Raw genomic sequence first — 56,693 nt, 5'->3', positions numbered from 1 at the left:
GCTGAAACAGTCTATTCCCAGACGGTTTCAAACCTCCGAACCTTCTTAATATTCCTTTTTGTTATACCCAAAGTCAGCGAGGTCGAGTTTTTTGTCTCGCCAGTTTTTCTTGACTTTAACCCAGATTTCGAGGAAGACTTTATCACCAAGCATTAATTCAATGTCACGACGTGCCATGGAGCCAATTTTCTTGAGCATAGCTCCTTGCTTACCAATGATGATGCCTTTTTGGCTATCACGCTCTACCATAATCGTCGCGCGAATGTGGACTTTGTCGGTAAATTCATCACGTTTCATGGACTCAATGACAACGGCAACTGAGTGCGGAATTTCCTCACGAGTCAGATGCAAGACTTTCTCACGAATCATCTCAGACACCAAAAAACGTTCGGGATGGTCAGTGATTTGGTCCGCAGGGAAATATTGGAATCCTTCGTCCAGGTTTTCCTTCAGAATTTCCATAAGTCGATTGACATTATTACCCTGAGTTGCCGAAATTGGTACAATTTCTTTGAAATCCATTTGATGGCGAAAATCATCAATTTGCTCTAATAGTTGGTCTGGATGAACTTTGTCAATCTTATTAACCACTAAGATAACTGGAACATTTGCCTGTTTTAGCCGTTCCATTATCATATCATCGCCCTTACCACGTTTTTCATCCGCTGGTACCATAAACAGAACTGTATCTACCTCTCGAAGAGTGCTATAGGCTGATTCCACCATAAAATCACCTAGGGCTGTCTTGGGCTTGTGAATTCCTGGCGTGTCAATAAAAACAATTTGCTCTTTATCCGTGGTATAAATCCCCATAATCTTATTACGGGTGGTTTGAGCCTTGTCGCTCATGATGGCAATTTTTTGCCCCATTACATAGTTGAGGAAAGTGGATTTTCCTACATTTGGACGACCTAAAATCGCCACAAAACCTGACTTAAATGTCATGAATTCTCCTTTATTCTTAAAATATAAAATTCCAAATTTTAGGCACAAAAATGATGAGCCCTGTTAGTAATGCAAATCCTGATACAAATAAGACCGCCCCTGCTGCCATATCTTTTGCATTTTTGGCCAGCATGGAAAAATGATAATCAGATGCCAAGTCCACCACATTTTCAATGGCAGAATTGACAATCTCAAATGCTACAACTAAGCTGATACTCAACAAAAGAAATAGCCACTCTGTCACCGATACTTGGAAAACCAAGCCTGCCAAAATTACTAATATAGCCGATACAGCATGCTTACGCATATTGCGCTCTTCTTTAAAGGCGGTTATGAGTCCTGATACAGCAAAATCCAGACTCGAAATCAATTCTCGGTTTTTCCACCGATTTTTTGAATTATTCTCGCGTAAGTCCATAAGCAGTTAAAATTTCTTCTTGTAAACCAAACATCGCAGCTTCTTCTTCAGGCGTATAATGATCGTAACCATTGATGTGTAAGAAGCCATGTACGGCTAAAAATCCCATTTCACGCTCAAAGCTATGTCCGTAATCCTCAGCCTGTTCACGCGCCTTATCAATTGAAATATACAATTCCCCAATATAGGCATCAAAATCTTCCATCATTTCAGCCAATTCAGGATTGTCCACCAAATCTTCTTCATCAAAGACAATTTCTGATTCGGGTTTGTACTCTAAACTAACCACATCTGTGGGGCGATCAATGCCTCGATATTCCAAATTTACTTCATGCACACGGGCATTATCTACAAATGTCACAGCCATTTCTTTATTTTGTTTACCGATTTTTTTAGCTGCAAATTGGAGCAATTCTATGATTTGTTCTTGCATTTTCACAGGAACTTTTCCTGTTTCGTCTACCATTTCAATATACATCTTATTACATTCCTTCTATACAAGTCCATTATACCACAAAAGGAAAGAAAGCGGATTTTTATAGTATAATGATTACAAACCATCGTACTAAAGGGTAAGTCACTATGATAGCAACAGGAAACAATATCATTGCTATTATTGAATCCAATATGGACGAAATAACTGAGTTGAAACAAGAAATTTGCCTGCTATTTCACGCAATTGGATCCTGTTGATGCAGATTTAACATTGGAGTTCACTACAGCCACTCTTCACGTTTTCACCATCTGCACTCACACGATTCGCAAAAAAATGCGGTTTCTCAGGTTATAGAGAATTTGTTTTCACCTATCAAAAAGATCACCAGCATTTGTTAAAACATTTCGACCATATTCAGTGTAGCCTAAATAAGAAAGTGTTGATTGATTATGATCAAATATTGGCAGCTACCAATAACCTAGTGGATGAAGAAAAGCTAGAAGAAATTGCAAAATTAATTGACAACAGCAAGCGCGTCTACTTCTATGGGATCGGTAGTTCAGGTTTGGTTGCAATGGAAATCAAATTTCGCTTTATGAGACTTGGAGTGGTATGTGATGCGATTACGGATAAAAATAATTTAATCTGGACAACCACTATTCTTGATTCTTCTTGTTTGGTCATTGGTTTATCATTATCTGGCCAAACAGAGGAGGTTATGGAATATTTGGATTTGGCAGCTCAAAAAGGAGCCGCTACCGCTCTTCTCACAATTAAAACATTTTCAACCACTCAGACCCATAAAATTTTCCCGGTCGCTTCCGTACGGAATTTAAATTGTGGCAATCGGATTTCACCTCAATACCACTACTCATCATGCTGGATATTATCTACGCCTACTTCCAAGCCATTGACCGAGAAAAGAAACGATTTTTAAACAAACAATCATATATAAAATGAACAGTTCAACAAGAGCTGTTCATTTTTACTTACGAGAAGTTGGTCTCAAGCAAATAGTCAAATACATAGTCATTCACTTGAACATTTAGGGCATCATGTCCATAATCCGGTAAAATTCTCATTTCCTTTGTCGTCTCAAGTCGATTGAAAATAGCAAATTGAGTAGATAGAGGACAGACTGCATCTTCTAAACCAGTGACCATAGCAACTGGACACTGAATCCGGTGGGCTAGGTTTTTGACATCTATATAATCTAAGACAGATAAGATCTTAGCCTCGGTTCGATGAAATGTGTCGGAATATTTAAAATAACGAAAGAGTTCATCATAGGCCTCACTATTGTTACCCAATTCTAAAACACGCTTAAAATCTGATAAAAATGGATAGACTGCTACTGTTTTAGATAAGGTTTGATATAAAGCCGCCGCCACCAAAGCCAGTGCTCCACCTTGAGAAGCACCATAACTCATTAGCCGTGTCTCATCCACAAAATCAAAGCGAGCCACAAGTTGAATCATTTGGTACACATCTAGGTACACATCCTTGAAGAAAAGATGTGTTGGTCCCTGCAACATCCCACGAATTACTTGTCCTTTGACTGTTAGCCCTTCAAATTGCCCCAAGTCCTGAGAACGACCCGCTTGCCCTCGGACATCCATCGCCACTACTCCGAGACCTCCAGCAGTAAATTTCAATAATTCTGTCCAGTCTGGACCTTGACCCTGGTAGCGACGGAAATAAAACAAAATAGGAAGGGGTCTAGGCTCTTTCGGAAACAGACATTTTGCAAAGATTGTTGATCCGTTAGTTCCTGTAAACCATAATTCCGAACAATTCATACCCGCTAGACCTACTGGTTTTTAATCAATTGATAATACGGTTGAATTTGATCATATAAGGTATCATCTACATCAAAAATTAAAGCTTTCATGTACAATTTCTTTCTGGTCTATCAACTTATTTCGCCGATTTTTGTTTTTCATGCAAATTGAATAAATTCTTCATCCTTGTGTAGCTTTCTTCCTCACCAACAAAATAAATCAAATCATCCTTTTCCAATGTTTGATACGGACTGGGAGCAATTAGCAAGTCTTCATTTCTTTCTATTCCTACTATCACAGCTCCTGTATGATGCCAAACTCGGATTTCTGTTAATTGTTTCCCCAACAAGTCAGAATCCGAGGTCAACTTTAATCCATATGGTTCAAGGGGATACTTTTTTTGCACACGCTTGGTCTGATCTAGGTAAATAGAAACCATACCACGCAATTCTTTCAGCATGAGCTCCTGTTGATCCATTTTCTCAAGGATTCGATCTTTCTGCGTAACCAATGAATTGGTCATTTCAAAATTATCCAAAAAATCTTGAGCCTTTTCTTTGGACAAGACAATGGCTCCACTACCGTGTTTGACGGAAACAATATTCAAATCAGCCAAGATATTTAAAGCTTTCCGAGTTGTTTCAGGGGAAACACCAAACATACTGGCTAATGTAGAACGAGATTTGATTCGTTCACCCACTTTATACTCCCCGCTCACGATTCTTTGAGCAACTCCAACTGCAATTTGCTGATATTTTGATGTTTTTACCATCTTACGATTTGGCATTTTTTTGTTCTCCTTTCACAAACTGAAAAAGAGCGAGATGCTATCATCTCACTCCCATCGTCTAGCTAGATAACACATCTTTTACCTAGCTAGTTGTCTCTTATCGCACATAAATGCGTACGTGATTATTGAACACGTGATGATTCAAGTTTATCTTTTACCACTTCTGTTTGAGTGGTGACGAAATCACCAGCTTTACTAGCTTGATTGCCTATCACCTCACCTGTAGCTTGAGTAGCACTAGCTACACGATCTTGTAAGGTCACAGATTCTGCCTCAAACTCTTCACGTGTCTTTATATCCACGACTTCAACATTGACTTCAACCACTTCCAAGTGGGTCATTTTCTTCACTTCTGTACCGATAATAGACTTCATTGTTTCGACGATTTCAGGAATATCTTTTCCATATTCTACCACAATTTTCAAATCCGTTGCAACTTGTTTGCTACCGACTTCTACATTAATACCTTCTCGGACATCTGAGCTATTGATCAATTTATTTTTGATATTTGTGAAAAATCCACCACTAATTGACAATAAACCTGGAACTTGTTGTAAAGCGTGACCAATCATTTTTTCAATGACCTGATCTGCGTATGTCACTGTTCCCTTTATCAATGTTTGTTCTACTTCTGTAATTTTCGCCATGAGTAATACCTTGCTTTCTTTTTTCGTAATCCTTACTTATTGGAATTCTTCAATCCATCAAGAGCGCCTTCTACAGCATCCTTTGCATCAGCTAAGATGGAACCAGCTTTTCCTGCTAATTCTTCAACCTTACCTTCATTTTCCAAGTGTTTATCTCCAGTCACTTTACCAGCAACTTTCTTTGCTGTTCCAACAAATTCATCTTTTTTTGCATTCAATTTATCTACTGACATAATTTTTTCCTCCTCTATTCACTTAAATGACACGTGGTTCTTTGCCACTTGTAATGTCTTCAACACCCTTTGAAGCTTTATCTACTTGAGCTGTCGTAAATCCAACTGCGGAACTAGCAGCATCTGTAACTTTATCTTGTAAACTTACTGAATCGGCTTCATATTGTTCACGAGTTTTGATATCAACCACTTCAACGTTCACTTCAACCACATCCAAATCTGTCATGGCTTTCACTTCTGACTCAATAATAGCTTTCATATCTTTATAGATAGTTGGTAAGTGTTTTTTATACTCTGCAATAATTGAAAGGTCTACAGCAACTTGTTTTTTACCAACTTCAACGTTTACACCTGTTGTCGGCTTGTCGCTATTGACTATTTTATCTTTCAGGTTTGCGAAAAATCCACCACTGACCTCCAACAAGCCGTCTACTGACTCTAAGGCAATTCCAATCATTTTCTCAATGACTTTATCAGCATATGTTAATTCTCCACGAATTACAGAAACTTTCTTTTGTTCAGTCATATTTCATCCTCCAAAATTTTGTATTACTTTCTCAAAATATATTCTAAAATACCTGATCGTTGAACGAGAGAGCCCACCACTGCCCCAAGTATCATTAAAAATAATACAAGCAATGTTTTAAGGAACCCAAGGGTAAGGAAAAGTACCGCCAATAAAAGACCAGTTCCAGCTCCCAAAATAGGATATTTCCAATGATTTATCTCTTTCATACACACCCCACTATTCTACCCGAGAAACCAGTCTACTCTTAGAATCTTGAATTTCGTTAACAGCAACCGAGAATTGTACTGGACGAGTCAAGCCGAAAAAGTTCTCTAAACCTTCTCGAATTTCTTTTTCCAAGTTAGACATTTGTTGAACAGCTGCAGTCCTCGAACGCATTTGTCCTACCACTTTCACCTTAAAACGTTTCTTATATAGAGAAACATGTACTGAAGGATCAGCCATTACTCCATTTTCTGAAACAATTGATTTTACAAAACCTTCTATGGCAGATTTTTTTAATAAAAGCTTACCATTCTTTTCAACTGACAAATCAATTTCTGTATAACGCTTTGGCCACAAGAAGAATATTAGACTGACAATTAATAATGCAAGCATAAAAGTAAGTGATCCCCAGAAAAGGAATAGTGAAACTACTTGATTAGATTGGTCATGAAGATACCATCGCGGTAAGAATCCTGCTACCTCACTTGGCAAAGTGACAACCTCCGAATACCGGATGGCAATTAAGCCAAGTAAAATAAACAGAGGTAATGCCACTAATACATATCCCCACTTAACTAACTTTGTCATAGGCAACTCTTTCTAGAAGGCTTACGCCTTACGACCCACGAAGAAGGAAACAACTGCTACAACGATTACCGCTCCAACAATGGATGGAACAAGCGCCATTCCTGCAAATGATGGTCCCCAATGACCTAAAAGAGCTTGACCAATGGATGAACCGACGAGACCGGCTACAATATTTGCAATCCAGCCCATTGAGCCACCTTTATTTGTAATCGCTCCTGCGATTGCGCCAATTACTCCACCTACGATTAATGTCCAAATGAATCCCATAATAAACCTCTTTCAATACATCTAATATCTTTTAAAACTGTGTGCTTACTTCGTCTATGCCTTACGACCCACGAAGAAAGATACAACTGCTACTACGATAACCGCACCTAGAATCGATGGGAAGAGTGCCATTCCTGCAAGCGATGGTCCCCAATGACCTAAAAGAGCTTGACCAATGGATGAACCAACCAGTCCTGCTACAATATTGGCAATCCAACCCATCGAGCCACCTTTATTTGTAATCGCTCCTGCGATTGCGCCAATTACTCCACCTACGATAAGTGTCCAAATGAATCCCATAATAAACCTCTTTCAATACATCTAATATCTTTTAAAACTATGTGCTTGCTTCGTCTACGCCTTACGACCCACGAAGAAAGATACAACTGCTACTACGATAACCGCACCTAGAATCGATGGGAAGAGTGCCATTCCTGCAAGCGATGGTCCCCAATGACCTAAAAGAGCTTGACCAATGGATGAACCGACGAGACCGGCTACAATATTTGCAATCCAGCCCATTGAGCCACCTTTATTTGTAATCGCTCCTGCGATTGCGCCAATTACTCCACCTACGATAAGTGTCCAAATGAATCCCATAATGTATTCTCCTTTAATTAAAAATAGTAGAAAAACCAATTTATCGCTTTTAAGAGTAACCAACACTTGTTTAATAGTTCAAGTAGTTTTATAATTAAAAGTGACAACTTTTGTTTAACTTTATATTGTTAGTTTATCATTTAAGTTGGCACTATGCAAGTTTTCTGCCTACTATTTTAATATTTTTTTACAATAACAGTCTAAAGCCCTTGTTTTAAAAGACTTTTTTCTATATATTTTTTTATTAAACAATGTAAATTTATCGGATTGTCTAATAAATCAAATGATAATATTGATAAAAATAATTAAATCATTTATCATTCCAATCTATTTTTCATTTTAGGTTGTCACTTTTATAAAAAAATGGTTCAAAAAAATCCAGTTGTTCCAAACTGGATTTCATAATGTAGAAACACTTTGATATTTCGAGTTGTATGACAATTCTTTCATAGTTGAATGAATAAATATCTTTGGGTTGAGGATCTAAATTCCCACCTCGACTGCCTGTCTTTGCCAACTAAAGATTTTTAGTCCTTACACCCTTGCTTGAATCTCATGCATTTGAGAATAGGTGCCACCAAACGCAATCAAATCTTCGTGTTTGCCATGCTCAATGATTCGACCCTGATCCAAGACAAAGATTTGATCTGCATTTTGAATGGTAGAGAGTCGGTGTGCGATGATAAAGGTTGTTCGGCCTTCTTTCACCACTTCCATGGCATGTTGGATAATTTCTTCCGTCTCCGTATCAATATGAGAAGTTGCCTCATCCAAAATGAGGATTTTAGGATCAGAGTAGAGTGTCCGAGCAAAGGCAATCAGCTGGCGCTCTCCACTTGAAAAGGCCGCTCCCTTCTCAACTACAGGTTCATCAATCCCTTTCTCTAAACGAGATAGCATCGGCCCTGCTCCAACTTTTTCCAGGGCTTGCAAAATTCGTGTTTTGTCTGCTGTTTCCTCATTCATGGAAACATTACTTGCAATCGTTCCTGTAAAGAGATAGGGATCTTGTAAAACAATCCCCATGTGACTACGAAGGCTTTCACGAGAATAGTCACGAATATTTTTCCCATCAATCAATACGCGACCCGCTTGTGGATCATAGAAACGATAGAGGAGGTTCATAATGGATGACTTTCCAGAACCCGTATGTCCCACCAAAGCAACTGTTTCACCTTTTTCAGCCCGAATGGAAATATCTCTCAAAACTGGTTTGTTTTCTTCATAACTAAAATTCACATTTTCAAACACGACTTGACCTTGATTTACTTCCAAATCATGCTCGCTATCAGGTTCCGCCTCTTCTTCTAAAAGAGCCATTAGACGCTTACCAGTTTCAAAAGAACGAAGCATATTTGGAAATTGCTGAACCAAGGCACCTAATGCGATGAAGATTCCCTCAATGTAATTAACATAAACAAAGAGTCTCCCGGCTGTAACTCCAGGATGGCCCTTGAGAAATTGATAACCAACTACTGTCAAAATCCCTGTAATCACTAAATTTTGTAAGAAGCCACTCAAATTCCAAGTTGCGAGAGACTGAGCCCAAATCATCTTGTTGTCTGCACGACGCATCTTGTCAGCAGTAGCTTCAAACTCTTGCATACTTCTTTCTTCTTGTCCAAAGAGTTGAATCAAACTAGCACCGTTCATGGTTTCATTTACCTGAGTATTCACATCACTCCTGGCATCATAGAAGTCCTTCATGGGCTTATCAGTCATTTTTTTATAAGCAAATTGAATTCCAATATATAGAGGAATCAGCAGCAACATCAGCCAACCCAAACTACGATTCATGTAGAAAAGAACAGCATATGTAAATACCAGTCGAACGATATTGTTAAAGGCATAAACTAAAGTACCATAAAATTGAGTTCGTAGTGTCTCTGTATCATTGACAATTCTAGTTGCAATCTTCCCTGCTGGTTTATCATCAAAATATGAAATAGGCAACCGTTGCATCACATCATAGGCTTGATTTCTCAGATTTTCTGCAATCCGATTAGCACAATGCATGAGCAAGCGCATGGACAGGTAAAAACCAATGGCTCCTAGGACTGTCATCCCCATATATTGAGCTGACTGAGTCAAAAAAACAGTTTCATCAAATGGCAAACCCTTGCTCAAATCTGTAATAGGCCCATCGATAGCCTGCTGAATCAACAGAGGAGCCAATTGAACCAGGGTTGAAGCTAGTAAATAGAAAACTACTGCTACAATAAATAGCCATTTGATACGTTTGATTTGTTTTAATAAAAATCCTAAAATAGTCATTACTCTCCTCCTTCCTGGCTTTGTTGTCGCCGGTATTGTTCATAATACCAACCTTTTTGGGCAAGCAAATCAGCGGGACGCCCTTCTTCAACGATACGGCCCTCATCCAAAACCAACACCCAATCAGCATGCTTGACAGCAGATAGACGATGGGTCACGATGACATTGGTTTTACCGGCACGTTCTTTTTGAATATTTTGGATAATCTGGCGTTCTGTCCGAGCATCCACTGCAGATAAGGAATCATCTAGGATTAGCAAATCTGGCTCCCGTAAGAATGCACGCGCAATAGAAATCCGTTGCTTTTGACCACCCGAAATAGACACCCCACGTTCACCTATCATAGTGTTAAGCCCATCACTCATCCGTTTTAAATCTTGATCAAATGCAGCCGTAACAATGGCTTGTTCAATCTCTTCAGAACTACTATCTACTTTACCGAGAGCAATGTTTTCTCCGACAGACTTAGAAAAGAGAATGTGTTCTTGTGGAACATAACCAATTTTTTCTTCAAGGCTAGCGCGTTTATAGTCCAATACTGATTGATCATTTATGGTGAAATCACCCTGACCAATAGGATATTGACGGAGGAATTGGCGGACTAAGGTCGTCTTTCCAGATCCAGTTTTTCCGACGATTCCAACGGTCTGTCCAGCTAGTAGGGTCCAATTAATGTCCTGCAGACTGGCTCTTTCCGCCTGTGGATATCGGAAGCTGTAATCCTTGAAAGCAATACTCTCCAGCTCTGCTATTTCCTTAGCCCCATCCACTTCCAAATCATCACCAGTCTCTATTAGCTCTTGCAATTTTTCGAAAGATGTCTTGCCAGTTTGATAAACGAGGATAAAATCTGCCAGTGTCCAGAAGGGCTCTAAGAGCGAACTGACATAGAGTTGCAGTGCAATGATTTGTCCGAGTGTTAATTGCCCTGTCTTGACGGCCTGTGCTCCCATTACAAGTACTATAATCGTTGATAAACCTAAACAAACAGTCGCTAGTGGATTGTATATAGATTGAAGTGAGGTGATACGATCACCACCTTGTGCTAATTGTTTGGTGCGTGCTTGGAATTGAGCTTTTTGATTCTCTTTCTTACTATAAGCCCGAGTCACTCGAATCCCTTCGATGACTTCCAAAACTTCATTATTGAGTTGAGCTACAGCGTCCCTATTCGCGTCAATCGCCTTTTCTTGTTTTCTTCCGATAAAAAATATACAAAGTGTCATGAACAGCATCGGAAGCAAAGCAACCGTAGAAATCTTCCAGTCAATGAAGAACATGGTTGGGATGATAAAGGCTAGCATGCCGCCTGCATAGACGACAATCATGAGACCGTAGCCGACCATCTCCATCAAGCCATCCACATCCGTTGAAAAACGGGTCATTACATCTCCTGAGCGAAATTTCTCATAGAATGGTGTTCGCATGGTGACCAATTTTTTGAATGCCCGTTGTTGCATATCAAACTTGAAGTTAACGGAAGCCTGAAATAGTTTAAGGTGCCAAATAAATGCCATAGCATAGTTCAGCAAAGTCACGAGCAACAAGAGCGTCATATCCTGAACTAAAATTGCTTGCATTAATTCATTTTTTGTTAGTATATCAACCATCCGTTGAATCATTTGCGTCGGTACCAAAAGCGTGGCATCATAAATAATCAAGGTCACGGCAACCAATAAATAGAGCCACTTATGACGCTTGATATAATCAAAAATTAATCGAAACATATATCTCCTTTACAAATCTCTAGCCTGTCATTTGCCACTTTATTCAATAAGCAACAATTGATAGACCTTATACTCAATGAAAATCAAAAGTAGCCTAGAATACGAAGTCGAAGATAGAACTGGAGTTCATCAAGGCAAGTTGACAACGGATAATTTTGGTTTTCGAAGAGTATTACCTTTCTAAGCGCACAAAAAAGCCCAGGGAAGCATTTCACTCCTCCTAGGCTTGCTTTAGTCCACAAAAATAGACCCGTTGTTTTTCAAAAATCATCAATCAATAAGTCAATAAACTTATCTAGCTGAACTGACGTTCAACCTCTACTCTTCATCGAGACCACACTCATGAATGATTTCTAAAATCTGTTTTCCCGCTTAGAAAGGAGTATATAATAAAAAACAGCTTGTTTGACAATAAGTTTTTTGTTCATTTGTCTTACTCCTTTCAGCTTTCTATCCACTATTTTAACACAATAAACATATATGTCAAGGGGTTTTGTTGGTAAAATATTCCCTATTTACCCTCTATTTAAAAGAATTGCCTTTAGAAAATAGTTGGGCGAAATGTCCACATACACTCACTAAGACATACCCACACATCATACTTGATTACTCAAGGAGTCGAATTGATTTCCATTTCCCAATTATTAGGACATAAAAATTTAAACATAACACTCAAAGTCTATGCTCATCAACTGGAATCATTAAAAGAAATGAGTAATGACAAGTTCAAAAAGATATTCGAAAAATTTGGGGCAGGCATAACAAAAACCCCTGTGTATCAAGGGTTATTTGGATTATTTTATGCTAGTTGCCGGGATTGAACCGGCGACCTCATCCTTACCATGGATGCGCTCTACCGACTGAGCTAAACCAGCGTACTTTACTAGTATATCATACCCCCAAAATATGTCAATGGATTTTTATAAAAAAAGATTAAGAGAGAGCACGATGAAGAAAGCGATGAAGTGAGCCCGTGAACAAAATATATTCCAGTATCATTAAAGCTAACATATATCTAAAAAATATCTGACATTTTTAAGTATTCGTGTTATACTATTGTTATAAAAATCACAAAGGATGCCTAATGAACATGCAAACACTGCAAATTGGACAAATTTATCTTGTAAAAGACATTCAATTACAAGAAGATGTTCGCAAACATTTGAACCATCTTGGGTTAAAGATAGGGCAAGAAATTCGAATCATTTCAAAAACAAAGGACAATGCAATTATCCAGATCAAAGCCAGTCGTTTAGGTTTGGATCAATCTGTTCTCAATAGCTTGGTTTTAGAAGAAAAATCAGAACAAGGGCGATCCTTGGCCCTATCAGATCTTCCAATTGGTAGCAGCGCTAAAGTTATTGAAATCTGTGCGACAGGCGCCCTACGCCGTCGTCTCATGGATATGGGTATAACGAAACATACACAACTTCTTCTAAAAAATGTTGCTCCTTTAGGCGATCCATTAGAAATAACACTTCGTGGCTACCATTTAACTCTCCGGAAATCGGAAGCACAAATGATTCTCGTTCAAGTTGCAACCTAGGTGAATAAATGAAAAAACAGATAGCCTTAGTGGGTAATCCGAACAGCGGGAAGACCACCCTTTTCAACCTACTGACAGGAACCAACCAACGAGTTGGAAATTGGCCAGGTGTAACGGTCGAAAGAAAATCAGGAAACATAAAAAAACGACTACACTTGGATCTGCAAGATCTTCCCGGAATCTATTCCCTCTCACCCTACACTTCCGAAGAGATGGTTGCTAGAGACTACCTCCTAACTGCTCAACCAGCAGCCATTTTAAATGTTGTAGATGCAACGAATCTGGAACGCAATCTATATCTAACTCTCCAATTACTCGAGATGGGTATCCCAATTGTTATTGCACTGAATATGACCGATACTTTGAAACAACAGGGACGGAGTATTAAAGTAGATCAGTTATCTCACCAGCTAGGTTGCCCCATTCAATCAATTAGTGCATTAAAAAAGATGGGAATCCCTCAACTGCTCAGCGAAATTGAAAGAACGAGCACCCAATCTAACACACCTTATTTTCCGCAATATGAGAAACAATTTGAAGCAGCTATTGCTCAAGTTATTGAATTGTTACCTCAAACAATCCCTACAAGACAACAACGCTTTTATGCTATCAAGTCTTTAGAACAAGATCCAGACATTTTACATCAACTCAATTTTGGAGAAACTGAAAAAGCAGATTTATCTGAAATTATGATGATTTTGGAGAAAATCTATTCGGATGATATCGAAGCCATAATTGTCAATCAGCGATACCAATTAATTGAAACCATTTCGAGCTCCGTCCAAGAAGAAATTGGAAACGGCTTTAATATTTCTGATAAAGTGGACCAAATTGTAACCAACCGCTTTCTAGCACTTCCTATTTTTGCACTCGTTATGTGGCTAATCTACTTTCTTGCTATCCAAACCGTAGGAACTATTGGGACTGACTGGGTCAACGATGTATTGTTTGGCCAATTTGTTCCAGTTATTATTCAAAATCTTCTTGATACCTTTGGAATTGCTGGCTGGTTACAATCATTAGTACTTTATGGAATTGTAGCTGGTTGTGGGGCTATACTCGGCTTTGTGCCACAGATTTTTGTACTCTTCTTCTGTCTAGGAATCTTAGAAGATATTGGATACATGAGTCGAATTGCCTTTGTCATGGACCGAATTTTTAGACGGTTTGGCCTATCAGGTAAATCCTTTATCCCGATGCTGATTGCTACAGGATGTGGTGTTCCTGGAGTAATGGCTAGTCGAACAATTGAGAATGAACAAGATAGAAAAATCACTATTATGACAGCTACTTTTATGCCTTGTTCAGCCAAACTTCCAATTATTTCACTCGTTGCTGGCGCTTTTTTTCCTGGCAACCCTTGGATTGCACCCAGCGCATATTTCATTGGTATGGGAGCCATTATTCTTTCTGGTTTGGCATTGAAAAAAACAAAGCAACTCGGTGGCTTGGTGAGTCCATTTATCATGGAATTGCCTTCCTACCATCTTCCGCAAATTCAAACTGTTCTTCGTTATTCTTCCGATAAGGCAATAAGCTTTATCAAACGTGCGGGGACCATTATCTTCGTAACCAATATCATCATTTGGTTTGCTAGTTCATACAGCTGGGCTTTGGCACCAGTCGAGACAAATCAAAGCATCCTGGCTTCAATAGGCCATGGTTTTGCCTTTTTCTTCCAACCACTTGGTTTTGGGAACTGGAAAGCTACAATCGGAGCGATTACTGGCCTCCTAGCTAAAGAGACAGTCATTGCTAGTTTTGGTATTCTCTACAAACTGGGAGAAACTTCCGAGAGCAATCGTGAATTGTGGACATTGCTCCAGCAAGATTATTCCGCTTTATCCGCCTACTCATTCCTCATTTTTAACTTGCTCTGTGCACCATGCTTTGCTGCTATTGGAGCCATACATCGTGAGATGGGAAATGCAAAATGGACCTGGATTGCTGTAGGTTTCCAAACAGGACTAGCCTATGCTGTCAGCCTCATCATTTATCAATTAGGAGCTGTTTTTCTCTACCATCACCGACCAACTATTTGGACCGGTATTGCACTGATTTTACTATCTGCAATGGCGTATAGTGTCGTTCGGAAACCTGCTTCCGCCTTACCTATCGTCACTCTAAAAAACATTCAAAAGGAGCAAATGAATGGCTAACTTCATCCTGATATCACTCATTGTTGTATTGTTCGTCCTAGCTATCCGTAGCTTGGTCAAAAGTAAAGGTACCTGCAATGATTGTTCTTGTGACTGTGCTATCAAACAAGAAATTTCTCATCAACATGTTCCAAAACATTCTAAAATCTCATAAACTTCACCTTTAAAATAATTCCATTTTTTAACTGTCAGACAGATAAAAAACTGCCTTTTTTTCTTTATGAAATAGGCAGTTTTTTATTTAGCATATACAAAATTGTGAATTGTTTTTCAGCACGAGATCGATTTTCGCTGATCACAACCGTTTTTGAAGGCATACTGGCAGTATTTTTATAAAACTAGCAATGGGAGTGGGAAAGAACTCGACCAGTCTAAAAAGAGTTCGTCAACAAGACTTTATTTCTAGTTGTTGATCTGAAACAGTCTATTCTCAGAGATCAATTTATGTGAGCTGACTGCCATCTGCTTTTATCTCCCACTTTAAAATGTCTCCCAGACCTTTTAAACTCCCACCCCCGCACAGCTCAAACTGTCTGGGAGACAGTTTGAGGTTGGAGATAAAGCGAAGAACTTTGTTCGCAACAGTCGTAATGGTCAGATTAGGAGTGTGAAACACGAACTGCTGAGATTTGCTGTGCAAATCTTATCTCCTACCTTTAACAGTCTGCCAGACTGTTAAAGCCAATCAACCACTGCGCTGAGATGTTGACACGAACTCTGAGAAGCGAGGCTGGACTTTCTGCCCAGCCTCTTCGACAATCAAAATCAGATATTGTTGACTTGATTTGATGACTGTCGAGCTCCAGTTGAGCTTGACAGCCTGTTCCCTTGAAATAGAAAAGGGACAGAGTTCTATCTGCATCAGAGCGAAACGAACTAGGTTCGCCTATTTCCAACCTCCAAAATCACATTCTGCTATAACGATTGTTTTTCCAGCCAACTCTTTGACCTCGCCAGTTGCACAAAATCCAACTTTGGACCAAAAATGACTGGACTGAGGTTTGCTTTCTACATAACCTAGACGCATCTTTTTGAAGTGAGTTGCTAACTGAGACAGGAGCTCTGCTATGATCTTTGAGCCAAGACCCTGACCAGCCAATCTTGAATCCACCATAAAAAGTCCGATGTAGGCAATCTCTGCAGTCGGATGGCCGTCAATTAGGTCTAGAATGGCAACTATTCGCTCTTTGTCCCAGAATCCTAAAAAATATTTATCTGATAACTCCTTACCTGGTGGACACTCGACAAGGTCATTTGCTAAACTTTCCAGACTAGGCAAGGGTGGAAAATGTTAAAAATAGAGAGGATTGGTCTGGTAGAATGCCAAGACCTGATTTAAGTCGGCGTCTACTAACTCTCGTTCTTGATAATGGTTTATAATGATTTGAATATTGACTAATCTTCATCCTCTTCGCTCCGACCAGACTGTCCAATCGTATCAAAACTTGCTCGACTATCTGCCGCCCGAGCCTCCTCTTCATAGGCATTGATAATCTGGGCAACAACTGGATGGCGAACCACATCCTTGGCTGAAAAATGTACGAAATCAATCTGCGGAATTTTGCTCAGTTTCTCTGTCGCATCAATTAAACCTGACTTAACCTTACGTGGCAGGTCAATCTGACTAATATCCCCATTGACAATCATCTTGGAATTAAAGCCCAGACGGGTCAGGAACATCTTCATCTGCATAATGGTAGTATTTTGCGCCTCATCCAAGATGACAAAGGCATCTTCCAAGGTCCGCCCCCGCATATAGGCCAGCGGTGCAATCTCGATAATCTCGCGCTCCATTAGGCGCGTGGTCTGCTCCTTACCCAAAATCTGGTAGAGGGCATCATAGACAGGACGCAAATAGGGGTCTACTTTTTCTTTTAAGTCCCCTGGCAAAAAGCCTAAACTTTCGCCTGCTTCTACCGCAGGACGGGTCAGGACAATCCGCTTGACCTGTCCCCGCTTGAGGGCTGTTACAGCTAGAGTAACCGCCAAGAAGGTCTTACCTGTACCAGCAGGTCCAATTCCAAACACGATGTCATGACGCTTTACGCTGTCCACATAGAGTTTCTGTCCAAGGGTCTTTACGCGAATGGGTTTGCCATAGTTGTCCTTGATAATCTCTTCTTCATAGAGGGCAACGAATTTCTCAATCTCATCATTTTTTGCCATGGAAATAGCTGTGACCACATCTGGCGTATTGATAACCAAACCACGACTCACCAAGACAAGGAGAGACTGGATAACAATACGCGCCTGTTCTACATGTTCTTCCAGACCAATCACCTGCACTTTTTCCGTACGGGCATGAATAACCACACCTAGTTCCTGTTCCATCAATCTCAGATGGCGTTCATTCGAACCAAATAGGCTAAATGAATCATCTGGATGCTTGAGTTGAATATCAATTGAATGTTCTAGCAAGAGTTACTCCTTTTCCTGTGCTTTTCTCTATTATAGCAAAAATAGCCCAAACAAGGCTATTTTGTACTATTTTATCCATCAATGTGTCAAATAATCTTCCCAAATCGCATCAAAATCAGCCATGGAAAAGGCAAAGCTGGCCGATTCCTCTAAAAAACGACTGACTTCATCGAAATTATCTGATTGCTTAGGAAAATCAGATTCATCAAAGGCATAATCTGCCAAGATAGCTACTGGTTCATTACTTTTCGGGTTGCGCTGGGTCATCAACCAAGAATAAAAACTTCTTCTCACTACATTTACTTTCTATGATTTTTTTCGTAGAGCTCTATATAGCGCTCCATAGACATTTTACTAACCAAATCCCCAATCAATTCATAAGGAATATTCTTGGGATTTTTCATACGAACACAGGACTTGCCTATATCCAGTTTGGTAGGCACCTGTGCTTGATAAGCAGCAACGAACCAATCATTCAATTCTTGGTCCATATAGATTCCCATGTGGTAGAGGGCGATGTGTGCCTTTTGTGATGCCAAGGCAAGGAATGGCAAGGGCTCTCCCGGTGTGCAGTGATAACCATCAGGGTAGGCAGCAAGCGGCACATAATAGTTAATCATAGCTCCCAAGATTCCTACTTCAAAACCAGCTGGTAACTGTTCCACAATCACTTGATGGAGTCGTTCAACTGCTTCCTTCCGATTTTCAGGCAAGGCAGCCATCTATTCTTCAATCGTTTCCGCTTCAATCGGCATGACTTTCTCCTATCTCAACCCCAGCATACTCTCTTTGGCATGAATCATATCCGTTATCATTTGGCAATAGGGTGTTGGAATACCTGTACGTTTGCCCTTAAAAACAACCGCTCCATTCAGATAATCAATTTCTGTCTTTCGACCATATTGGACCAAATCCTGGTGCATAGATGGATAGTGATTAGAAGCCTTCTTCGAAGCATCAATAACATATTTCCAAATAGCTTCTTCGTCAATTCCATCTGCCTCAGACTTAGCAACAGCAATAAATTCTTTGAAAATCCCCTGTACTAGATTCAGTCCAGCCTCCGTACCGAATAATTCACCAATTGTACAGTCTAAAATGGTACAAGTTGGATTCATCACACCATTGACACAGGCTTTCTGCCAAATAGCACTGACAACATGATTGTCATAGGTCACATTTAGTCCAGCTTCATTCAGCATTTCAATAATATCCGCAACTGATTGCTCATCGCCAAGAATATGCTTAACGGAGATAGAACCCGGACCTTCTAAGTGAGCATGTCCAGGACCCTTTAGTCCCGCCAACCACATAGTCACCCCAACCATGATACTTTCATCTGGTACATACCGACGCATGGTCGTCGCATGCCCCAAACCATTCAGGAGACTCAAAACCATGGTAGTTGGACCGATAATCGGCTTAATATCCCGCAACATCTTTGGCAACTGATCAGCCTTAGTCAAAAGAATGATAAAATCTGCTTCTCTCGTTGCTTCGGTCGGTTTCATGATGGGTAAGTGTACAGTTTCCTCTACATCTCCAGTCACTTTCAAGCCGTTTTCTCGAATTGCTTCGATATGTTCTTCCCAATTATCCAGCAAAATCACTTCATGATTTGTCTTAGACAATTGATAACCAAACCGACACCCCATCGCTCCACTACCAGCAATATATACGAGCATAGACGCCTCCTATACCAATTCTGTTCCCACTGAGTCCTTCTTTATTTTCCCAGCCTTCATCAAACCACCAAGAGCTTTTTTGAATTGCCCTTTGGAAATACCAAAGGTAGCCTTGATGTCTTCCGGATCAGACTTATCGTTCAAGGTCATGAAACCTCCATTGCTTTCCAGATAAGTCAATATCATCTGAGCATCATTTTCCAGCATCTCAAATGAACGTGGCTTGAGAGACAAGTTCAAGGTCCGATCAACTGCACGGTAGCCGATGACACGCGCCTCCAAGACCTGACCCAGACGTGGTTCCGCAAAGCGTTCGCTCGGATGGATAAAACCAAGCATGTTGTTGTCTGGCAAATAAACAAAAGTACCATTCATTTTCAAACGGTAGACAATCGCTCGCAGAGTTTGGTTTTGCATATTGTCATAAGCAGGTCCAGCCATTTTCTGAAAATCTTCCTGAAAAGCTGGTAGAGCCCAAATGCGGTCCTTCTTATCGACGTCTAATTTGACGTACAACTGATCACCTTTCTTCGGCCAGAGTTCCTTGATTTCTGGCAAAATGTCTAAGGAAACAACCACTTGCTTGTCTGGCAGACCAGTATCCACAAAGACACCCAAATCCTTACGTACCTCTGAGACAGTTCCCCAACCAAAGCTGGTACGACTCGCTCCAACTTCCTTAGTTGTCAAACGGAGTTTTTGTTTCATATCGGTATAGGCAAATCCCTTAACAGATTGACCTAGACTATGTTCTCCTTCTTCCTTGGAGAGCGCAAAGGTAACTCCTCCTTTTTGGACAAAATAAAACTGATCATTTTCGTCAGTCACTAAACCAACGATATACTGTGCTAATAAATCATTCATGATTTTCTTCCTTCTGATTAAAAAAGGGGGAGTCTGTCTAACCCCCCCCTCCATTAGATTTCTTATTGATACACCACTGGAAGTTAGACAGCCCAGTGATGATCTATTTTTTAGCCTAAAAACGTGTTGATTAAACTTCCAACAATTCTTTTTCTTTGTCGGCAGTCATTTTATCAATTGTCTTGATAGCATCATCTGTTACTTTTTGAATATCTTTTTCAAGCGACTTCAATTCGTCTTCCGTGATTTCTTTTGCTTTTTCAGCTTTTTTTGCTTCATCCATAGCATCACGACGGATATTGCGGATAGCAACTTTAGAGTTCTCACCCACTTTTTTCACATCCTTCGCTAAATTCTTACGAGTTTCCTCAGTAAGAGCAGGAATGACCAAACGAATAACAGTACCGTCAGATTGTGGTGTCAAACCAAGGTCAGATGCGTTCAAAGCACGCTCAATATCTTTTAATATTGACTTGTCGAATGGTGTAATCAATAGAACACGCGCTTCTGGCACTGTAATACCAGCCAACTGGTTCAAAGGTGTTGGAGAACCGTAGTATTCAACTGAAATACGGTCCAACAAGCTAGCATTTGCACGACCAGCACGAATGTGGCTAAATTCACGCGCCAAACTCTGATGAGATTGGTTCATGCGCTCTTGCGTTTTAGCAATAATTTCTTTAGACATAAAACTTCCTACTTTTTTTATTTTTCTATTGAATAGATGAAAACTGAACTCAATTTCAATCTATTATTTTTCTGCAGTATAATTTGAAACAGTTGTCCCAATCGGTTCACCAAAGACAACGCGCTTGATGTTCCCTGGTTCATTCATATTAAAGACAACCAAATCAATGTCATTGTCCATTGAAAGTGTTGAAGCAGTCGCATCCATAATTTTAAGACCACGACTAATCACTTCACGGTGGGTTAATTCATTAAATTTAACAGCATTGGCATCTTTCTTCGGATCAGCGTTATACACACCATCCACACCATTTTTTGCCATCAAAATTGCATCTGCCTCAATTTCAGCAGATCGAAGGGCAGCTGTTGTATCGGTTGAGAAGTATGGAGAACCAATACCTGCACCAAAGATAACTATACGACCTTTTTCCAGATGACGGAGCGCACGACCACGAATATAAGGCTCAGCAACCGACTGCATGGCAATGGCGGTTTGTACACGTGTATCTACACCAAGTTGTTTAAGGGAATCCGCCATTACAAGGGCGTTCATAACAGTTCCAAGCATACCAGTATAGTCAGCCTGAACTCGATCCATGCCCGCCTCAGCAGCAGGTTCTCCACGCCATAAGTTACCGCCACCAATTACAAGGGCAATTTGAATACCTGATTCTGCAACTTCCTGGATTTCCTTTGCCATTTCTTGAACGGTTTTCAAGTCAATGCCGATACCACGTTCACCGGCCAAAGCCTCTCCAGACAGTTTTATTAGAATGCGTTCGTATTTAGGTTTCATTCACTTACTCCTCTTTTTTATCCCTACTATTCTACCATAAATTCAATTTTTTTTATACTGAAATCTCCAAGAAAAAAGAAAATCCATCATGAATTTTCTTTCCTTTTATTACGTACTAGCCTATCTTTACTGTACAATGATCCCGCAATACTAGCCAGATTAACCCTCTCGAAGACCCTATCCCAGCCGTAACTTTCTACGTAAAGGTTGTGCTCTACCACCGATTAGGCGGTCTAACTGACGCGTCTTTAATGTCAGTAGACCGAAAATAATAATACCAGCACCACCAGCAATCACTAAATGGATAAAGCTAGAAACATATCCATTTGCTGGAAGAACGATATCTAGAAGGAACTCGATAGCCCAGACAATCAAGCCCATCACCGCGGAAATCCAACTAATTGTCACAATATCCTTCACTACTAATTGTTCATCAATATCTAGTATCTTATCAATTCGTTTATAAAAGAGATACAGCATAATACCTAAACCAAAAATTGTTGAAATAAAGCTACCATAAACTTTGAAAAGATACATCATTGGTACTTGTAAAACAATTTTCACTAGCATACCAATCAAGAAATAATAAATTCCATGTCTGTTTTCAAAGATTGATTGAATAACAACGCTAATGACTGAATACAAGCCCAAAGGAAGAATCATAAAAAGATTCCAAATAAACAAGGTAATAGCAATTTCTTCTGATGGACCATAGAATACCGTATACAAAGGACGAGCTAATAGAACAGTACCAACAATAGCTGGGATTGTAAAAATGAAAAGAAGTTGTAAGTTATCAGCAACTAAATGCGAAGCGGCTTTCAAATTCTTTTGAACAAATTTTTCTGTTATCAATGGAATTGCCACGCTTCCTAAACTCTGGGAAATACCAATAATCATCATAGTAATTTTGTTCGGATTTGCGGCCAAATAAGAATACAGTTCCAATAATTCTGAATTCGAATAGGTTGTAATCCGCTCCATCACATTAATAAAGGTAACCTGATCAATAAATTGCAACAATTGAATGGTTAAACCTAAAATAATAATCGGAATAGCATCCTTTACAGTTTCTCTGATTAACTGACCAGTATGGATAGAGATTTTCTGCTTTTTCGCATGAATCAATCTTCCCAAGTAACCTTGTTTCCATAAAGCATAGACTAATACTGCAACACTGGCAATCATACCAACGAAGGCAGCAAAAGTAGATTGGACAACCGCATCAAGGTAATTCCCATTGCCTAATTTCATGATAATAAAGGTCGCTGCTAAAATCCAAATAACACGGACCAACTGTTCTGCGAGCTGACTAATCGCATAGGGCTTCATATCATGACGACCTTGGAAAAAACCACGAAGAATGCTCATAGCCGGGAAAATAAATAAGGGCGGTACGAGACTATACATGACCGGAATCAATTTTTCCCTTGAGCCAGATGCTTCTGCTAACCACGGTGAACTGATATACATGATCCCAGCAAATACCGCCCCAAAGATCAGCATAATTTTGAAGAACTCTCTTACCAGATAGAGAGAAACATCTTCCTTACCAAGAACATTGTATTTTGCAACTTGCTTAGCAATCGCTACAGGTAAACCTACTGTTGAAATCAATAAAAAATTTGCATAAATTTGATAACCCATACTAAAAAGAGCATTTGCTTCTGCTCGGTATTCTCCTAGCCAAATATACCAAGGAATTACATAAGCTACCCCCAGTAAGCGACTTAGAATATTACCTGCAGTCAACCAAGCTAACCCTTTAGCCATTGTAGCCTGTTCTTTTGACTGCTGTATTTCAACTTTTTCAGACATATTCACTAATCTTTCCATATGAGTATCAATTTAATTCTCTCAAAAATCCACATTAACCACTGCTTTTCTTTAAAATTCAAGAGAGTCTAACCCTTTCATTATAAACTTTTATGATACCAAAGTAAAAGAAAAACCCACCCAATGGGTGGGGTGAGTGGTTTAATGATCAATGGACTGATACTTCACTGTCAACCCTCGTTGTACAGCAGGACGCTGAGCAATCTTCTCTACCCAGGCTTTTAGATGCGTATAAGAAGCAACATCTAAAAATTCTGCTGAACCTGGATATAGTTCTCCTTGCACCAAGCGACCATACCAAGACCAAATAGCGATATCAGCAATAGTATAAGTGTTACCTGCCACATATTCTCTAGTCGCTAATAACTGATCTAACAAATCCAGCTGACGCTTGGTCTCCATTGTATAGCGATTAATCGGATATTCTTGCGCGGTCGGAGCATAATGGAAGAAATGTCCAAACCCTCCACCAACAAATGGAGCTGCGCCAGTTTGCCAGAAGAGCCAGTTAAGGACTTCAGTCCGTTCAGCCCATTCTTTCGGTAAGAGAACATCAAATTTTTCTGCTAAATAGAGAAGAATATTTGCTGATTCAAAGACGCGAACGGGTTCTTTTTCAGAATAATCTACCATGGCTGGAATTTTGGAATTGGGGTTGATAGCAACAAAATCGGAGCCAAATTGGTCTCCTTGACCGATATTAATGAGAAACAGGTCATAATCTGCATCCGAAACACCAAATTCCCTCAGTTCTTCCAACATGATAGCTACTTTAATACCATTTGGCGTTCCCAGTGAATAAACTTGGAAAGGTTTTTCTCCTTTTGGTAGTTTTTGTTCAAAGCGACTACCTGCTGTGGGGCGATTGCCGGAACGGTTGTCATTTTCATCTTCCCACTTCCATACGAGTGGTTTTATATATTCTGTCATGTTTTCCCCTATTCTATCTTACCTGGAATGATGCTTGCATAACGATAGTGATTTTGAAGTTCTTGAAGATAGCGAGCTAACTGAACCAATTCCTTAGGTGCTCGACAAGTCAGAGCAGTTATCTCTGCGTTAACAAAACGACTGAGATACCCAGCAAGGATATAGAGGTTCACCTCCTTATCCAACTGACCTACAACCTCCAACATTTTTTCACGCAAGTCTTTCGAAAATACCCCTTGTGAAAGATTGTAGGCCGCAGAAAGGTAGTTATAAAACTCATCTTTTTTCCGCTATTTTCATTGGATGACTCCTTTATGTAAATTGAATATAGTATAAATCGAAATCAATTGCTTGTCAAGAAAATCTCAAGAAAAAAAGATTGCCCTAAGACAATCTTCTTATTGATTAAAGTGAGTTAGGATCAACTTTGATACCAACACCTTGTGTTGTTGTGATTGTTACTGAAGTCATGTAAGTACCTTTAGCTGTAGCTGGTTTAGCTTTAGCCATTACATCGTGGAATGCTTTGAAGTTTTCAACGAGTTTGTCAGCGTCAAATGATACTTTACCGATAAGAGCATGTACGATACCTGCTTTGTCAGCACGGTAAGTGATTTTACCACCTTTAGACTCTTCAACTGCTTTAGCAACATCCATTGTTACTGTACCAGTTTTAGGGTTTGGCATCAAGTTACGTGGACCAAGTACGCGACCAAGACGTCCAACAACAGCCATCATATCTGGAGTTGCGATAACGACGTCGAAGTCCAACCAACCACCGTTGATTTTAGCAACAAGGTCATCTTCACCAACAAAGTCTGCACCAGCAGCTTTTGCTTCTTCTGCTTTTGCACCACGTGCGAAAACAAGAACACGTGAAGTTTTACCAGTACCATTTGGCAATACCATTGCACCACGGATTTGTTGATCAGCTTTACGAACGTCGATGTTCAAGTTGTAAGCAACTTCAACAGACGCATCAAATTTAGCGAAGTTAGTTTCTTTTGCAAGAGCAACAGCTTCTTCTACGCTGTACAGTTTTGTGCTGTCGATTTTCTCAAGAGCAGCACGCAAGTTTTTGCTTTTTTTAGCCATATTATATGTCTCCTTGTAATCAGATAAACTTGGGTGCTACTTAGTCAGTAACAGTGAATCCCATAGAACGAGCAGTACCTTCGATCATACGCATTGCAGCTTCTACAGATGCAGCGTTCAAGTCAGGCATTTTAGTTTCAGCAATTTCTTGTACTTGTGCACGAGTAACTGTTGCAACTTTAGTTTTGTTTGGTGTACCTGAACCTTTTTCAACACCTGCAGCTTTTTTCAACAGAACAGCAGCTGGTGGTGTTTTAGTGATGAAAGTGAATGATTTATCTTCATACACAGAGATAACGACTGGGATGATCATACCAGCTTGGTCAGCTGTACGAGCGTTGAACTCTTTAGTGAATCCCATGATATTGATACCTGCTTGACCAAGTGCTGGTCCGACTGGTGGAGCTGGAGTAGCTTTACCTGCAGGAATTTGAAGTTTTACAAGTTTTTCGACTTTTTTAGCCATGATATAAAATCCTCCTATTGTGGTTTTGGCGGTAATTACAGATTTTTACCTCCCACAAATATGTGTTTTACACATACCTTTTCATTATACACGATTTTCAAAGAAATGCAAGCTTTAGGTTTACTTTTGTTCACATTTTTTATAGAATAGACTTATGTTTGAATCAATGATTTTTTTAAAGATTGCGGCAATATTATTTCTTTTTCTGACTTTGGCACTTTCCATTATTGTTGTCAATTTTTTTAAATTGCAAAAAAGAGGATGGAATTTTGCGGATATTGCTTTTCCATTATTTGCCTTTGAGTTTTATCTTATTTCTGACAAGGCTTACTATAGTAGCTTAATACCTCATCTGACCTTCTCACTGTCAGTACTTGCCATCGGTCTTTGTCTCTTCTTCTTGCTTCAAAAAAGACAGTTTAACTACAAACGATTTTTCAAAGTATTTTGGAGAGCTGGCTTTATCTTGACATTCCTGATGTATTTGGCCTTGGTGATTGCTGTCCTAACTTTAAAAAACTAAGTTCGAAACTTATCACATACAAAAAAACCTGAAATTTTCAGGTTTTTTTATTTCTTATTTGTTTCGTTCAGCGCGGTATGCCGCAGCCTCTTCTTCTGTAGCCAATACAAAGTGACCAGGCGTAATCTCATGCATCTGACGTTCTTGACCATCTAATTCAGCACTTGGATCGTATTCCATATGGACACGACCTTTTTCAAATTCTGGATCCGGTTCAGGGATAGCAGAAAGCAAACTCTTCGTGTACGGATGAATTGGATCATTGTAAACAGCATCCGACGTTCCAATTTCCAACATTTTACCCCAGTGCATAACACCAATACGGTCAGAGATGTACTTAACCATTGACAAATCGTGTGCAACAAAGAGGTAGGTTAGACCTTGTTCTCTCTGCAATTTTTGCATCAAATTAACAACTTGTGCTTGAATGGAAACATCTAAAGCTGAGATTGGTTCGTCAGCGATAATGAATTTTGGACGAACTGCTAAGGCACGTGCAATACCAATCCGTTGTCGTTGTCCACCTGAAAACTCATGCGGATAACGTGTTAAATGATCCTTATTTAAACCGACTAAATCCAATAAATGTTGAACACGCTCATCCCGTTCTTCTTTTGAAGGAGTCAAGCCGTGAATGTCCAAACCTTCTGCAACAATATCTCTGATTTTCATACGACCATTCAAACTAGCTTGAGGATCTTGGAAAATCATTTGTGCATCTTTTCGAAATTCTTTCAAATCTTTTCCAGAAAGCTTTGAAATAGACTGGCCATCAAAGAGAATATCGCCAGCATTATAGTCATACAACTTTAGAATGGTACGGCCAACTGTTGTCTTTCCTGACCCAGATTCACCAACGAGACCAAAGACCTCTCCTTCATAAATGTCAAAGGAAACATTGTCAATGGCTTTAACTTCGTTTTTCTTACCTGCATTAAAAGTCAATGAAACATTTTTTAGTTCAACGAGTTTTTTTCTACTTTCGCTCATTGTTTCTCCTTCTTACTATTCCATTTTTCCCAACGTTTCAAGATTGCTAACGGTGGTGTAATTTCAGGAGCTCGCTCATCTAACAACCATGTTGCTGCATAATGGCTATCTGAAATTTGGAACATTGGCGGTTGCTCTTCAAAATCAATATCGAGAGCATATGCATTTCTGGCTGCAAAAGCATCTCCAACAGGAGGATTCAACAAATCTGGGGGAGTTCCAGGAATGGATTCCAAACTTCCAGAAGCAGTCTCTGTTGTCGGCATAGAGTTTAATAATCCCCATGTGTAAGGATGTTGCGGATTATAAAATACTTCCTCAACCGTTCCAACTTCCACTATCTTCCCTGCATACATAACTGCTACACGGTCTGCCATACCAGCTACCACACCCAAATCATGGGTAATAAAGATAATAGAAGACTGTGTTTGAGACTGTATTTCTTTCATCAAATTTAAAATTTGCGCTTGAATCGTCACGTCTAAGGCAGTTGTTGGTTCATCCGCAATTAGAATTTCTGGATTCGCTGCAAGTGCAATCGCAATGACTGCACGTTGACGCATCCCACCTGACCACTGATGTGGATAGTCTTTAATGTGCTCTTCAGCATTTGGAATACCAACCTTCTTCATGAGCTCCAAAGCACGTTTCAAAGCCTCAGATTTCGATACTTTTTCGTGCAACATAATTGGCTCAGCAATTTGCATTCCAATGGTCATTGTTGGATCCAAACTTGTCATTGGATCTTGGAAAATCATGGCAATTTCATTTCCACGAACTTTTACCCACTCACTCTCTGACAACTCACTCAAGTCTTTATCTTTAAAATGAATCTTACCTGACAAATGTGCATTTTTTGCATTTAAGCCCATTAGCGTACGTGTTGTTACTGATTTCCCTGAACCTGACTCTCCAACAATAGCCAGAGTCTCTCCTTTATTTAAAGTAAAACTGACATCACGAATCGCCTTGACTTCACCTGCATAGGTATGAAAGGTAACATTTAAATTTTCAACTTGTAAAATCGTTTCTTTATTCATCACATCCTCCATTCCTAATCAGCGCTTGATTTCGGATCAAATGCATCGCGTAAGCCATCACCCAATAAGATAAACGCAAGCGAAATCAGTACTAAAGCAGCCGCAGGAATCATTACTTGATAAGGATAATATTGTAAGTTTTCTTGAGCGTCTGTAATTAATGAGCCAAGTGATGCAGTTGGTGGTTTAACACCTAAGTTGATGGCTGACAATACAGATTCATACATGATTGCACTAGGTACAGTCATCATAATTTGGACAATAATAATACCTGAAATATTTGGTAAAACATGTTTAAAAGCAATTTTCAGGTTGCTCTCACCTAACGCACGAGAGGCAAGTACAAAGTCACGCTCCTTGTAGGATAGGGTTAGGTTTCGCACCTGACGAGCCATTGATGTCCAACCAACGATAGCAATTGAAATAATAATGGATGTTACACCGTTTCCCAATAACAAACCAAGCATCGTAACGATAACTAAGTTTGGAATAGAAGAAATGACCTCAATAATACGTTGCATGATGGTATCTACTTTACCCCCTAAAAATCCGGATATCAAACCATACGTCACACCAATAATCAAGTCAATCAAGGTAGCAATCACTGCAATTAAGAGGGAAATACGAATACCAACAGTCACCCGTTTGGCAATGCTTCGTCCTAGGTTGTCCGTACCTAAAATAAACTTAACACCCTCAGGCACACTCTGATCTGCATAGGCATCATTTGCTTCAGTATTTCCTGAATAAACAATTGAGCCATTCCAGAATGGTAAGTTATCACTAATTTTTGGTGGCAGGTTACGGTAAATTTCTACTTGCTCACTATTAAACTTATTAGCCGATTTTGTTGAAACTACAAATGTGGAACCAATTGCAAATACAAGTAAGAATCCAATAAACCACAACGAAACAACTGCCAGTTTATTTTTCTTTAATCGTCTCCATGCATCTTGCATAAAAGACAAGGCTGGTTTTTCAATTTTTTCCTGGGAGTCTGAGCTACCAGCACCAACCAAAGTAAATGTTTTTCTTTGTTCTGTCATTATTCACTCCTTATCCCAGTCTGACACGTGGATCCACAATGCTAATGATAATGTCCGTAATCAAAATAGCAATCATGAGCATCATTGCATAGACAATTGTAGTCCCCATAATCACTGGATAGTCTTTTGTAGGAATTGACGTTACAAACTGTTGACCTATCCCTGGAATAGAAAAAATCTGTTCAATCAAAGCTGAACCCGTCAAAATATTAGCTGCCATTGGTCCAACCAAGGTCAGAACAGGAATCATTGAATTACGGTAAGCATGATGTTTGGTTACTTGACGATTTGTCATACCCTTTGCACGCGCCAACTGAATATAGTCGGTGTTCAAGGTTTCAATCATTTCACTTCTGAAGAAACGTGTAACCTGTGCAAAAACTGGGATTGCAAGGGCGAAAGTTGGCAAGATTGTTTGTCCAAATGTTCCCCACCCTGAAAGAGGCAACAGTGCCCATTTAAAACCAAGATAGTCCAACAAAAGCAAACCAATGATGAAGGCTGGTACTGAAATTCCCAGAGTTGAAACCACACTTAAAAAGCCATCAATTTTATTGTTTTTGTTACGAGCGGAAACAGCCCCGATTAACAAACCACCACTTATACCAACAACAAGAGCTTGAAAACCAAGATGTACAGATACTCCTAGGCGTTGTGTAATCAATTTTGAAACAGACTGGTTAGCAGATTGGTAACTTGTACCAAGATCTCCATGTAAAATATCATTCAGATATTTTAGGTATTGTTGCCACAGTGGCTTGTCCAAACCATACTGTTTATTCATTATTTCAATCATTTCATCAGTAAGTCTCGGACTATTGTAAGGAGTCCCAGGCATAATTTGCATCAGAAAGAAGGAAAGGGTAATAACAACCCATAGTGTCACCAACAGAATGGCGATCCTTTTCAATAGATATTTAGTCATATTATTCCTCAAAGCAAAAGCAAGAATTGGCAGATCCAATCCTTGCAAATTTGTTCATCATTCGTACAACTTATTTAGTTTTGTAAGCATGTGTGAAGTCCACATCAAGACCTGTTGAATTACGAACTAGACCTTTGATGTTAGGGTTTTGCAATCCTTTGTTAGACAAGTTGTAAAGTGGGTTGTAGTGTGAACCCTCGTAAAGAACTTGTTCTGCTGCTTTGTAGTCTGCTGCCCCTGCATCTTTGTCCAAAGCATCAGTTGTCAAAGCTTTTTCATAAGCAGCGTCAAACTCAGGGCTATTTACTTTACCGTAGTTATAAGCTGAACCAGATTGGAACAAACCGTAGAATGTTGAACCTTCTGGATAGTCACCGCCCCAGCTTACGAATGCAACTTCAAAGTTTTGATTTTTTGTATCTTCCAAACGTTGTTTAAAGGTTACAAATTTTTCTTCAACAGTTAAGCCTGGAAGAGTTGTTTCCCAAAGTTCTTTGATGTAGTCAGTTGCTGCTTTCTTGATTGGGTTATCTGAATCTGCTGTAATTGTCAATGTTAAGCTATCAACACCTAACTCAGCCAAACCTTCTTTGAACAATTGCGCAGCTTTCTTCTTGTCAAATGTATACGGTTGTGACACAAACTCATTTAAGTCTGTACCATCAGTCAATGTTGCCAAACCTTTTGGTACAAATGCAGTTGCTGGGTTTGTACCAGTATCAGCTGCGGCTTTTACAAGTCCTTCACGGTCAGTTGCAAGGTTCAAAGCTTCACGGATTTTTTCGTTTGTCAAAGCTTCTACACTACCAGTTTCGTTGTATACCAAGTAGTCTGCACGAGCTTCAGCAATCTCGATGACATCTTCATTGTTTTTATTAGCATTGTAGATTGCAGATGTTTGAGAAATGTTTGCAAAGTCAAGCTCACCTTGTTTATACATCTGAACCGCAGTATCAGGCTTTTTAACAGTTTGAACGTTTACGGTCTCTGTTTTTACATTTTCCGCATCCCAGTAATTTTCGTTTTTCACAAGTTTAAAGCTACCGCTTGTACCATTCCAATCTTCTACAACGAATGGACCAGAGTACAACATCTTATCTGAAGATGTACCGTAATCTTCGCCAGCTTCCTTAACAAATGATTCTTTTTGTGGAACAAAGTTAGAGAAAGTTAACAAGCTTTCGAATTGAGGAGCTGGAGTAGACAAGGTAAAGATAACTTTGTTTCCATCCGCTTTTACACCCAATTCCTCAACTGGTTTTTCACCAGAAATAACTTCATCAGCATTTAATACATGGGCATCCGATACAAGATATGCATACTCAGACGCAGTTGCTGGATCTACCATACGACGCCATGTATAAACAAAATCTTCAGCAGTGATGTCGCTACCATCAGACCATTTAATACCATCACGAAGAGTAGCTGTAAATGTTTTACCATCTTCAGAAACTTCAACTTTTTCAGCTAAGTCAGGTTGGTTTTTACCATTTTCATCTACACGAAGCAAGTTACTTCCAGCATTACCGATTGCCATTGCTGAATAGCGATCTGTGTTTTTTGAAATATCTAAAGTAAGAATTTCAGTAGGTGTATACCAATTGATTGTAGAAGTGTCTGATGATGAAGATTTTGAACCTCCATTACCACAGGCAGCTAATACAGAAAGCGTAGCAACAGCCAAACCAGCTGTAGCAAGTTTTTTCCATTTATTCATAAGATAATCTCCCTGATTACGAACTTTTTAACAACTTTTTAAGTTATGCTTAAGATTATATACTAATCTTTATTCACTAGCAAGTGTTTGATAAAATTTTCTGACTTTTCTTTCAGTTTTTAATATACGTAATATATATTAGCACCTGTTGTAACATACTTATTTTTTATACTAATCGCGAATTATGTTTTCGTTAACACTTGACAACATTCGCTTTTACCCCTGTTTCTCAAAAATCTATTCTGTGAAATTATACAGTAAATAACATACTTCAAATCTTTTACATATTATGTTAGTTTTTGTTACGTTGAAACATAAAATTATTTGACAAAAAAAGTAATTAGCTGTTTACTAACTACTTTTATTCCAATCAATGGTTCAAATTTTATTAGAACTTGCTCAAATTCCTTCAAGTAATGACTAAATTATTCATGGATTTCCAGTGGGAGGCCATCTGGATCAAAGAAAAATGCCATCTTTTTTCCGTCAAAATCATCCCATCGTACGCTTTCATGCGGAATCCCAAGCATATCAAACTTGCTTAAACACTCTTCTACATTCTCAACCTTAAATGCTAGATGACGGAGTCCAGTATGCTCTGGATTTGGCATAGCTGGTCGCTTTGGGGCATCTGGTTTAATGAAAATTTCCAAAACCAGATTACCTTTTCTTACATTAAAAAGAATATCCTTTTTTTCTGGACGGATGTGCTCATCAAGTTGTTCGAACCCTAACTTTTCAACATAAAATTCCCTTGTATTTTCATAATTGCTACCAATGATAGCAATATGGTGTACAGTATCAAGTTTCATTATTGCGTTTCTAATACCTTTCTTGGTTTTGTTCCTTCTGCAGGGCCGATGACACCAGCAGCCTCTAATTCTTCCATTAGTCGTGTTGCTCGGTTAAATCCGACAGATAGGCGACGTTGAATCATCGATGCACTGGCTTTTTGTGTCTCAATCACTAAAGCCCGTGCCTCATTAAAGAGAGGATCCCCTTCGTTTGTTCCTCCATTTCCTCCGAAATCAGAATCACCATCAGAGACTTCCCCAGGATCAAAGGTGTCATCATATTCTGCGTCAGCCTGCTCTTTTACAAATTGAACGATACGTTCTACATCATCGTCTGAAATAAAGGAACCTTGTAAACGCATTGGAGCAGATTCTCCAATCGGGTGAAATAGCATGTCCCCCCGTCCAAGCAATTTTTCTGCTCCATTTTCTCCTAAAATAGTCCGTGAATCCGTACCTGATGCCACAGCAAAAGCAACACGAGATGGAACATTTGCCTTAATTAGACCAGAGATAACGTCTACTGAAGGACGTTGTGTTGCTAAAATCATATGAATACCCGCGGCACGGGCTTTTTGACCAAGACGTATAATTGCGTCTTCAACTTCCTTGCTAGCTACCATCATCAAATCTGCCAATTCATCTACGATAACGACGATAAGTGGTAATGGAATTTGTTTTTCGTCAGAACGGCTGTTAAATTCTTCCACTTTGGCATTGTAGCCTTCCAAATTTCTAACCCCTACTTGACTGAAAAGTTCGTACCGTTTTTCCATTTCGTCAACGACTTTTTGAAGAGCCCGTGCGGCTTTCCGTGGATTGGTTACAACAGGAATTAATAAATGAGGAATATCATTGTAAACCGATAACTCTACCATTTTAGGGTCAATCATCATGAACTTCACTTGGTCTGGGCTTGCTTTCATCAAAATAGATGAAATGATTCCATTGACTGCCACTGATTTCCCCGATCCTGTCGAGCCAGCAACTAACAAGTGGGGCATCCGTGTCAAATCAAACGAACGCACCGTCCCATTGACGGCTTTACCAAGCGGAATTTCTAACAATTTAGCTGGGTCTGTCATGGATTGTTCCCATAATTCTCGGAAAGGCACCATTGCCACTTCTGTATTAGGAACTTCGATACCGACTAAAGACTTCCCGGGAATAGGGGCTTCAATCCGAACATCTTTAGCTGCTAAGGCAAGAGCCAGATCATCTGCCAAATTAGAAATGCGATTGACGCGAACCCCAACTGCTGGTTTCAACTCATATCGAGTTACAGAAGGTCCAATTTCTGCCCGTTCAACAACTACTTTGATCCCAAAACTTGCGAAGGTTTCTTCTAAAACTTTTATATTCTGACGTACGATTCGCTTTTCATTGCTTTGTCCCTTGACTTTAATAGGTGCAAATAAATCAATGGTTGGCAATTTGTAAGCCAATCGTTGCTTGGGTTTAAAATCTATTTGAATGTCAGTATCTTCAACTTCTTCAACCTTACTTTCTTGGTTCTCAAGCGTAGCTAAAACGTCGTCCTCCGCGAGCATGATCGGAAAATCATCCTCTGGTTCCAAATGATCAAATTCTGAAATAATCGGTACCTGAAAAGGGGTTTCCTCCACTGCTTCCTCCAGAATCTCTCCTGTTTCAAGATCAACTGTCCTTTCAAATACAGTGTCTACGATGTTTGTTTCTGTTTCATGTTCAATCCGGAGGCGCTCCTCCTCAAGACGAGCTAATTCTTGCTGGCGTTTTTCTTCTCGTTCAACCCGCTTCTGAGCGCGAAGCTCTGCTCTTTTTTCCTGTCTTTCTGAAAATTTATCTTTGAAAACCACCAATCCATCCGCTACATCATAAACAGACCATGGACTCATAAAGAAAATTCCAAAGGCAATCAATAAGAAGCCGATGAAAAAGGTGCCTACATTTGAAAATAGGAATGACACTGGCAAATAGAGTAGATTTCCAACTAAACCTCCTCCAAAGAACTCTGACACTTTGAATGAGGACAAATCTCGAAGAGCCAACTTGAGTGTCTGATTAAATAAATCATTTCCCTTAAAATTCCAGTCAAAATAGGCATGAAATTCAAGTAAGAGTCCTGCAACGATTAGCCAAAAACCTGAAATTGTTCCTTCACGATTCCGAATCTTATTTGGAAACAAGAAGTAGAAGAATGCACCTGCTATCAATAGATAGGCCAAACTTCCAAACAGTAGGCGAAAAATGTTGTAACTGGTCAACCCAAACACTCCCAATCGACTTGCTGTAAATGCTAAAAAAAGGAGACCGATGATACGTAAAACCATCTTTTTAACACGCTCTTGTTGAGCCAACTCCGCCTTTGTCGGACGTCTCGTTGTCTTACCTTTTTTACCCGTCTTTCGCATAGATACCTCAACTTTCTCAATCTCCTTATTTTATCATAATTAAGGAGATTTTTCACATCAGAAAAGGCCCTGCAAGCAGGACCTTTCTTGGAGTGAAAAAATTTAGGGGAAACAAATTTATAGAGTATTTAAAGTTCTCTGACCTTCAACATAGTAAGTTGAGGTCAAAACTTCTTGGCCATTATTGACAAAAATTTCTACACAGTTGGTATCTATCATAATCAATAACTCTTCAGCTTCAACCGTAACTGATCGGCGAATGGTTGACCATTCTTCTTCTCCAGTTTGCTGGATATCAAGGTGACCACGATCGATGTAGACTTCTTGGCTTTCCTTATCATAACCAAATTGAAGATAATCTTGGTCAGAGCCAAGCCTTAACTCCAAACTATCTTCCAGTTTAAGAAAGAACTTGCTAGGACCTTTGATACTTTGTCCGATTTCAATATCTTTGAAAGCTTCCAAAACACTTGTTGGCAGAACTTGATGCAATCCATTTTCGTTCTTTTTGAGAATGCGTGGAAGAGTCATCTGCCCGTACCACTTATGTCCAAAATCATTGGTGACCAACTTACGTCCCCAAGTGTGCATCCATGCCACCATCACGCGCTCACCTTCAGGGCTTTCTGTTGTTTGAGCTGCATAGAAATCATGCCCATGGTCAATTTCCTTAAAGGAATCTGCCACAAAGACTTTCCTATCCCAATCAACATGCCCTGTCACAAAGATATTGGAATTGATATTGATAAAGTCATTTCCATCTTTTTGGTAACGCATTGGGGAGATAATTAGGTACTCTTGACCATCCACTTCAAAGTAGTCGGGACATTCCCAAACAAAGCCTTGGTTGGCTTCACCTTTCAAGAAGATAGACTCAAATTTCCATTCTGTCAGGTTTGGAGAGCTGAGTAAGACAATACAGCCAACATTGTCCTGGTGCTTAGTTGCAACAACTGAGTAGTAATGACCATCTTTCTCAAAAATCTTCGGATCTCGGAAATCATTTGCGATCACTTCTTCTGGCAGTCCATCTGCAGTTGCGACTGGATTTTTCTCAATTTTTTCAAAGTGAATACCATCTGTCGAGAATGCCATGTTCTGGACTTGGCTAACTGTACCATCTTCATTGACAATGTGACCTGTGTACATGAGCCAGAGAACATCGTCTTTGACAATGGCTGAACCAGAGAAACAGCCATCCTTATCGTAGTCCTTGTCAGGAGCAAGGGCAACAGGAAGTTGTTCCCAGTTGACCAAGTCATCACTTTTAGCATGACCCCAGTGCATTGGCCCCCAAACACTCTCGTAAGGGTTGAATTGGTAGAACAAATGGTACTCTCCACGGAAGAAGACAAATCCATTTGGGTCGTTAATCCATCCTATTTCTGGTGTGAAGTGAGCTTTAGGTTTGAATAATGGATTAATCGTTTCTTTTTCTTCTAAAATAAATTGATTGGCTTTTTCAACTGTTTTCACAGGTAGCCCCCTTTTTAATTACTGATTTGCTTTATATTGGTCATAGTATTTTTGTTTAATTTCTAACAATTCTTCTAATCCATAATTGTTAAGTTCGGCCAAGTAGCTATCCCATTCTTCTTCAATACCACCATTTACAATCCATTCTGCACGTTTGCGGTAGATGAAATCATTCATATCTGCCTCCACTTGTGCAATCTTATCCAAATCTTCTTCCTCCATGAAGACACGAGGGTAGATATTGTCGTTGGTCACATAGTCAAGATAGGTTGCGTGCATCAAGTCCAAACGCCATTTCGCATCGTCTGGCATGGTAGTGACTGTACCGTAGTACTCATCAAGGATGGCCAATGGTCCACCAACCGCTGTCTTCTCACGGAGTTCGGCTGGTGCAGTACCGTTGAGCGGCAAGTGTTTGAGCATATTGCTGGCCTTGTCAAACTCAAAGATGTTTTGCTGTTTCTCATCACCGTAAGTTCCCCAGTTGTTTTGGACAGACTGAAGTGGTGTATACTGGGCATCGATCCATTTAGCGGTCAATTCCAAGTTTTTGTTGGCAGATGTGATGACCATGCGGTCACGCTGGAAGCCTATACCGTTGGTACGTGTAATGTGCTTGGTGCCATCTGGTCCTGCCAATACTGGCAAGATGTCATAGGTCTCATTCATACCAGTGATGTTGGCCTTGTCCCATGTGAAGTACACACCATAGAGGTTTTCACTTCCTTTTGACAAGTAGGTATTCCAGTCTTGCTCAAAGGCTTCTGGGTCAATAAGACCTTTTTCCTGAAGGGTACGCATGAACTCAACACCTTCTTTGTAATCCTCATTGTCCGCTGTAAAGTCAACCGTACCGTCATTGTTTACGACGATATGGTCATCGTTGTCACCGACACCGAAGGCACCAAAGAGAATCTTGAAGTCTTCGCCGCCGTTACCGTTGACAAAGGACATTGGGATTTCATCTGCCTTACCGTTGCCGTTTGGATCTTTTGTCTTGAAGGCTTCCAAGACCTTGATCAAGTCATCTGTTGTTTCTGGCATGTCAAGACCAAGCTTGTCCAACCATTCCTTGTTAATCCAAGCAATATCGCTAACAGTGTGGATTGATTCCTTACCTTCGCCCAATTCTTCAATCCATGGGAATGAGTAGATATGACCGTCTGGTGCTGTAATCATGGAACGGTACTCTGGATTTTCATCCAAAATTTTCTTGAGGTTTGGCATGTACTCATCAATCAAATCTTCAACTGGTACGATAACCCCTTGTTTAGCCCAGTTCATCAATTCGACATCAGATGCACCGTCATTATGAATAGCATCTGGTAGGGCTCCTGATGCAATGTCAAGATTCCGTTTTTCAGCAAAGTCTGATTGATAGTTTGTCCAGTCAATATGAACGCCCGTTTCTTTCTCAAGACGTTGGAAAATCAACTTATCATTAGGATCAGCTGGAGCTAGAGGTGAACTAGCTGTCATGAACTTAAGCGTAACTGATTTTTCAAGCGGGAATTGAACATCTTTCAATTCATAATCCGGGCTTGAAGCAACATTTTTTGAACCACATGCAGCTAAAAGAACTGTACTTGCTAGAAGAGTGACAACCGTTTTTCCAATTTTGTGTTTCATCTGAAACAACCTCCTATTTGTGTTTAGATAGTATAGATGGTCTTTTAAGCTCCCCATTCGGTTTTAGAAAAGTGAAGCTGAAAGATGATTTGTTAACCTTTTAATGAACCTGCCATAATACCTTTATCAAAGTATTTCTGGAAGAATGGATACATAACAATCAATGGTAAACTTGAAATAATAATTGTTGCATACTTGATCATTTCAGCAATACGCTTCATTTCATTCATGGCCGCTTGCGCTCCAATCATGTCCTTAGCAGGCTCACTTTGAATGAGGATTTTACGTAGAACTAATTGGAGTGGTTCCAAGTTCGGATCTTTTATGTAGATCATAGCATCAAAGTATGAATTCCACTGACCAACAAAGGCATAGAGGAAAAGTACAAACATGATAGGCTTAGCCAACGGCAACATTATTTTTAAGAAAATTTGAAATTCATTAGCACCGTCCATGACTGCTGCTTCAACTAATTCGTCTAGTAAGGTTTGGAAATAGGTCCGTGCCAAGATGATATTCCAAACATTGACTGCATTAGGGATAATAATCGCCCAGACTGTGTTCAACATTCCCAAATCTTTTACCAAGAGATATGTCGGTACCAAACCACCACCGAAAAACATGGTAAAGACTAGAAAGGCATTAATCCATTTTTTACCAACTAAATCTTTCTTAGATAATGGATAGGCAGTCAATACGGATATTGCCACAGTAATGAAGGCAAATGAAAATGAGTAGAAGAGGGAATTCAAAAAACCACGAATAATTGATTTATCTGAAAAAACTCTCTGATAACCTTCAATTGTCCAATCCTTTGGATCAAAACTAATACCCTTACTGATTAAAGCCTGAGGATCCATAAATGATGCAACTAAAATGTAGACCATAGGAACAACAGTTATCAATACTAGGAAGGCAATGATTATTTTATTTACGACAAGCATCCACTTATCAAATTCTGTATACAATTGTGTATTCATACAAACCTCCTATAACCCTTGTCCATCATTAATTCGTTGGACAAATTTATTCACAGCTATGAGCAAGATGATATTAATCAATGCATTAAACAAACCTACAGCTGTTGAATAAGAGTAATCGCCTGAAATCAAACCTATCTTATATACATAAGTTGAAATGATTTCTGAACTTGTCAAGTTCAATGAGGTTTGCATCAAGAACGCTTTTTCATACCCAACATTCATAATCCCACCGGCAGCAAGTATAAACTGGATAACCATCATCGGTTTAAGAGCTGGCAAATCTATGTGCCAGATACGTTGGAGGATATTTGCTCCATCTAATTTTGCTGCTTCTATCAAGGCCGGATCCACATTTACAAGAGTTGCCGTATAAAGAGTAGATGCCCAACCCATACCTTGCCAAATACCACTTAAGATATAGAGTGGTCTGAAGAAATCAGGATCGGTCAGGAAATTTGTTTCAAGGCCGAACTTACCGAGGATTGAGTTAACAGGGCCACCAACTGAGAAGAATAGGAAAATCATACCGACGATAACCACGACTGAGATAAAGTTTGGAGCGTAAAGCACCAACTGAATCCGTTTTTTAGCCTTGTCACTCAATAGTTGATTCAGCATGATAGCCAAAATAATCGGTGGCAAAAATCCTAAAAGTAAACCATAGATACTCAACTTCAAGGTGTTGGCCAGCAAAGTACCGAAATTTGGTGAAGAGAGGAATTTTGTGAATTCAGTAAAACCAATCCACTCACTGCCTAGCAGACCTCTTAGAGGGTTGTAATCTTTAAAAGCAATCAGAACTCCATACATGGGAATGTATCGAAAAATGAAGGTCAAGGCCAAACCTGGTAGCAACATGAGTAAGAGAATTTTTTGTTGCTTTATTCTTTCCCAAACTGACGTTTGCTGAAGTTTCGATGTTTTCATATAAACTCCTTTTGAAACGTTTCAAAAAATTATGATTTTATAAAGAGGATGTCCATCTCCTCTCTATTACAATTGTTTTGAAACGTTTCATTTTTTGATAACATAAAATCAACTAACTTGATGATTTTATGTTATCATTGTAACCGTTTTCTGTCAACCCCTATTTTTAATTTTTTGTCGTTTTTCCTTCCAGGTACGAAATTGGTAAGGTTATTTGGAGTGGACGATCTTTTTTATCTAAAATATCTAACAGACATTGAACAGCTTCTGTTGCCATTTCTTCAATAGGTTGACGAATCGTCGATAGATACTGCGTACGCTCTTCGGCTTGACGAATACCATCATATCCTACGACCTGTACATCTTCAGGAACCTTTTTCCCAAGTTTTTCTAATATTGAGATAGCGTCAATCGCTGTGAAGTCATTTATCGTGAATAAAGCATCTATTTCAGGGTGTTGGCGTAAAAAAACCTCAACTTCCTCTAAAAAATTATCATAGGGTTCCTCTAAATCTAAAACCTCACAGGGAAAACCAGCCTCTAAAATTGTTTTCTCAAAAAATAATCGCCGTTTCTTGGTTTCATTGATTGTTTTATTATGACCACCAATGAAACCAAAATGTGTCCCTCCTTTTGAAATGAGTACTTGAGCAGCAAGTTCAGCTCCCTTTTGATTATCGGAACTTACACATGCAATTGCCTTATCTTCATACGTACGGTCAATACTAACAAAGGGAATATTTGATGATAAATAATCTTCAATCGGACTATAGGTGATGGCGATAATACCGTCTACTTTGTTTTGCTGAAGCATCGTAATATAATCTAACTCTCTTTTTGGACCAGAAATATTGCACAACAATAGCTTATAGCCTTTCTTACTCAATTCAACTTCAACATGAAAAGCAAATTCTCCAAAAAATGGATGCCAAACACTGGGAACAATTAAGGCAATCGTTTCTGTCTTATTTTTTTTCATCCCTCGAGCATAAACATCTGGTATGTAGCCTAATTCATCTATCGCTTGTTGAACTTTCTTCAACGTTATCTCTTTTATTCCTTGCTCTTGATTGATGACTCGAGACACTGTTCCAACACTGACTCCTGCTAATTTGGCGACATCTTTCATAGTAATTGATTTAGTTGGCTTCATGACTCATCCTTCCTAGTTACAAAAAAATGAAACGTTTCAATAGTATATAACAGAATACCACTGATAGCGTTTTCTGTCAAGAAGAAAAAAGGGCCAGCCTTGCTGATCACATTTTTTTCTTCGGATGTTTGTCGATTACTTCGGGGTGATTGTCTAGTGCTGCTTTTCCCTTTTCCGTCAAGGCGTAGCCGCGAACTGAAAAATATGGTGCCAGTTTTTCTTCAGTCAAATACTCCTTAAGTGCTGCATCAAGGTCAGCAACTTTTAACTTGGATAAACCACTAAATCCTTCTGCTTTGAGTATATTTTTCTTAGCAGTTGAAGTGATGTGATCCAATGAATCAAAGGCAGACTCAACATAAGCATATCCATCTGTGATTAATTGTTCCATATGTTCTGGACCATTGATACCATAGATATACTCAAAATACTTTGGATAGGGGGTGGTTGTTTCAAACGTTCCAAAGTTAATGCGCCATAATAAAATGATATCCCCTGGTAACAGACCTTCTTCTAGACGAACCATATTACGCTTTGGCACCGGTTTAGCTTCTAATAGCCAGGTCGCAAGATCACGTTCTGGGGAAATATAGGGTTTGACCTCATAGTCATTATACATTTCTGCGATACGTTGTTCAACAGACATAATTACCTCACATTATTATCTCTAAATAGTAACATCATTATACACTATACCACAGGAAAAACCTAGATTAGTGACTAGGTTTTGCTTTCAAAAGAAAGCATGCGAGTTCCTTGAAAGATCAATGTTCCTTTATCACCTTCCGTTAACAATCCGTATTCATGATCCTTGACATGAAACTCCCTTCTTTGACCATTCCATTCAAATGTCAGATAATAATTGGTCCGGGCTGTTTCATTTCCAAAGACATCCGTTCGCTTTATGACCAGTAAGGCTTGACAGGTCTCAATCGGTGATTAGTTATTACGATGCCACTCCAAAAAATTTCGAAGGATTTGAAAAAAAATTAGCCCAATTATGAAAATAAAAACGACATAAAAAAAAAGCCATTTCCCACATAATCTCTCCCTGTGGACCAAATAAATTTCCAAACATATGGTAACCTCCTGTTGCATTTATAACAATAGTATATCATATTTAGTTCAGTTAGAAATGATTGATCTCATCTAGGAGAAAAATTGAAAAAAATGGGAAAACATGGTAGAATGTGCATAATTTATAAGAACCAGAAAGGTATTTTCTATGAAGAAAGCAATACTGTTTTTACTTGCATCCAGTTTATTTCTAACTGCCTGCGGAAATAGCTCATCAACTTCAGATTCCTCCAGCTCCACAAGTTCAACATCTGTAGCATCTACAACTACGGATACGACAGCATCAAGTCAATATGCAAAGGATTTGGCTTATGCGATCAACAATCCATCTGCTTCCTTTCCACAACTGTCAACTGATATAGCTGAAAATGAGGCTGCCGTTAAAATCAAGACAACTGAAGGGGATATTACTATCAAACTCTTCCCTGAGCAGGCACCTTTGACCGTTGAAAATTTCTTAACCCATGCAAAGGAAGGATACTACAATGGCACCATCTTCCATCGCGTCATTAAAGACTTTATGATTCAAGGCGGAGATCCACTTGGAAATGGTACTGGTGGTGAATCTATCTGGGCAGGAAAAGATACGACCATCGATGCTGGAAATGGTTTCAAAGATGAGTTTTCAGCCTTCCTTTACAATATTCGTGGCTCGCTTTCGATGGCCAATGCTGGTACCGGTACAAATGGTAGCCAATTCTTTATCAACCAAAATACCACAGACATGTCAAGCCAACTTTCTAGTTCCAGCTATCCTGGTAAGATTGTTGACGCCTATAAAAACGGCGGAAATCCAAACTTAGATGGCAAACATACTGTATTTGGTCAAGTGATTGATGGAATGGATGTCGTCGACAAGATTGCTTCTGTTGAGACGGATGACAATGATAAACCAAAAACAGATGTTAAGATTGAGTCAATTGAGATCATTAAAGACTACACTAACTAGTCAGACTAATAAAAAAAGAAAACTTGAGAATTTCCTCAAGTTTTCTTTTTTTATTACGATTGCTTTCCTTGTTTTCCATTATATAAACCTTTGAATACTTGATAGAGGATTGGTACAGCAATGATGGTTGTAATTGCAGTGCCATAGGTTCCTAAGATTCTACCCAAAGCTGCGAGGAAGGAAGCTGAGAAGGTTAACCCTCCGACAAAACTTCCCGTTAATGTATACTTCAATAGGTTCAAGATAATTTTTGTAATTGCCGCAACAATTCCAACTAAAATAATATTGGTTAAGCGGTCATTTTTCTTGAGGAATTTCTCATAAAATAAATGCAAAATAAAGCAGACGATAAGCGATTCTAAAATGGTAATCCAAGCGACTGAAGCATAACCAGATAGTAAATCAAAGATGCCTAGACCAAGTGACGCTGCCACAGCTCCTTTTTTAGCTCCAAATAGTAAAACTCCTACCACTACTAAAGCATTGCCTAAGTGAACAAATTGACTCCCAAATGGAATGCGAATAAAGAAGACAACCACACAAATAAGGGCTGCATATAAACTAACTTCGGTTAATTGACGTAATTGATTCTGTTTCATAATTTCTCCTTTAATGTTTGAAATGTTTCTTGTAACTCTGCTAAAAATGGCTCAAAATAAATCCCTAACTTTAGGTCTCGATTCAATGAGAGGGTTTGTCTTAAGCTTTTGTCAATAAATTCTAAAGCAAGAGGGATAGCTTGATGAAGATTGATTTGTTCAATGGTTGCTACTGCTAACAAGGTAGATAGAATATCACCTGTTCCAAAGAAATTTGCTGGATATTTTTTAGACAAATAGGTAGTAATTTTCCCTGTTTCCTGCTGATAATAGGCTACACCTATTTGGCTATCATCAAAGGAAATTCCTGTCAGTACAATATCTGCAGACACCTGCTTTGCCAAGGCCTCCAATAAGTCTTCAATCACCGAAAAATCATAGTGTTCTCCAACATATTCCCGACCAGTTAACAAGGCAGCCTCTGTCAAATTCGGAAGAATGAGCTTGGCCGACTGAGTTAATTCTTTCATGGCCTCTACATAGGATGACGTAAAACCTGTATACAGTCTTCCACTGTCACCCATAATCGGATCTACAATCAATGGTGTCTCTGTTTGCTTGGCGTACATTGCCAATTGACTTAGTTGCTGAGGATTTCTACAGTAGCCAGACAAGATGCCTGCCAACTCCAAATTCAAGTTCTTCCACTGTCTAAAATAGGCACGATTCAAGTCAGTCATATCTTCAATGACAACATCTGGGAAACCGCCTGTGTGTGAGGATAAAAGAACTGTAGGTAAAAGCATTGTTTCTACCTGACAAACTGCTGCAATTGGGATGCTAGTGGCTAGGGCAACCTTGCCAACACCAGGCAAATCATTTGCAAGCAATAATCGCTGAACCATAACAACCTCCTAAATTATTTTTCTTAAACAAAATTGTAAAGGATTATCATACATTTTTCAATCTTACATATCCACAACTGTATGGGGACAGACAGCTGAAACCTTACAACACTAGGCTCAAATTATTACATAAGAAAAACAGTAACAACTCTTTGCTACTGTCATCCTCTTCAATGTATTGTTGTCAAATTCTGCTTAATATTTCTCCAGAAAGGCAATCAGAATCTGGGCAGAACGTTCTCCTGCTTGAATGATAAATTCATCAAAGGTGATATTGGCATCTCCCTGAGCTGTATCACTCATGGCACGGATAACCAAGAATGGCTTACCTGTATTGACAGCTGCTTGTGCGATAGCTGCTCCTTCCATCTCTACAGCAAGGACTTCTGGGAAATGAGTTTTGATCGTAGTAATTCTATCCTGACCTGCGATAAAACTATCGCCCGTCACAATCAGACCCACATGGTTAATGATTTCCTGCTCTGCTAAAACGGTTCTGAGCTGTTCTAACAAGGCTTGATCTGCTGGATAATACAATTCCTGCCCTGCCATTTGTCCGTAAGCATAGCCAAAAGCTGTCACATCGACATCGTGGTATGCCAATTGATTTGCTACAACCACATCACCAATAGCTATACCGTCAGCAACAGCACCGGCTGAGCCTGTATTAACAATGACATCAACTGCAAAATGGTCTGCCAAAATAGCAACAGCCATGGCTGACATTACCTTTCCAATACCTGATTGGACGAGAACTACATCATGTTGACCGATTTGTCCCTGATAGTAGGTTCGACCCAAAACGATGGTTTCTGTTCCATCTTGTAGATGCTCTACAAGAATCTTTAATTCTTGTGGCATGGCTGCGATAATTCCAAATTTCATCTCTTCTCCTAAATAAATAATACTGCAATGATAAAGATAATCAGCAAGATGATGACCCACAAGAGGATTTTATTCACTTTACTACGGAATTCTTCTCTTTTGATGGTTTCAATGCGACGACTTTTTACCACACTAGGTTTGACTGGAATTCGGATTGTTTGCCCTTCCTCATACCCTTGATACTCTTCGTCTAGATAAGGCTCAAATACATTGTCTTCCATTGATACATCTTGATTTGGACGATAATGTCCAAATTGATTCGATTGACCTGAATACTGATTCTTTTTCACTTTCTCTAAAATATCATCCGTTAACAAGGGCTTCCTCATGCCTTAACCTACTTTCTCATGAGTTGTAAATATTGCACAGCCATGATGGTCTTTGCATCACAAATCTCGCCAGTAGCCACCAAGTTCAAAGCCTCTTCCAAGGTTACCTCATGTAATTCGATGACCTCATCTTCATCCATTGGACGTGGATTTTCAACTTTGACCAGATGGTCAGCTAAATACAAGCGAATTCGCTCATTGCAAAAACCGATAGCTGAGTAAAAATCTGCTAACAATGTCAGTTTGTCACTGGTATAACCTGTCTCTTCTTCTAATTCCCGCAAGGCAGCATCTTCCAGCGTATCTTCTTCACCTAATTCCAACTTACCTGCAGGAATCTCATAAATGGCACGTTCAATCGCTTTCCGATACTGTTTGACCAAAATCATTTTTCCCTCTGGCGTAACAGCTAAAATACAAACTGCTCCCCTATGAAATATTAATTCACGCTTGCTCATCGTACCATCTGGGAGTTGGACATCATCCACTACTACATCAAAAATGTGTCCCTTAAAAATCTCTGTCCGCTGAACTGTTTTTTCTTCAAAATTCATATATATACCTATTTTTGACTTGGATGGAAGGGGAAACGTGTCGCATAACCTTCTTTATTTTCTTGGCGACCACGACCAATACCAATTGCATCTTTGGGAATATTTTTTGTAATGGTTGAACCAGCTGCTAAAAGAGCATGGTCACCTACAGAAATTGGAGCCACAATTGTCGAGTTTGACCCTACAAATACACCATCTCCGATTATTGTCTGGTATTTATGTTGCCCGTCATAATTTGCTGTAATTGTCCCTGCTCCAATATTGACACCTTTTCCAATCGTTGCATTACCAAGATAAGTTAGATGACCCACCTTAGAATGTTCGCCAAGTGTCGTTGCCTTAACTTCAACAAAATTACCTACATGTGCATCTTTACATAGAATTGATTGAGGACGAATATGGGCATATGGTCCGACCGTTACGCCTTCTTCAATAACTGATTCTTCAATATCTGAGTTGCTGATGACGACATCTGCTGCAATTTTCGCATCACGTACACGAGTACCATTGGTTAAAACAGTACGTTCACCAATCACCGTTTGACCTTTCAAGACAACATTAGCTTCGATAACAGCTTCTGCACCAATCTCAACATCAATATCAATATATGTAGCATCTGGGTTGATAAAGGTCACACCATTGACCATGTGTTTTTCATTGATTCGTTTGCGCATAACAGACTCAGCTGTAGCAAGAGCGACGCGATCATTGACACCCAAACTTTCGTCAAAATCACGCAAGACATAAGCACCAACCTTCTCGCCTGCCTGACGGAAAATCGAAATAACATCTGTCAGATAGTACTCACCTTGGGCATTGTCCGTATTAATATCTTTAAGCGCTTCAAAAAGACGTTTATTATCAAACAAGTAGGTCCCTGTATTGATTTCTTTCACTTTTTTTTCAACATCATTGGCATCTTTTTGCTCAACAATTTTTTGCACTTCCCCATCAGCATTGCGAATAATCCGACCATATCCGAATGGGTTATCAGCCTGAGCTGTCAATATGGTTGCAACATTTTTGTGGCTAACATGGAAATTAATGAGGCTCTTCAAGCTTTCTCCTGTTATCAGCGGTGTATCGCCTGCAATAACTAGGGTCTGACCTTCCAAACCTGCAAGAGCTGGCTCAGCCATCATAACGGCGTGGCCTGTTCCCAACTGTTCTGATTGAAGAGCAAACTCTGATTGACCTTCTAAAACAGCTTGAACCAATTCTGCTTTGTGGCCGACAATGGTTACTGTTTTAACAGGTTCCATAGCATCAACTGCACGTTTGACATGCTCCAACATGGTAATTCCTGCCACTTTATGTAGGACCTTTGGCAAATCAGACTTCATGCGAGTACCCTTACCTGCCGCTAGAATAATTGCATAGTTATTGCTCATAAATAATTCTCTTTTCTTCGTAATAACACTATTATAGCAAATTTTGATTTTTTTGGAAAATGGCAGTTTTATAAGGATTTTTCGTAAATAAAAAAAGAAACTGGAATGAAGCCAGTTTCTCAACAATTTCTAGTATTAGAAAACAAACTACAGGTTGATTGCTTCCAATAGAATTGTCTATTTAGGGTAAGCCAATTCAAATTCTTCACAGACGACTAGCATATCTTCTGAGAAGGACAGGTCTGCTTCTGCCAGCCAGATAGTAAAAAGGTCTTCATGAACCTGTCGCCAGTGGATCAGACTTTTCGCTTTTATGTCAGACAAGTCACCTCCCTGACGGAACTCGCCCTCCTTATAGGCATGTTCTTTCGTCACTTGGGAAAAGGGCGTCACATAGACCTTGGTGGTCTGGATAATGCACACAGCCTTACCTTGTCCGTCCAGAATGATGTCATAGCCACCAGCTGTTGGGACATCTTCTCCCTCTACTCCATAGAGGGCATGGGCAGAGCTGGTCGAAGTTTTTATGCCCCTGGCCACCAAATCGGCCAGTCGATCAGCTTCCGCCCCAAAGGCCCAGGGCTCCGGCTCAGAACCAGCTTGGGGATTGATTGCAAGAAATTCTTGCCAGAGTTGTGTTGGTGTCATGGGTTTTCCTTTCTAGAATACCATTCCTCTCTCGTCAATAAACTCACTCGTTCGGTACGAACTTCATCGATGAGTGGGAAATGCACATCTTCCAAGAGGTATTGGTAAACAAAACCCAGTTTTTCTTGGACACGTAATGATTTGCAATTTTCTACAAAAGCACGACACCAGATTTTCTCTAGATTCAATTGGGAAAAGCCGTAATCCAGTAAAACTTGACTAGCCTCTGGCACCAATCCCTTTCCCCAAAATGAATGACCAATCCAATAACCAATCTCGGCCTCTGAATCAGCCAATTCAAGACCACCTTTCTTGCCAATCATCAGTCCAATACTGCCAATCACCAGTCCTTTTTCTTTGTGAACAAGGGCATAGGTTTCGGGTTGGCTAAGGACTGTCTTGATAATTTCTCGACTTTCTTCCACGCTCTGATGAACAGGCCAACCCGCTGCAGGACCAACTTCCGAATGACTGGCTTGAACAAATAAATCAGTTGCATCTGTTTCACTCCAAGGTCGGAGCATCAATCTATTGGTTTCAAGAATCATCGAATTTCCTCCCTACTTCAAACTCCAGCCACCGTCAATGGTGATAATTTGGCCTTGCATGGAAAACAGTTTGCCACTGGCGAGCATAAAGGTCAGCTCTGCGATTTCGCTGGGCTGGGACCAGCGTCCGATAGGTGTCTGATCTGCCACCCAATCCGCCAGACCACCCGGCTCAAAGTCCTTCTGGGTCATGCCTGTTTGGACGGCACCTGGAGCGATACCAAAGACCTGGACCTTGTCCTTGGCATAGTCCAAAGCCAACTGCTTGGTAAAGCCTGCTAAAGCGTGCTTGGAAGCAGTATAGGCTGAGCCCCCTCCTCCTGCTAGACTGGAGGCAATGGAGCACATATTGATAATGATGCCAGACTGTCTGTCCACCATTTGCTGCAGATAGGGGCGAGTCAGTCTAGTCACCGCAAAAAAATTAACCGCGAAGATGCGAGCTAATTCATCCTCCTCGATATCCAGATGGGGACGGTATTCATCTAGAATGCCTGCGGTGTTACAGAGGACGTCGACTGTCTGGCACCATGAAAAGACTGGGCTTAAATCGCCTGTCAGGTCCAACTGTAGAAAGTGGAAATCTCCTGCCAAATCAGGCTTGCTGGCCTGATCAATCCCGTACACACGCCAGCCATTTTCCAAGAAAATCCCTGCCTGAGCTAGTCCAATACCGCTGGAAACTCCTGTGATGAGGGCTGTCTTAGTCATGGACTTCTACCCAGTCGGTCGCAAGGACATCGCAGGGAGTCGGGCTCCACATGGAGAAGCCTTCGCCCTCGCCCGTTACGTTGATGAGGAAATAGGGCGTCACCTCCAGCTTTTGCCCGTGGACCTCAATGGTGTCAAAGAGCTGGACGTAGTTCTCCGCTCCACCCCAGCCTGTACGAACGTACTTTTTCTTGGCCTTCAAGCCTGGTAAAATCTCTTCGAATGTCATTTGAAACTCCTTGTTCTTCTATCTTTCAACCATTATACCAAAAAATCAGACTACTCTAAAGAGTTGCCTGATTGTATTTCTACCCCATATTCTCCTTTTTCAATAGGAAAAATGTGCCTGCAAGCGTTGAGAATAGAGCAAGAACCATAAAGATAAGAGGCAACCAACCTGTCCAATCCCGCGGTCCATAGCCAAACTGACTCGCAGTCATCTGACTAAAACCACTCAGAACAGTTAGAAGATAGGCAGGTACAAAAACAGAAACAATCGGCGATCTCTTTCGGTAGTACCAGATTCCAACTGCAAGCCCTAACAGTATTAGTATTGAAGCCCACAAGGGCAGGGGAATGCCCTCATAAAACTGACGACTAATCCAAAAACGTAGTCCAACTAGCCCCCACAAAACTAAGCCCCCAAGCCCCATCAGAAAATAGTACTTGATTGATGACCCTTCATAGACTAGGTTCTTTATGATGAAAAAAGCAGAGCTGGGTAGAATGAGTGCCAGGAGAAAATCACACAGCAAGCTCCGCCATTCCAAAATCATGTCACCCTTATCCCCAAATTCTCCCGAGAAAGACCAACCAATTTAAATTAAGGCCAAGAAACCTGTCAATCGCAGAACATAATACCAACGAATGGGCGACAGGTCAGACAAGAGTTCATCCGCCAGCTGCTTGCTATCTTTTCCTAAAAATTCCTCTGCTGACTGACCATCTGCTTGAGCCTCCAAGACATCTTGATAGATAGCAAGAGTTCGGTCGTTCTTTCCTCCTGCTCATGAAAGGCTGACGCCAGTATCAAGTAAGCAGGGAGCTTGCGCATATATGCCTTGTTTTCCTTGGTCAACTTCCCCTGTAAGCTGCTAATAGCATTCAATTTTATCTGTTACTTGTTCATCTTACTTCTCCTTTTTCATCAACAAAACCGCAGTTCCAATCCAAAAGGCCATGGCTGGAAGAATGAGCAAAACCAGATTGAGCCAAATTGGGACGGTCATAGTCATATGTACAACTCCGCTCAATGCTATCAAAAGATAGGTCGGCAGAAAGACATAGCGTACTAGCTTTTCCTTTTGGAAGAATAGCAGAGCGAGACCGATGAGGAGGACTGGAATCAGGCTTGTCCAACCAGTCAAAGAGATGTCTGTACCATCCGGCAATAGGGTGAAACGACCGGCCAAAATTGCTACATAGACCAGTGTAAAGCCAATATAGGTCGCCCAAATTTTCAGCTTAGAAGTTTGGTAAATTAAATTCCGTAACAAGAGTATGATGCCAGCCGGCAGTAGAAAGGCCAGCAAACTATCACACACCAGTGCTAACCAATTAAATTGGACTGTGCCTGATCCTGCAAATTCCATGAGAAATCCACTGCCGACATAGACCAGCCAGACAAGCCCTGCCAGGCGACCAACTTCCTTGACTCCAATCGGAGGCAAATAGTTCAACAAATCATCCGCCATCTGCTTGCTGTCTTTTCCTAAGAATTCCTCAGCCGAAAGCCCGTCTTTTTGTGCTTCAAGTACATCTTGGTAAATGGACAAGAGTTGGGCAGTCACTGCTTCTTCCTGTCTGTGAAAGACAGAAGCAATCATCATGTAGCCATTAATCCGACCCATGTATTCCTTGTTTTCCTTGATCAACTGGCTTTCAATCACTTCAATCTGCTTGCGGTATTCCATTTGTTTGCTCATCTTATTCTCCTTTCAATCGCTGAACCTTTTGAACCAATTCCGTCCACTGGCTCCAAAAATCTTCTAGATAAGCCTTTCCCTGGTCTGTCAGATAGAAATACTTCCTGTCGGGTCCATCTGGCGAGGGCTTATTCTGACTAAGAATCAGGTCATTTTTTTCTAACTTTTGAAGGAGTGGATAAACCGTCCCTCCGACCATGTTTTCAAAGCCCTGATTTCTCAACTCCTGAACCAATTCATAACCATAAATCTCCTTCTGGCTGATAATTTGTAATACACAGCCATCTAGGACCCCCTTGAGCATCTGGGTTTCTTTCATAAGCCCTCCTCATCCTCTGCAAAAAATCCAAACAGCAAGCCTGACGCTAACATGATGCCTAAGATTAATATAGAATCCATGGCCCAGCCTGTTATAATCGCCATCACAAGCGTGATGCCTGCTAGTTTCCAATTTTCGCGACTTTTCTTATCCAGATTCATACTTCCTCCCATCTAGTTTGTAATACCAACTAGTCTGATAAAAACAAAAGTGATTTTCTTTGTCTTTTACCACTAGTTTGTTTTACCTATTAGTATTATATCTATAGTATAATATAAGATAACTAGTATGTAAAGCAATATAGTGAAAAATATTCAAAAATAAATCACTTTTAAAAGTTTGCGTTAACATCTCAGCACAGTAATAGATTGCTTCAATAGTCTGGGGAGAGACTGTTGAAGGTAGGAAATAAAACAAACGCAGTTTGTGTCCAAACAATCTGGGAGACTGTTGAAGGTGGGAAAAGACAAGCTGAGAGACTAATGAAGGGGGAAGATAGAAAGTTGCGGTAGCAACTTATCTTAGAACCTGTAAAAAAAAAAACTTGGGTTGCCCCAAGTTCATCATATCTATTTCTAAGAACCAATATTCACCAATGACAAACTTTTAGATAAGAAAGCGATCTACACTGGTTTTTGAGAGAACACTAACTGTATTTTGACAAGAACTAGTGTTGAAAAGCTTACTTAAATGAAAGTGCTGAGCTGTGAATCCAAGTTCTAAATTGCATCACGACCACGTTCCCCTGTCCGGATGCGAACAACATCATCGATTGGCTGAATAAATATTTTACCATCACCGACTTCCCCTGTTCGGACTACAGTAGTGATGACATCAACAACTTCTTCGACTGCGGCATCTTCAACAACAATCTCTGCTTTTACCTTAGCAAGCATGGTTGGAGTCACCTTTTGACCACGAACAAATTCCGCAAAGCCTTTTTGATTTCCAAAACCCAGAACTTGTGAAATCGTCATTCCCTTAGCAACTCCTGCACTAGTTATGGCAACCTTAAGATCTTCTAATTTTTCTGTACGAATAATTGCTTCTATTTTTTTCATCAAAAACACCTCTCTTATGAATCTAAGCCCATAAATGTTGGATAAGCTGTCTCACCATGTTCTGTATCATCCAAACCAACTACTTCTTCTCTATCTGAAACGCGGAGTGGCATGAAGAATGAGATTCCCTTTATGAGAACAAATGTCATGCCTGCAGACCAAACAATTGTAAAGACAATCGCTGCGATGGTTACCAAGAACAGGCGTGGATTACCATAAATCAAGCCAATATTGTCAGGGTCGAGAGCCAATTCAGGAGTAGTAAACAGTCCTGTTACGATACCGCCAAAAATACCACCGACACCATGACAGCCAAAAGCATCTAAGGCATCATCGTAACCAAGTTTATGTTTCACAATAGCAATTGCATAGAAACAAACTGGACTAACCAATAATCCGATAATAACTGCACTCCACGTTGATACAAAACCAGCCCCGGGCGTAATAGCAACCAATCCAGCTACTAATCCTGTTGAAGCACCGACAAGTGATGGTTTTCCATTCTTTAAATATTCTAACAAAATCCATGAGAACATGGCCGCTGCAGCTGACAAATGTGTCGTTACCAAGGCATGAACAGCCAAACCATCGGCTGCTAAGGCAGAACCTGCATTAAAACCAAACCAACCGAACCAAAGTAAGCCAGCCCCCAATAGGACAAATGGTACATTATGTGGACGGTATTCGAGGCGATTAAAGTCCCTGCGCTTGCCAACTACCAAAGCCAAAACCAAGCCACTTACCCCTGATGTAATATGGACAACATCACCACCAGCAAAGTCAATTGTACCCCACTGAGCAAGTAACCCTTCATCCCAAACCATATGGGCAAATGGATAGTAAACTAAAAGAAGCCAACCAACTATGAAGATTAAGAGAGGTTTAAATCGCATCCGTCCCGCTACGGATCCTGTTAAAATCCCAACAGTAATGATAGAAAACATCATCTGAAAAACTGCGAAAAGTGAGTCTGGAATCGTCAACCCCCTTGTACTCTCTGAGTCACTGACGCCTTGGAAAAACGCATGTCCAAGATCACCAGTAAGATTTCCATCCCCTGAAAATGATAGAGAGTAACCAACAGCGAACCACACCACCGTTGCGAGGGCTAGCGAGACAACAGACATCATCATCGTTGAGATGACATTTTTCCGCCTCTCGAGACCACCATAGAAGAAAGCAAGGGCTGGCGTCATTAAAAATACCAAACCTGTACAAATCACTATAAAGGCAATACTTGATCCTTCAATTTTCATAAGCACATCTCCTTTTCTATCCCTTAATTGTTAGCATTTATCTTACTGTCTTCATTTTTTATAAAACGCAAGTACGATGACACTAAACAATTATAGAATGAACTTTTTGTTATGCTACATACAATATCACTATCCTCTTCATATGTAAATATTAAATTGACAGAAAATTCTAAAAATGTTCCACGTTATGTTAGAAATATCAAAAAAACTGGGGAAAACCCCAAGTTTTTAGGATACAATTTGTTTATAAGTCCGTGTTATTATTACAAAAACCATCAGTTAGAGCAAGAAATAGACCAAACAAATTCCTATCGTTACATGTAACATTAATTCCATATTTACGACACCATTGAGACAAGGATGGCGGATAACATCTTATAGGCAAAACCAAGATGAACTATAGCCATCAAGATTGGAAGGAAAAATACCATCAACAACTACTTACGGATGGACTGTCTGGCTTGATTCTCATCCAGACCAACCTTGGTCATGATGATAAAGCGATCTCTATCTTCATAGCCTTCTGAAATCTGTTTGAAATAGATGACCAATACAACAACCATAAGGAAGGTGAGCGATAGCAAGAGCCCAATGAAGAAAAGTGAACCAGCAAAAATAAAGAAGTTACGTGTTGCGTAGGCACGATAGGCGAGACTAATGGCGTTCGTTCCATCCGGTAATATATTGGACTCCCAAAGCTCACTTTCAAAAACACCTGATAAGAAAGTCTCTTAGCTATCTACCTGTTCTTCTTCTGACAAACTGCTTTCAAAGCCCATATAATAGTGATTCTCAGCTTGATTTTCAAATATCGTCAAATCTTGAACCACAACGATCAAATACTGGCTTACATTGAAAGACACCTGGTCTGGATGATGTCCCAAGGTTACATTTTTAGATAAGACTTGAGCAACTTCCATCTCCTTTTCATCAGAGGTCAGGGGTTGACCAGCTTGAAACTGGACTCCTTTGCTATAAATAGCCACTTGATTAGCTACAAACCCCAGATGTTGGCCAGTCATTTTTTCATAGCTGGCTTGATCAAGGATAAACCCAATACCAAGGTATGAGAAATCTATACTAGCGGCATCTTCAACTGTAAAAAATCTTACTTGCTGATGGGTCACTTCAGAAAAATAGGCTTGTTGGTAGGGATAGACTACCTTACTTTCCACAGGAATCTTCGCCTCTTCCAAGATAGCATCCGCCCACTCCTCCACTTGTGTTTTTGAAGGGGTAGGTTCCATGACAACATCAATCGAAAAATCATTTGGATTCTGGTTGGCGATATAATCTTTACCACCGATGTAAATATTAAGTCCTCCAACCATGGTCACTAAAAACATAGTGGATAAAATGGTTCTGTTGCGAAGTTTGAAAATCAAACGCGCCCCCTCTGAACTCCAAATATCTTAGGCTGTTATTCCCATTAATACCTTGATTTCAGTAGACACCGAAAAGCCGAAGAGCGTTCCATTTCTTCGGTTCTTTCTATATATTCCTCGAAGGGTCTCCATGCCCTTAATCGTGGAAGAGGCTGTACGGAGACTTTGATAAAATTTATTCCGTCGTTTAATAGGTCGATGGTCTTGTTCTATTAAATTGTTAAGATACTTCATAGTTCGGTGCTCTGTCTTAGTATATAAACCCACACTCTGTAACTTTCTCAAGGTGGAGCCAAGAGAAGGTGCTTTATCGGTCACAATTGCTTTCGGCTCACCAAACTGTTTATGGAGTCGTTTTAAGAAAGCATAGGCTGCTTGCGTATCCCGTTTCTTTCGTAACCAGATATCTAAGGTTAAGCCGTCCGCATCAATTGCACGATAAAGATAATGCCAACGTCCCTTAATTTTGATATAGGTTTCGTCCATTTTCCATGACATGAATAGAAGGATTGTCTATTTTTCTTCTTCCAAATATAATAGAGAACTTTGCTGTACTCTTGCACCCAACGATAAATCGTAGTATGACAAACATTTATTCCACGATCATATAACAATTTCTGAACTTCACGATAGCTTAGATTGTAACGCAGGTAGTAACCAACAGCGACAATAATGACGTCTTTTTTGAATTGTT

66 protein-coding genes, 1 tRNA gene and 3 pseudogenes are annotated in these 56,693 nt (G+C 39.9%); 6 read left to right on the top strand and 64 right to left on the bottom strand.

Features of this window, described 5'->3' with window-relative positions; genetic code table 11:
- Positions 1-45: 45 nt before the first annotated feature.
- The 3 genes from era to ybeY are packed head-to-tail and all read right to left on the bottom strand — an operon-like array spanning position 46 to position 1,841.
- Positions 46-945, bottom strand: a complete 900-nt coding sequence (gene era, locus ACPC58_RS05905; protein ID WP_318150456.1) for a GTPase Era — start codon at positions 943-945, stop codon at positions 46-48.
- Between the two features lie 16 nt (positions 946-961).
- Positions 962-1,363 (bottom strand): diacylglycerol kinase family protein, encoded by a 402-nt coding sequence (locus ACPC58_RS05900; protein WP_434065517.1) that lies wholly within the window; start codon positions 1,361-1,363, stop codon positions 962-964.
- Positions 1,344-1,841 carry an rRNA maturation RNase YbeY gene (ybeY, locus tag ACPC58_RS05895; RefSeq protein WP_172035867.1) on the bottom strand — a complete coding sequence of 166 codons (498 nt, stop codon included), beginning with the start codon at positions 1,839-1,841 and terminating at the stop codon, positions 1,344-1,346. Before ybeY ends, ACPC58_RS05900 begins: the two co-directional genes overlap by 20 nt.
- Before the next feature lie 349 nt (positions 1,842-2,190).
- On the opposite strand from ybeY, the gene ACPC58_RS05890 reads away from it, so the two are divergent.
- Positions 2,191-2,736, top strand: a complete 546-nt coding sequence (locus ACPC58_RS05890) for a MurR/RpiR family transcriptional regulator (protein ID WP_434065516.1) — start codon at positions 2,191-2,193, stop codon at positions 2,734-2,736.
- 52 nt (positions 2,737-2,788) lie between these two features.
- On the opposite strand, the pseudogene ACPC58_RS05885 reads toward ACPC58_RS05890, so the two are convergent.
- From ACPC58_RS05885 to ACPC58_RS05830, 12 genes and pseudogenes are all read right to left on the bottom strand, one after another.
- Positions 2,789-3,586, bottom strand: a pseudogene (locus tag ACPC58_RS05885) (acetylxylan esterase); the annotation flags it as partial.
- Between the two features lie 130 nt (positions 3,587-3,716).
- Positions 3,717-4,367 carry a TrkA C-terminal domain-containing protein gene (locus ACPC58_RS05880; protein WP_217374059.1) on the bottom strand — a complete coding sequence of 217 codons (651 nt, stop codon included), beginning with the start codon at positions 4,365-4,367 and terminating at the stop codon, positions 3,717-3,719.
- A gap of 125 nt (positions 4,368-4,492) precedes the next feature.
- Positions 4,493-5,017, bottom strand: coding sequence for an Asp23/Gls24 family envelope stress response protein (locus tag ACPC58_RS05875; protein ID WP_434065515.1), 525 nt, complete (start codon positions 5,015-5,017; stop codon positions 4,493-4,495).
- Positions 5,018-5,049: 32 nt separating this feature from the next.
- Positions 5,050-5,250 (bottom strand): CsbD family protein, encoded by a 201-nt coding sequence (locus ACPC58_RS05870; RefSeq protein WP_274504158.1) that lies wholly within the window; start codon positions 5,248-5,250, stop codon positions 5,050-5,052.
- Positions 5,251-5,272: 22 nt separating this feature from the next.
- A complete protein-coding gene (locus tag ACPC58_RS05865; protein WP_434065514.1) occupies positions 5,273-5,776 on the bottom strand; it encodes an Asp23/Gls24 family envelope stress response protein in 504 nt (167 codons plus the stop codon).
- A gap of 23 nt (positions 5,777-5,799) precedes the next feature.
- Positions 5,800-5,985 carry a DUF2273 domain-containing protein gene (locus ACPC58_RS05860; RefSeq protein ID WP_274504160.1) on the bottom strand — a complete coding sequence of 62 codons (186 nt, stop codon included), beginning with the start codon at positions 5,983-5,985 and terminating at the stop codon, positions 5,800-5,802.
- Positions 5,986-5,995: 10 nt separating this feature from the next.
- Positions 5,996-6,571: an alkaline shock response membrane anchor protein AmaP gene (amaP, locus tag ACPC58_RS05855; RefSeq protein WP_130554824.1), complete on the bottom strand. Its 576-nt coding sequence runs from the start codon at positions 6,569-6,571 to the stop codon at positions 5,996-5,998.
- Between the two features lie 21 nt (positions 6,572-6,592).
- Positions 6,593-6,838 (bottom strand): GlsB/YeaQ/YmgE family stress response membrane protein, encoded by a 246-nt coding sequence (locus ACPC58_RS05850; protein WP_217374072.1) that lies wholly within the window; start codon positions 6,836-6,838, stop codon positions 6,593-6,595.
- Positions 6,839-6,892: 54 nt separating this feature from the next.
- Positions 6,893-7,138 (bottom strand): GlsB/YeaQ/YmgE family stress response membrane protein, encoded by a 246-nt coding sequence (locus ACPC58_RS05845; protein WP_130554821.1) that lies wholly within the window; start codon positions 7,136-7,138, stop codon positions 6,893-6,895.
- Between the two features lie 54 nt (positions 7,139-7,192).
- Positions 7,193-7,438, bottom strand: coding sequence for a GlsB/YeaQ/YmgE family stress response membrane protein (locus ACPC58_RS05840; protein WP_130554821.1), 246 nt, complete (start codon positions 7,436-7,438; stop codon positions 7,193-7,195).
- 534 nt (positions 7,439-7,972) lie between these two features.
- Positions 7,973-9,712: an ABC transporter ATP-binding protein gene (locus ACPC58_RS05835; RefSeq protein ID WP_434065513.1), complete on the bottom strand. Its 1,740-nt coding sequence runs from the start codon at positions 9,710-9,712 to the stop codon at positions 7,973-7,975.
- Entirely contained in the window at positions 9,712-11,439 is a 1,728-nt protein-coding gene (locus ACPC58_RS05830; RefSeq protein WP_434065512.1) for an ABC transporter ATP-binding protein, read from the bottom strand. The genes ACPC58_RS05835 and ACPC58_RS05830 overlap by 1 nt, the downstream gene beginning before the upstream one ends.
- A 545-nt stretch (positions 11,440-11,984) precedes the next feature.
- On the opposite strand from ACPC58_RS05830, the pseudogene ACPC58_RS05825 reads away from it, so the two are divergent.
- Positions 11,985-12,260 (top strand): annotated as a pseudogene (locus ACPC58_RS05825) (tyrosine-type recombinase/integrase); the annotation flags it as partial.
- Here the strand turns inward: ACPC58_RS05825 and ACPC58_RS05820 are convergent.
- Positions 12,242-12,314, bottom strand: a tRNA-Thr gene (locus tag ACPC58_RS05820). The pseudogene ACPC58_RS05825 and the gene ACPC58_RS05820 overlap by 19 nt on opposite strands.
- 209 nt (positions 12,315-12,523) lie before the next feature.
- On the opposite strand from ACPC58_RS05820, the gene ACPC58_RS05815 reads away from it, so the two are divergent.
- Both ACPC58_RS05815 and feoB read left to right on the top strand, forming a co-directional pair.
- The gene (locus ACPC58_RS05815; RefSeq protein ID WP_434065511.1) at positions 12,524-12,985 is read left to right on the top strand and encodes a FeoA domain-containing protein; all 462 of its coding nucleotides are present in this window, start codon (positions 12,524-12,526) and stop codon (positions 12,983-12,985) included.
- 8 nt (positions 12,986-12,993) lie between these two features.
- The gene (feoB, locus tag ACPC58_RS05810; RefSeq protein WP_434065510.1) at positions 12,994-15,144 is read left to right on the top strand and encodes a ferrous iron transport protein B; all 2,151 of its coding nucleotides are present in this window, start codon (positions 12,994-12,996) and stop codon (positions 15,142-15,144) included.
- A gap of 886 nt (positions 15,145-16,030) precedes the next feature.
- Here the strand turns inward: feoB and ACPC58_RS05805 are convergent.
- From ACPC58_RS05805 to rplK, 13 genes are all read right to left on the bottom strand, one after another.
- Positions 16,031-16,423, bottom strand: a complete 393-nt coding sequence (locus ACPC58_RS05805; RefSeq protein WP_434065509.1) for a GNAT family N-acetyltransferase — start codon at positions 16,421-16,423, stop codon at positions 16,031-16,033.
- A 116-nt stretch (positions 16,424-16,539) separates the two neighbouring features.
- The gene (locus tag ACPC58_RS05800; RefSeq protein ID WP_130555248.1) at positions 16,540-17,562 is read right to left on the bottom strand and encodes a PhoH family protein; all 1,023 of its coding nucleotides are present in this window, start codon (positions 17,560-17,562) and stop codon (positions 16,540-16,542) included.
- Between the two features lie 78 nt (positions 17,563-17,640).
- Complete coding sequence (locus tag ACPC58_RS05795) at positions 17,641-17,856, bottom strand: YozE family protein (RefSeq protein WP_130555249.1); 216 nt, start codon at positions 17,854-17,856, stop codon at positions 17,641-17,643.
- Positions 17,857-17,861: 5 nt separating this feature from the next.
- A complete protein-coding gene (locus ACPC58_RS05790; RefSeq protein WP_434065508.1) occupies positions 17,862-18,284 on the bottom strand; it encodes a DUF1801 domain-containing protein in 423 nt (140 codons plus the stop codon).
- Between the two features lie 42 nt (positions 18,285-18,326).
- Positions 18,327-19,247 carry a 2-dehydropantoate 2-reductase gene (locus ACPC58_RS05785; protein WP_434065507.1) on the bottom strand — a complete coding sequence of 307 codons (921 nt, stop codon included), beginning with the start codon at positions 19,245-19,247 and terminating at the stop codon, positions 18,327-18,329.
- Positions 19,248-19,256: 9 nt separating this feature from the next.
- Complete coding sequence (cvfB, locus tag ACPC58_RS05780) at positions 19,257-20,111, bottom strand: RNA-binding virulence regulatory protein CvfB (protein WP_434065506.1); 855 nt, start codon at positions 20,109-20,111, stop codon at positions 19,257-19,259.
- A gap of 130 nt (positions 20,112-20,241) precedes the next feature.
- Positions 20,242-20,799 carry a ribosome recycling factor gene (gene frr, locus ACPC58_RS05775; RefSeq protein WP_217374080.1) on the bottom strand — a complete coding sequence of 186 codons (558 nt, stop codon included), beginning with the start codon at positions 20,797-20,799 and terminating at the stop codon, positions 20,242-20,244.
- Positions 20,800-20,862: 63 nt separating this feature from the next.
- The gene (gene pyrH / locus ACPC58_RS05770; protein ID WP_217374081.1) at positions 20,863-21,594 is read right to left on the bottom strand and encodes a UMP kinase; all 732 of its coding nucleotides are present in this window, start codon (positions 21,592-21,594) and stop codon (positions 20,863-20,865) included.
- A gap of 177 nt (positions 21,595-21,771) precedes the next feature.
- Complete coding sequence (locus ACPC58_RS05765; protein WP_434065520.1) at positions 21,772-23,412, bottom strand: putative polysaccharide biosynthesis protein; 1,641 nt, start codon at positions 23,410-23,412, stop codon at positions 21,772-21,774.
- 159 nt (positions 23,413-23,571) lie between these two features.
- The gene (yghU, locus tag ACPC58_RS05760) at positions 23,572-24,360 is read right to left on the bottom strand and encodes a glutathione-dependent disulfide-bond oxidoreductase (protein WP_312251825.1); all 789 of its coding nucleotides are present in this window, start codon (positions 24,358-24,360) and stop codon (positions 23,572-23,574) included.
- A gap of 8 nt (positions 24,361-24,368) precedes the next feature.
- Positions 24,369-24,566 carry a hypothetical protein gene (locus ACPC58_RS05755; RefSeq protein ID WP_434065505.1) on the bottom strand — a complete coding sequence of 66 codons (198 nt, stop codon included), beginning with the start codon at positions 24,564-24,566 and terminating at the stop codon, positions 24,369-24,371.
- A gap of 199 nt (positions 24,567-24,765) precedes the next feature.
- Complete coding sequence (gene rplA, locus ACPC58_RS05750; RefSeq protein ID WP_217374084.1) at positions 24,766-25,455, bottom strand: 50S ribosomal protein L1; 690 nt, start codon at positions 25,453-25,455, stop codon at positions 24,766-24,768.
- 40 nt (positions 25,456-25,495) lie between these two features.
- Positions 25,496-25,921 carry a 50S ribosomal protein L11 gene (rplK, locus tag ACPC58_RS05745; RefSeq protein WP_024382554.1) on the bottom strand — a complete coding sequence of 142 codons (426 nt, stop codon included), beginning with the start codon at positions 25,919-25,921 and terminating at the stop codon, positions 25,496-25,498.
- Positions 25,922-26,075: 154 nt separating this feature from the next.
- On the opposite strand from rplK, the gene ACPC58_RS05740 reads away from it, so the two are divergent.
- Positions 26,076-26,444, top strand: coding sequence for a DUF3397 domain-containing protein (locus ACPC58_RS05740; protein ID WP_239604110.1), 369 nt, complete (start codon positions 26,076-26,078; stop codon positions 26,442-26,444).
- A gap of 54 nt (positions 26,445-26,498) precedes the next feature.
- Here ACPC58_RS05740 and ACPC58_RS05735 read toward each other — a convergent pair whose 3' ends face one another.
- The 15 genes from ACPC58_RS05735 to ACPC58_RS05665 form a co-directional block, all read right to left on the bottom strand.
- Complete coding sequence (locus ACPC58_RS05735) at positions 26,499-27,434, bottom strand: ABC transporter ATP-binding protein (protein ID WP_274504176.1); 936 nt, start codon at positions 27,432-27,434, stop codon at positions 26,499-26,501.
- Positions 27,431-28,474, bottom strand: a complete 1,044-nt coding sequence (locus tag ACPC58_RS05730; RefSeq protein ID WP_171989134.1) for an ABC transporter ATP-binding protein — start codon at positions 28,472-28,474, stop codon at positions 27,431-27,433. Before ACPC58_RS05730 ends, ACPC58_RS05735 begins: the two co-directional genes overlap by 4 nt.
- Positions 28,475-28,488: 14 nt before the next feature.
- On the bottom strand, positions 28,489-29,520 hold the full coding sequence (locus ACPC58_RS05725) for an ABC transporter permease (protein WP_217374086.1): 1,032 nt from the start codon (positions 29,518-29,520) through the stop codon (positions 28,489-28,491).
- Positions 29,521-29,530: 10 nt separating this feature from the next.
- Positions 29,531-30,445, bottom strand: a complete 915-nt coding sequence (locus tag ACPC58_RS05720) for an ABC transporter permease (RefSeq protein WP_217374087.1) — start codon at positions 30,443-30,445, stop codon at positions 29,531-29,533.
- Between the two features lie 70 nt (positions 30,446-30,515).
- Positions 30,516-32,162: a peptide ABC transporter substrate-binding protein gene (locus tag ACPC58_RS05715; protein ID WP_277837646.1), complete on the bottom strand. Its 1,647-nt coding sequence runs from the start codon at positions 32,160-32,162 to the stop codon at positions 30,516-30,518.
- Between the two features lie 425 nt (positions 32,163-32,587).
- The gene (gloA2, locus tag ACPC58_RS05710; RefSeq protein ID WP_217374089.1) at positions 32,588-32,974 is read right to left on the bottom strand and encodes an SMU1112c/YaeR family gloxylase I-like metalloprotein; all 387 of its coding nucleotides are present in this window, start codon (positions 32,972-32,974) and stop codon (positions 32,588-32,590) included.
- Positions 32,974-35,349: a DNA translocase FtsK gene (locus tag ACPC58_RS05705; protein ID WP_434065504.1), complete on the bottom strand. Its 2,376-nt coding sequence runs from the start codon at positions 35,347-35,349 to the stop codon at positions 32,974-32,976. Before ACPC58_RS05705 ends, gloA2 begins: the two co-directional genes overlap by 1 nt.
- 117 nt (positions 35,350-35,466) lie before the next feature.
- Positions 35,467-36,825 carry a glycoside hydrolase family 32 protein gene (locus ACPC58_RS05700; RefSeq protein ID WP_217374091.1) on the bottom strand — a complete coding sequence of 453 codons (1,359 nt, stop codon included), beginning with the start codon at positions 36,823-36,825 and terminating at the stop codon, positions 35,467-35,469.
- 18 nt (positions 36,826-36,843) lie between these two features.
- Positions 36,844-38,454: an ABC transporter substrate-binding protein gene (locus ACPC58_RS05695; protein WP_434065503.1), complete on the bottom strand. Its 1,611-nt coding sequence runs from the start codon at positions 38,452-38,454 to the stop codon at positions 36,844-36,846.
- A gap of 92 nt (positions 38,455-38,546) precedes the next feature.
- A complete protein-coding gene (locus ACPC58_RS05690; RefSeq protein ID WP_434065502.1) occupies positions 38,547-39,434 on the bottom strand; it encodes a carbohydrate ABC transporter permease in 888 nt (295 codons plus the stop codon).
- A 9-nt stretch (positions 39,435-39,443) separates the two neighbouring features.
- Positions 39,444-40,364 carry an ABC transporter permease gene (locus tag ACPC58_RS05685; protein ID WP_434065501.1) on the bottom strand — a complete coding sequence of 307 codons (921 nt, stop codon included), beginning with the start codon at positions 40,362-40,364 and terminating at the stop codon, positions 39,444-39,446.
- Positions 40,365-40,530: 166 nt separating this feature from the next.
- Positions 40,531-41,517, bottom strand: a complete 987-nt coding sequence (locus ACPC58_RS05680; protein ID WP_217374095.1) for a LacI family DNA-binding transcriptional regulator — start codon at positions 41,515-41,517, stop codon at positions 40,531-40,533.
- Positions 41,518-41,623: 106 nt separating this feature from the next.
- A complete protein-coding gene (locus tag ACPC58_RS05675) occupies positions 41,624-42,163 on the bottom strand; it encodes a hypothetical protein (RefSeq protein WP_434065500.1) in 540 nt (179 codons plus the stop codon).
- A 74-nt stretch (positions 42,164-42,237) separates the two neighbouring features.
- Positions 42,238-42,423 carry a DUF2500 domain-containing protein gene (locus ACPC58_RS05670; protein ID WP_434065519.1) on the bottom strand — a complete coding sequence of 62 codons (186 nt, stop codon included), beginning with the start codon at positions 42,421-42,423 and terminating at the stop codon, positions 42,238-42,240.
- 40 nt (positions 42,424-42,463) lie between these two features.
- Entirely contained in the window at positions 42,464-42,595 is a 132-nt protein-coding gene (locus ACPC58_RS05665) for a hypothetical protein (protein ID WP_434065499.1), read from the bottom strand.
- A gap of 147 nt (positions 42,596-42,742) precedes the next feature.
- Between ACPC58_RS05665 and ACPC58_RS05660 the strand changes: the two genes are divergently transcribed.
- Entirely contained in the window at positions 42,743-43,543 is an 801-nt protein-coding gene (locus ACPC58_RS05660) for a peptidylprolyl isomerase (RefSeq protein ID WP_217374097.1), read from the top strand.
- Positions 43,544-43,596: 53 nt separating this feature from the next.
- Here ACPC58_RS05660 and ACPC58_RS05655 read toward each other — a convergent pair whose 3' ends face one another.
- The 20 genes and pseudogenes from ACPC58_RS05655 to ACPC58_RS05560 all read right to left on the bottom strand — a co-directional run.
- On the bottom strand, positions 43,597-44,142 hold the full coding sequence (locus ACPC58_RS05655) for an ECF transporter S component (RefSeq protein WP_171989141.1): 546 nt from the start codon (positions 44,140-44,142) through the stop codon (positions 43,597-43,599).
- Entirely contained in the window at positions 44,139-44,987 is an 849-nt protein-coding gene (locus ACPC58_RS05650) for a pyridoxamine kinase (protein WP_434065498.1), read from the bottom strand. Before ACPC58_RS05650 ends, ACPC58_RS05655 begins: the two co-directional genes overlap by 4 nt.
- Before the next feature lie 195 nt (positions 44,988-45,182).
- Positions 45,183-45,872, bottom strand: a complete 690-nt coding sequence (locus ACPC58_RS05645) for a 5'-methylthioadenosine/adenosylhomocysteine nucleosidase (RefSeq protein WP_434065497.1) — start codon at positions 45,870-45,872, stop codon at positions 45,183-45,185.
- An 8-nt stretch (positions 45,873-45,880) separates the two neighbouring features.
- Positions 45,881-46,201, bottom strand: coding sequence for a cell wall synthase accessory phosphoprotein MacP (gene macP, locus ACPC58_RS05640; protein ID WP_434065496.1), 321 nt, complete (start codon positions 46,199-46,201; stop codon positions 45,881-45,883).
- 8 nt (positions 46,202-46,209) lie between these two features.
- Entirely contained in the window at positions 46,210-46,755 is a 546-nt protein-coding gene (locus tag ACPC58_RS05635) for an NUDIX hydrolase (RefSeq protein ID WP_434065495.1), read from the bottom strand.
- Positions 46,756-46,763: 8 nt separating this feature from the next.
- On the bottom strand, positions 46,764-48,146 hold the full coding sequence (gene glmU / locus ACPC58_RS05630; protein ID WP_434065494.1) for a bifunctional UDP-N-acetylglucosamine diphosphorylase/glucosamine-1-phosphate N-acetyltransferase GlmU: 1,383 nt from the start codon (positions 48,144-48,146) through the stop codon (positions 46,764-46,766).
- 177 nt (positions 48,147-48,323) lie between these two features.
- Positions 48,324-48,794: an ASCH domain-containing protein gene (locus tag ACPC58_RS05625; RefSeq protein WP_434065493.1), complete on the bottom strand. Its 471-nt coding sequence runs from the start codon at positions 48,792-48,794 to the stop codon at positions 48,324-48,326.
- Positions 48,791-49,342, bottom strand: a complete 552-nt coding sequence (locus tag ACPC58_RS05620; protein ID WP_434065492.1) for a GNAT family N-acetyltransferase — start codon at positions 49,340-49,342, stop codon at positions 48,791-48,793. Before ACPC58_RS05620 ends, ACPC58_RS05625 begins: the two co-directional genes overlap by 4 nt.
- Positions 49,343-49,354: 12 nt before the next feature.
- Positions 49,355-50,053 carry a 3-oxoacyl-ACP reductase gene (locus ACPC58_RS05615; RefSeq protein ID WP_434065491.1) on the bottom strand — a complete coding sequence of 233 codons (699 nt, stop codon included), beginning with the start codon at positions 50,051-50,053 and terminating at the stop codon, positions 49,355-49,357.
- Positions 50,046-50,282, bottom strand: a complete 237-nt coding sequence (locus tag ACPC58_RS05610) for a DUF2829 domain-containing protein (RefSeq protein WP_434065490.1) — start codon at positions 50,280-50,282, stop codon at positions 50,046-50,048. Before ACPC58_RS05610 ends, ACPC58_RS05615 begins: the two co-directional genes overlap by 8 nt.
- 79 nt (positions 50,283-50,361) lie before the next feature.
- Positions 50,362-50,829, bottom strand: coding sequence for a hypothetical protein (locus tag ACPC58_RS05605; protein WP_434065489.1), 468 nt, complete (start codon positions 50,827-50,829; stop codon positions 50,362-50,364).
- A 42-nt stretch (positions 50,830-50,871) separates the two neighbouring features.
- On the bottom strand, positions 50,872-51,015 hold the full coding sequence (locus ACPC58_RS05600; protein WP_277837657.1) for a hypothetical protein: 144 nt from the start codon (positions 51,013-51,015) through the stop codon (positions 50,872-50,874).
- 168 nt (positions 51,016-51,183) lie between these two features.
- Positions 51,184-51,978, bottom strand: a complete 795-nt coding sequence (locus ACPC58_RS05595; RefSeq protein ID WP_289648370.1) for a hypothetical protein — start codon at positions 51,976-51,978, stop codon at positions 51,184-51,186.
- Position 51,979: 1 nt separating this feature from the next.
- On the bottom strand, positions 51,980-52,297 hold the full coding sequence (locus ACPC58_RS05590; protein ID WP_002936711.1) for a PadR family transcriptional regulator: 318 nt from the start codon (positions 52,295-52,297) through the stop codon (positions 51,980-51,982).
- Positions 52,294-52,470 (bottom strand): hypothetical protein, encoded by a 177-nt coding sequence (locus tag ACPC58_RS05585; RefSeq protein ID WP_434065488.1) that lies wholly within the window; start codon positions 52,468-52,470, stop codon positions 52,294-52,296. The genes ACPC58_RS05590 and ACPC58_RS05585 overlap by 4 nt, the downstream gene beginning before the upstream one ends.
- A gap of 546 nt (positions 52,471-53,016) precedes the next feature.
- A complete protein-coding gene (locus ACPC58_RS05580) occupies positions 53,017-53,358 on the bottom strand; it encodes a P-II family nitrogen regulator (protein ID WP_024391727.1) in 342 nt (113 codons plus the stop codon).
- 14 nt (positions 53,359-53,372) lie between these two features.
- Complete coding sequence (locus ACPC58_RS05575) at positions 53,373-54,608, bottom strand: ammonium transporter (RefSeq protein WP_434065518.1); 1,236 nt, start codon at positions 54,606-54,608, stop codon at positions 53,373-53,375.
- A 443-nt stretch (positions 54,609-55,051) separates the two neighbouring features.
- Positions 55,052-55,177 (bottom strand): hypothetical protein, encoded by a 126-nt coding sequence (locus tag ACPC58_RS05570; RefSeq protein WP_434065487.1) that lies wholly within the window; start codon positions 55,175-55,177, stop codon positions 55,052-55,054.
- A gap of 168 nt (positions 55,178-55,345) precedes the next feature.
- On the bottom strand, positions 55,346-55,999 hold the full coding sequence (locus ACPC58_RS05565; RefSeq protein ID WP_434065486.1) for a hypothetical protein: 654 nt from the start codon (positions 55,997-55,999) through the stop codon (positions 55,346-55,348).
- Between the two features lie 27 nt (positions 56,000-56,026).
- Positions 56,027-56,693: pseudogene (locus ACPC58_RS05560) on the bottom strand (IS6 family transposase); the annotation flags it as partial.

This window comes from Streptococcus sp. VTCC 12905, assembly GCF_049893385.1.
Classification (GTDB): domain Bacteria; phylum Bacillota; class Bacilli; order Lactobacillales; family Streptococcaceae; genus Streptococcus; species Streptococcus suis_AA.
This window is presented reverse-complemented; position numbering and strand designations above follow the sequence as displayed.

Excerpts from the sequence above, each read along its gene's own strand:
- ACPC58_RS05690 (WP_434065502.1), bottom strand. The coding sequence starts at position 39,434 with ATGAATACACAATTGTATACAGAATTTGATAAGTGGATGCTTGTCGTA.
- ACPC58_RS05570 (WP_434065487.1), bottom strand. The coding sequence starts at position 55,177 with ATGGTTGTTGTATTGGTCATCTATTTCAAACAGATTTCAGAAGGCTAT.
- yghU (WP_312251825.1), bottom strand. The coding sequence starts at position 24,360 with ATGACAGAATATATAAAACCACTCGTATGGAAGTGGGAAGATGAAAAT.
- ACPC58_RS05755 (WP_434065505.1), bottom strand. The coding sequence starts at position 24,566 with ATGTTGGAGGTTGTAGGTCAGTTGGATAAGGAGGTGAACCTCTATATC.
- ACPC58_RS05740 (WP_239604110.1), top strand. The coding sequence starts at position 26,076 with ATGTTTGAATCAATGATTTTTTTAAAGATTGCGGCAATATTATTTCTT.
- ACPC58_RS05730 (WP_171989134.1), bottom strand. The coding sequence starts at position 28,474 with ATGAATAAAGAAACGATTTTACAAGTTGAAAATTTAAATGTTACCTTT.
- ACPC58_RS05680 (WP_217374095.1), bottom strand. The coding sequence starts at position 41,517 with ATGAAGCCAACTAAATCAATTACTATGAAAGATGTCGCCAAATTAGCA.
- ACPC58_RS05675 (WP_434065500.1), bottom strand. The coding sequence starts at position 42,163 with ATGTCTGTTGAACAACGTATCGCAGAAATGTATAATGACTATGAGGTC.
- glmU (WP_434065494.1), bottom strand. The coding sequence starts at position 48,146 with ATGAGCAATAACTATGCAATTATTCTAGCGGCAGGTAAGGGTACTCGC.
- ybeY (WP_172035867.1), bottom strand. The coding sequence starts at position 1,841 with ATGTATATTGAAATGGTAGACGAAACAGGAAAAGTTCCTGTGAAAATG.
- ACPC58_RS05665 (WP_434065499.1), bottom strand. The coding sequence starts at position 42,595 with ATGTTTGGAAATTTATTTGGTCCACAGGGAGAGATTATGTGGGAAATG.
- amaP (WP_130554824.1), bottom strand. The coding sequence starts at position 6,571 with ATGACAAAGTTAGTTAAGTGGGGATATGTATTAGTGGCATTACCTCTG.
- cvfB (WP_434065506.1), bottom strand. The coding sequence starts at position 20,111 with ATGAATGATTTATTAGCACAGTATATCGTTGGTTTAGTGACTGACGAA.
- ACPC58_RS05875 (WP_434065515.1), bottom strand. The coding sequence starts at position 5,017 with ATGGCGAAAATTACAGAAGTAGAACAAACATTGATAAAGGGAACAGTG.
- gloA2 (WP_217374089.1), bottom strand. The coding sequence starts at position 32,974 with ATGAAACTTGATACTGTACACCATATTGCTATCATTGGTAGCAATTAT.
- ACPC58_RS05785 (WP_434065507.1), bottom strand. The coding sequence starts at position 19,247 with ATGCTCGTATATATTGCTGGTAGTGGAGCGATGGGGTGTCGGTTTGGT.
- ACPC58_RS05720 (WP_217374087.1), bottom strand. The coding sequence starts at position 30,445 with ATGACTAAATATCTATTGAAAAGGATCGCCATTCTGTTGGTGACACTA.
- ACPC58_RS05590 (WP_002936711.1), bottom strand. The coding sequence starts at position 52,297 with ATGAAAGAAACCCAGATGCTCAAGGGGGTCCTAGATGGCTGTGTATTA.
- ACPC58_RS05660 (WP_217374097.1), top strand. The coding sequence starts at position 42,743 with ATGAAGAAAGCAATACTGTTTTTACTTGCATCCAGTTTATTTCTAACT.
- ACPC58_RS05605 (WP_434065489.1), bottom strand. The coding sequence starts at position 50,829 with ATGATTTTGGAATGGCGGAGCTTGCTGTGTGATTTTCTCCTGGCACTC.
- ACPC58_RS05655 (WP_171989141.1), bottom strand. The coding sequence starts at position 44,142 with ATGAAACAGAATCAATTACGTCAATTAACCGAAGTTAGTTTATATGCA.
- ACPC58_RS05900 (WP_434065517.1), bottom strand. The coding sequence starts at position 1,363 with ATGGACTTACGCGAGAATAATTCAAAAAATCGGTGGAAAAACCGAGAA.
- ACPC58_RS05830 (WP_434065512.1), bottom strand. The coding sequence starts at position 11,439 with ATGTTTCGATTAATTTTTGATTATATCAAGCGTCATAAGTGGCTCTAT.
- ACPC58_RS05705 (WP_434065504.1), bottom strand. The coding sequence starts at position 35,349 with ATGCGAAAGACGGGTAAAAAAGGTAAGACAACGAGACGTCCGACAAAG.
- ACPC58_RS05725 (WP_217374086.1), bottom strand. The coding sequence starts at position 29,520 with ATGACAGAACAAAGAAAAACATTTACTTTGGTTGGTGCTGGTAGCTCA.
- ACPC58_RS05615 (WP_434065491.1), bottom strand. The coding sequence starts at position 50,053 with ATGACTAAGACAGCCCTCATCACAGGAGTTTCCAGCGGTATTGGACTA.
- ACPC58_RS05580 (WP_024391727.1), bottom strand. The coding sequence starts at position 53,358 with ATGAAAAAAATAGAAGCAATTATTCGTACAGAAAAATTAGAAGATCTT.
- ACPC58_RS05695 (WP_434065503.1), bottom strand. The coding sequence starts at position 38,454 with ATGAAACACAAAATTGGAAAAACGGTTGTCACTCTTCTAGCAAGTACA.
- ACPC58_RS05685 (WP_434065501.1), bottom strand. The coding sequence starts at position 40,364 with ATGAAAACATCGAAACTTCAGCAAACGTCAGTTTGGGAAAGAATAAAG.
- ACPC58_RS05865 (WP_434065514.1), bottom strand. The coding sequence starts at position 5,776 with ATGACTGAACAAAAGAAAGTTTCTGTAATTCGTGGAGAATTAACATAT.
- ACPC58_RS05585 (WP_434065488.1), bottom strand. The coding sequence starts at position 52,470 with ATGGGAGGAAGTATGAATCTGGATAAGAAAAGTCGCGAAAATTGGAAA.
- ACPC58_RS05620 (WP_434065492.1), bottom strand. The coding sequence starts at position 49,342 with ATGATTCTTGAAACCAATAGATTGATGCTCCGACCTTGGAGTGAAACA.
- ACPC58_RS05880 (WP_217374059.1), bottom strand. The coding sequence starts at position 4,367 with ATGCCAAATCGTAAGATGGTAAAAACATCAAAATATCAGCAAATTGCA.
- ACPC58_RS05595 (WP_289648370.1), bottom strand. The coding sequence starts at position 51,978 with ATGAGCAAACAAATGGAATACCGCAAGCAGATTGAAGTGATTGAAAGC.
- feoB (WP_434065510.1), top strand. The coding sequence starts at position 12,994 with ATGAAAAAACAGATAGCCTTAGTGGGTAATCCGAACAGCGGGAAGACC.
- ACPC58_RS05815 (WP_434065511.1), top strand. The coding sequence starts at position 12,524 with ATGAACATGCAAACACTGCAAATTGGACAAATTTATCTTGTAAAAGAC.
- ACPC58_RS05715 (WP_277837646.1), bottom strand. The coding sequence starts at position 32,162 with ATGAATAAATGGAAAAAACTTGCTACAGCTGGTTTGGCTGTTGCTACG.
- frr (WP_217374080.1), bottom strand. The coding sequence starts at position 20,799 with ATGTCTAAAGAAATTATTGCTAAAACGCAAGAGCGCATGAACCAATCT.
- ACPC58_RS05870 (WP_274504158.1), bottom strand. The coding sequence starts at position 5,250 with ATGTCAGTAGATAAATTGAATGCAAAAAAAGATGAATTTGTTGGAACA.
- macP (WP_434065496.1), bottom strand. The coding sequence starts at position 46,201 with ATGAGGAAGCCCTTGTTAACGGATGATATTTTAGAGAAAGTGAAAAAG.
- ACPC58_RS05650 (WP_434065498.1), bottom strand. The coding sequence starts at position 44,987 with ATGGTTCAGCGATTATTGCTTGCAAATGATTTGCCTGGTGTTGGCAAG.
- ACPC58_RS05735 (WP_274504176.1), bottom strand. The coding sequence starts at position 27,434 with ATGAGCGAAAGTAGAAAAAAACTCGTTGAACTAAAAAATGTTTCATTG.
- ACPC58_RS05645 (WP_434065497.1), bottom strand. The coding sequence starts at position 45,872 with ATGAAATTTGGAATTATCGCAGCCATGCCACAAGAATTAAAGATTCTT.
- ACPC58_RS05790 (WP_434065508.1), bottom strand. The coding sequence starts at position 18,284 with ATGGCTGCCTTGCCTGAAAATCGGAAGGAAGCAGTTGAACGACTCCAT.
- ACPC58_RS05610 (WP_434065490.1), bottom strand. The coding sequence starts at position 50,282 with ATGACATTCGAAGAGATTTTACCAGGCTTGAAGGCCAAGAAAAAGTAC.
- ACPC58_RS05835 (WP_434065513.1), bottom strand. The coding sequence starts at position 9,712 with ATGACTATTTTAGGATTTTTATTAAAACAAATCAAACGTATCAAATGG.
- ACPC58_RS05860 (WP_274504160.1), bottom strand. The coding sequence starts at position 5,985 with ATGAAAGAGATAAATCATTGGAAATATCCTATTTTGGGAGCTGGAACT.
- ACPC58_RS05765 (WP_434065520.1), bottom strand. The coding sequence starts at position 23,412 with ATGTCTGAAAAAGTTGAAATACAGCAGTCAAAAGAACAGGCTACAATG.
- rplA (WP_217374084.1), bottom strand. The coding sequence starts at position 25,455 with ATGGCTAAAAAAAGCAAAAACTTGCGTGCTGCTCTTGAGAAAATCGAC.
- rplK (WP_024382554.1), bottom strand. The coding sequence starts at position 25,921 with ATGGCTAAAAAAGTCGAAAAACTTGTAAAACTTCAAATTCCTGCAGGT.
- ACPC58_RS05635 (WP_434065495.1), bottom strand. The coding sequence starts at position 46,755 with ATGAATTTTGAAGAAAAAACAGTTCAGCGGACAGAGATTTTTAAGGGA.
- ACPC58_RS05850 (WP_217374072.1), bottom strand. The coding sequence starts at position 6,838 with ATGGGATTCATTTGGACATTAATCGTAGGTGGAGTAATTGGCGCAATC.
- ACPC58_RS05840 (WP_130554821.1), bottom strand. The coding sequence starts at position 7,438 with ATGGGATTCATTTGGACACTTATCGTAGGTGGAGTAATTGGCGCAATC.
- pyrH (WP_217374081.1), bottom strand. The coding sequence starts at position 21,594 with ATGAAACCTAAATACGAACGCATTCTAATAAAACTGTCTGGAGAGGCT.
- ACPC58_RS05845 (WP_130554821.1), bottom strand. The coding sequence starts at position 7,138 with ATGGGATTCATTTGGACACTTATCGTAGGTGGAGTAATTGGCGCAATC.
- ACPC58_RS05625 (WP_434065493.1), bottom strand. The coding sequence starts at position 48,794 with ATGACACCAACACAACTCTGGCAAGAATTTCTTGCAATCAATCCCCAA.
- era (WP_318150456.1), bottom strand. The coding sequence starts at position 945 with ATGACATTTAAGTCAGGTTTTGTGGCGATTTTAGGTCGTCCAAATGTA.